Annotated in this window: 60 protein-coding genes and 1 pseudogene (2 of these 61 running past the window's edge); 29 read left to right on the top strand and 32 right to left on the bottom strand. The window is 66.8% G+C overall.

The features are described from left to right. Both AC5Y7E_RS03905 and AC5Y7E_RS03900 read right to left on the bottom strand, forming a co-directional pair. Positions 1-304 carry the 5' end (the start) of a fructosamine kinase family protein gene (locus AC5Y7E_RS03905; RefSeq protein ID WP_499947489.1) on the bottom strand. It extends 464 nt beyond the left edge of the window, so the window shows 304 of its 768 coding nt (coding positions 1-304); it begins with the start codon at positions 302-304; its stop codon lies beyond the left edge, outside the window. Further along, positions 301-1,953 (bottom strand): acyl-CoA synthetase, encoded by a 1,653-nt coding sequence (locus AC5Y7E_RS03900; protein WP_499916872.1) that lies wholly within the window; start codon positions 1,951-1,953, stop codon positions 301-303. Before AC5Y7E_RS03900 ends, AC5Y7E_RS03905 begins: the two co-directional genes overlap by 4 nt. Before the next feature lie 70 nt (positions 1,954-2,023). Here AC5Y7E_RS03900 and AC5Y7E_RS03895 point away from each other — a divergent pair, with 70 nt between their 5' ends. Then, entirely contained in the window at positions 2,024-2,851 is an 828-nt protein-coding gene (locus AC5Y7E_RS03895) for a crotonase/enoyl-CoA hydratase family protein (RefSeq protein WP_499917626.1), read from the top strand. A 103-nt stretch (positions 2,852-2,954) separates the two neighbouring features. Continuing rightward, positions 2,955-3,794, top strand: a complete 840-nt coding sequence (locus AC5Y7E_RS03890; RefSeq protein ID WP_499947488.1) for a hypothetical protein — start codon at positions 2,955-2,957, stop codon at positions 3,792-3,794. A 59-nt stretch (positions 3,795-3,853) separates the two neighbouring features. Here the strand turns inward: AC5Y7E_RS03890 and AC5Y7E_RS03885 are convergent, their stop codons facing one another. The 3 genes from AC5Y7E_RS03885 to AC5Y7E_RS03875 form a co-directional block, all read right to left on the bottom strand. Further along, positions 3,854-5,077 (bottom strand): cytochrome P450, encoded by a 1,224-nt coding sequence (locus tag AC5Y7E_RS03885; protein WP_499947487.1) that lies wholly within the window; start codon positions 5,075-5,077, stop codon positions 3,854-3,856. Continuing rightward, entirely contained in the window at positions 5,074-5,790 is a 717-nt protein-coding gene (locus AC5Y7E_RS03880) for an acetoacetate decarboxylase family protein (protein WP_499916878.1), read from the bottom strand. The genes AC5Y7E_RS03885 and AC5Y7E_RS03880 overlap by 4 nt, the downstream gene beginning before the upstream one ends. 74 nt (positions 5,791-5,864) lie before the next feature. Beyond that, positions 5,865-6,905 carry an LLM class F420-dependent oxidoreductase gene (locus AC5Y7E_RS03875; RefSeq protein ID WP_499947486.1) on the bottom strand — a complete coding sequence of 347 codons (1,041 nt, stop codon included), beginning with the start codon at positions 6,903-6,905 and terminating at the stop codon, positions 5,865-5,867. A 65-nt stretch (positions 6,906-6,970) separates the two neighbouring features. Here AC5Y7E_RS03875 and AC5Y7E_RS03870 point away from each other — a divergent pair, with 65 nt between their 5' ends. The 5 genes and pseudogenes from AC5Y7E_RS03870 (at position 6,971) to AC5Y7E_RS03850 (ending at position 10,722) form a co-directional block, all read left to right on the top strand. Then, entirely contained in the window at positions 6,971-7,966 is a 996-nt protein-coding gene (locus AC5Y7E_RS03870; RefSeq protein ID WP_499947485.1) for a Zn-ribbon domain-containing OB-fold protein, read from the top strand. A 15-nt stretch (positions 7,967-7,981) separates the two neighbouring features. Beyond that, positions 7,982-9,046 (top strand): thiolase family protein, encoded by a 1,065-nt coding sequence (locus tag AC5Y7E_RS03865; RefSeq protein ID WP_499916886.1) that lies wholly within the window; start codon positions 7,982-7,984, stop codon positions 9,044-9,046. Next, positions 9,046-10,242, top strand: a complete 1,197-nt coding sequence (locus AC5Y7E_RS03860; RefSeq protein WP_499947484.1) for a thiolase family protein — start codon at positions 9,046-9,048, stop codon at positions 10,240-10,242. The genes AC5Y7E_RS03865 and AC5Y7E_RS03860 overlap by 1 nt, the downstream gene beginning before the upstream one ends. A 1-nt stretch (position 10,243) precedes the next feature. Beyond that, positions 10,244-10,318: pseudogene (locus AC5Y7E_RS03855) on the top strand (16S rRNA (guanine(966)-N(2))-methyltransferase RsmD); the annotation flags it as partial. Next, positions 10,315-10,722 carry a nuclear transport factor 2 family protein gene (locus AC5Y7E_RS03850; RefSeq protein WP_499947483.1) on the top strand — a complete coding sequence of 136 codons (408 nt, stop codon included), beginning with the start codon at positions 10,315-10,317 and terminating at the stop codon, positions 10,720-10,722. The pseudogene AC5Y7E_RS03855 and the gene AC5Y7E_RS03850, both read left to right, overlap by 4 nt. Here the strand turns inward: AC5Y7E_RS03850 and AC5Y7E_RS03845 are convergent. Continuing rightward, positions 10,719-11,243, bottom strand: coding sequence for a gamma carbonic anhydrase family protein (locus AC5Y7E_RS03845; RefSeq protein ID WP_499916893.1), 525 nt, complete (start codon positions 11,241-11,243; stop codon positions 10,719-10,721). The genes AC5Y7E_RS03850 and AC5Y7E_RS03845 overlap by 4 nt on opposite strands. Before the next feature lie 115 nt (positions 11,244-11,358). Between AC5Y7E_RS03845 and AC5Y7E_RS03840 the strand changes: the two genes are divergently transcribed. Both AC5Y7E_RS03840 and AC5Y7E_RS03835 read left to right on the top strand, forming a co-directional pair. Further along, entirely contained in the window at positions 11,359-12,537 is a 1,179-nt protein-coding gene (locus AC5Y7E_RS03840) for a 3-ketosteroid-9-alpha-monooxygenase, oxygenase component (RefSeq protein ID WP_499947482.1), read from the top strand. Positions 12,538-12,542: 5 nt separating this feature from the next. Further along, complete coding sequence (locus AC5Y7E_RS03835) at positions 12,543-13,001, top strand: hypothetical protein (protein ID WP_499947481.1); 459 nt, start codon at positions 12,543-12,545, stop codon at positions 12,999-13,001. A gap of 177 nt (positions 13,002-13,178) precedes the next feature. Here AC5Y7E_RS03835 and AC5Y7E_RS03830 read toward each other — a convergent pair whose 3' ends face one another. The 7 genes from AC5Y7E_RS03830 to AC5Y7E_RS03800 form a co-directional block, all read right to left on the bottom strand. After that, on the bottom strand, positions 13,179-14,324 hold the full coding sequence (locus tag AC5Y7E_RS03830) for a sulfotransferase family protein (protein ID WP_499947480.1): 1,146 nt from the start codon (positions 14,322-14,324) through the stop codon (positions 13,179-13,181). Beyond that, positions 14,324-15,106: an SDR family oxidoreductase gene (locus AC5Y7E_RS03825; RefSeq protein ID WP_499947601.1), complete on the bottom strand. Its 783-nt coding sequence runs from the start codon at positions 15,104-15,106 to the stop codon at positions 14,324-14,326. Before AC5Y7E_RS03825 ends, AC5Y7E_RS03830 begins: the two co-directional genes overlap by 1 nt. Positions 15,107-15,108: 2 nt before the next feature. Further along, positions 15,109-16,236, bottom strand: a complete 1,128-nt coding sequence (locus AC5Y7E_RS03820) for a hypothetical protein (protein WP_499916901.1) — start codon at positions 16,234-16,236, stop codon at positions 15,109-15,111. A gap of 88 nt (positions 16,237-16,324) precedes the next feature. Beyond that, on the bottom strand, positions 16,325-16,630 hold the full coding sequence (locus tag AC5Y7E_RS03815) for a hypothetical protein (protein ID WP_499947479.1): 306 nt from the start codon (positions 16,628-16,630) through the stop codon (positions 16,325-16,327). Between the two features lie 58 nt (positions 16,631-16,688). Beyond that, positions 16,689-17,744, bottom strand: coding sequence for a 4-hydroxy-2-oxovalerate aldolase (gene dmpG / locus AC5Y7E_RS03810; RefSeq protein ID WP_499916905.1), 1,056 nt, complete (start codon positions 17,742-17,744; stop codon positions 16,689-16,691). A gap of 72 nt (positions 17,745-17,816) precedes the next feature. Further along, positions 17,817-18,749: an acetaldehyde dehydrogenase (acetylating) gene (locus AC5Y7E_RS03805; RefSeq protein ID WP_499916907.1), complete on the bottom strand. Its 933-nt coding sequence runs from the start codon at positions 18,747-18,749 to the stop codon at positions 17,817-17,819. A 47-nt stretch (positions 18,750-18,796) separates the two neighbouring features. Continuing rightward, positions 18,797-19,582 (bottom strand): 2-keto-4-pentenoate hydratase, encoded by a 786-nt coding sequence (locus AC5Y7E_RS03800; protein ID WP_499947478.1) that lies wholly within the window; start codon positions 19,580-19,582, stop codon positions 18,797-18,799. 71 nt (positions 19,583-19,653) lie between these two features. Here AC5Y7E_RS03800 and kstD point away from each other — a divergent pair, with 71 nt between their 5' ends. Both kstD and chsH3 read left to right on the top strand, forming a co-directional pair. After that, on the top strand, positions 19,654-21,336 hold the full coding sequence (kstD, locus tag AC5Y7E_RS03795) for a 3-oxosteroid 1-dehydrogenase (protein ID WP_499947477.1): 1,683 nt from the start codon (positions 19,654-19,656) through the stop codon (positions 21,334-21,336). A gap of 1 nt (position 21,337) precedes the next feature. Then, complete coding sequence (chsH3, locus tag AC5Y7E_RS03790; protein WP_499947476.1) at positions 21,338-22,210, top strand: enoyl-CoA hydratase ChsH3; 873 nt, start codon at positions 21,338-21,340, stop codon at positions 22,208-22,210. Between the two features lie 130 nt (positions 22,211-22,340). Here chsH3 and AC5Y7E_RS03785 read toward each other — a convergent pair whose 3' ends face one another. The 7 genes from AC5Y7E_RS03785 to AC5Y7E_RS03755 all read right to left on the bottom strand — a co-directional run bounded on the left by AC5Y7E_RS03785 (position 22,341) and on the right by AC5Y7E_RS03755 (position 29,251). Beyond that, positions 22,341-23,180: a putative endonuclease domain-containing protein gene (locus AC5Y7E_RS03785; protein ID WP_499947475.1), complete on the bottom strand. Its 840-nt coding sequence runs from the start codon at positions 23,178-23,180 to the stop codon at positions 22,341-22,343. A gap of 126 nt (positions 23,181-23,306) precedes the next feature. Next, positions 23,307-24,476, bottom strand: coding sequence for a 17-hydroxy-3-oxo-4-pregnene-20-carboxyl-CoA lyase (gene ltp2 / locus AC5Y7E_RS03780; RefSeq protein ID WP_499947474.1), 1,170 nt, complete (start codon positions 24,474-24,476; stop codon positions 23,307-23,309). Then, the gene (locus AC5Y7E_RS03775; protein ID WP_499947473.1) at positions 24,477-24,878 is read right to left on the bottom strand and encodes a MaoC family dehydratase; all 402 of its coding nucleotides are present in this window, start codon (positions 24,876-24,878) and stop codon (positions 24,477-24,479) included. Further along, on the bottom strand, positions 24,875-25,837 hold the full coding sequence (locus AC5Y7E_RS03770; protein WP_499947472.1) for a bifunctional MaoC family dehydratase N-terminal/OB-fold nucleic acid binding domain-containing protein: 963 nt from the start codon (positions 25,835-25,837) through the stop codon (positions 24,875-24,877). The genes AC5Y7E_RS03775 and AC5Y7E_RS03770 overlap by 4 nt, the downstream gene beginning before the upstream one ends. Then, on the bottom strand, positions 25,834-26,997 hold the full coding sequence (gene fadE29 / locus AC5Y7E_RS03765) for an acyl-CoA dehydrogenase FadE29 (RefSeq protein WP_499947471.1): 1,164 nt from the start codon (positions 26,995-26,997) through the stop codon (positions 25,834-25,836). The genes AC5Y7E_RS03770 and fadE29 overlap by 4 nt, the downstream gene beginning before the upstream one ends. Further along, positions 26,988-28,001, bottom strand: coding sequence for an acyl-CoA dehydrogenase family protein (locus AC5Y7E_RS03760; protein WP_499947470.1), 1,014 nt, complete (start codon positions 27,999-28,001; stop codon positions 26,988-26,990). The genes fadE29 and AC5Y7E_RS03760 overlap by 10 nt, the downstream gene beginning before the upstream one ends. Then, positions 28,001-29,251, bottom strand: coding sequence for a cytochrome P450 (locus tag AC5Y7E_RS03755; protein ID WP_499916927.1), 1,251 nt, complete (start codon positions 29,249-29,251; stop codon positions 28,001-28,003). Before AC5Y7E_RS03755 ends, AC5Y7E_RS03760 begins: the two co-directional genes overlap by 1 nt. A gap of 132 nt (positions 29,252-29,383) precedes the next feature. Here AC5Y7E_RS03755 and AC5Y7E_RS03750 point away from each other — a divergent pair, with 132 nt between their 5' ends. From AC5Y7E_RS03750 to AC5Y7E_RS03735, 4 genes are read left to right on the top strand one after another with little or no spacing between them, the layout of a single operon-like run. Beyond that, positions 29,384-30,559, top strand: a complete 1,176-nt coding sequence (locus AC5Y7E_RS03750; protein WP_499916929.1) for a steroid 3-ketoacyl-CoA thiolase — start codon at positions 29,384-29,386, stop codon at positions 30,557-30,559. An 8-nt stretch (positions 30,560-30,567) separates the two neighbouring features. Then, positions 30,568-30,954 (top strand): DUF8021 domain-containing protein, encoded by a 387-nt coding sequence (locus AC5Y7E_RS03745; RefSeq protein WP_499947469.1) that lies wholly within the window; start codon positions 30,568-30,570, stop codon positions 30,952-30,954. Between the two features lie 18 nt (positions 30,955-30,972). Then, the gene (locus AC5Y7E_RS03740) at positions 30,973-31,425 is read left to right on the top strand and encodes a nitroreductase family deazaflavin-dependent oxidoreductase (protein ID WP_499947468.1); all 453 of its coding nucleotides are present in this window, start codon (positions 30,973-30,975) and stop codon (positions 31,423-31,425) included. A 38-nt stretch (positions 31,426-31,463) separates the two neighbouring features. Next, entirely contained in the window at positions 31,464-31,916 is a 453-nt protein-coding gene (locus tag AC5Y7E_RS03735) for a nitroreductase family deazaflavin-dependent oxidoreductase (RefSeq protein ID WP_499947467.1), read from the top strand. Here AC5Y7E_RS03735 and AC5Y7E_RS03730 read toward each other — a convergent pair. Both AC5Y7E_RS03730 and AC5Y7E_RS03725 read right to left on the bottom strand, forming a co-directional pair. Beyond that, on the bottom strand, positions 31,913-32,818 hold the full coding sequence (locus tag AC5Y7E_RS03730) for an SDR family oxidoreductase (RefSeq protein WP_499947466.1): 906 nt from the start codon (positions 32,816-32,818) through the stop codon (positions 31,913-31,915). The genes AC5Y7E_RS03735 and AC5Y7E_RS03730 overlap by 4 nt on opposite strands. Before the next feature lie 14 nt (positions 32,819-32,832). Then, positions 32,833-33,588, bottom strand: coding sequence for an SDR family oxidoreductase (locus AC5Y7E_RS03725; protein ID WP_499917628.1), 756 nt, complete (start codon positions 33,586-33,588; stop codon positions 32,833-32,835). A gap of 96 nt (positions 33,589-33,684) precedes the next feature. Here AC5Y7E_RS03725 and echA20 point away from each other — a divergent pair, with 96 nt between their 5' ends. The 8 genes from echA20 to AC5Y7E_RS03685 all read left to right on the top strand — a co-directional run bounded on the left by echA20 (position 33,685) and on the right by AC5Y7E_RS03685 (position 39,527). Beyond that, the gene (echA20, locus tag AC5Y7E_RS03720) at positions 33,685-34,443 is read left to right on the top strand and encodes a (7aS)-7a-methyl-1,5-dioxo-2,3,5,6,7,7a-hexahydro-1H-indene-carboxyl-CoA hydrolase (protein WP_499947465.1); all 759 of its coding nucleotides are present in this window, start codon (positions 33,685-33,687) and stop codon (positions 34,441-34,443) included. Further along, positions 34,440-35,324, top strand: a complete 885-nt coding sequence (ipdA, locus tag AC5Y7E_RS03715) for a cholesterol ring-cleaving hydrolase subunit IpdA (protein WP_499947464.1) — start codon at positions 34,440-34,442, stop codon at positions 35,322-35,324. Before echA20 ends, ipdA begins: the two co-directional genes overlap by 4 nt. Then, positions 35,321-36,073: a cholesterol ring-cleaving hydrolase subunit IpdB gene (ipdB, locus tag AC5Y7E_RS03710; protein WP_499947463.1), complete on the top strand. Its 753-nt coding sequence runs from the start codon at positions 35,321-35,323 to the stop codon at positions 36,071-36,073. The genes ipdA and ipdB overlap by 4 nt, the downstream gene beginning before the upstream one ends. Next, positions 36,073-37,146 carry a (3aS,4S,5R,7aS)-5-hydroxy-7a-methyl-1-oxo-octahydro-1H-indene-4-carboxyl-CoA dehydrogenase gene (gene ipdC, locus AC5Y7E_RS03705; RefSeq protein WP_499947462.1) on the top strand — a complete coding sequence of 358 codons (1,074 nt, stop codon included), beginning with the start codon at positions 36,073-36,075 and terminating at the stop codon, positions 37,144-37,146. The genes ipdB and ipdC overlap by 1 nt, the downstream gene beginning before the upstream one ends. A gap of 76 nt (positions 37,147-37,222) precedes the next feature. After that, the gene (locus AC5Y7E_RS03700) at positions 37,223-37,861 is read left to right on the top strand and encodes a SatD family protein (RefSeq protein WP_499947461.1); all 639 of its coding nucleotides are present in this window, start codon (positions 37,223-37,225) and stop codon (positions 37,859-37,861) included. Then, entirely contained in the window at positions 37,858-38,598 is a 741-nt protein-coding gene (locus tag AC5Y7E_RS03695; protein WP_499947460.1) for a hypothetical protein, read from the top strand. Before AC5Y7E_RS03700 ends, AC5Y7E_RS03695 begins: the two co-directional genes overlap by 4 nt. A gap of 28 nt (positions 38,599-38,626) precedes the next feature. Further along, positions 38,627-39,061 carry a helix-turn-helix domain-containing protein gene (locus AC5Y7E_RS03690; protein WP_499947459.1) on the top strand — a complete coding sequence of 145 codons (435 nt, stop codon included), beginning with the start codon at positions 38,627-38,629 and terminating at the stop codon, positions 39,059-39,061. Between the two features lie 34 nt (positions 39,062-39,095). Further along, on the top strand, positions 39,096-39,527 hold the full coding sequence (locus tag AC5Y7E_RS03685) for a VOC family protein (protein WP_499916952.1): 432 nt from the start codon (positions 39,096-39,098) through the stop codon (positions 39,525-39,527). Between the two features lie 21 nt (positions 39,528-39,548). On the opposite strand, the gene fadA6 is transcribed toward AC5Y7E_RS03685, so the two are convergent. The 5 genes from fadA6 to ipdE1 form a co-directional block, all read right to left on the bottom strand. Next, a complete protein-coding gene (gene fadA6 / locus AC5Y7E_RS03680) occupies positions 39,549-40,709 on the bottom strand; it encodes a steroid 3-ketoacyl-CoA thiolase FadA6 (protein WP_499916954.1) in 1,161 nt (386 codons plus the stop codon). Beyond that, complete coding sequence (kstR2, locus tag AC5Y7E_RS03675; protein ID WP_499947458.1) at positions 40,702-41,331, bottom strand: TetR family transcriptional regulator KstR2; 630 nt, start codon at positions 41,329-41,331, stop codon at positions 40,702-40,704. The genes fadA6 and kstR2 overlap by 8 nt, the downstream gene beginning before the upstream one ends. 74 nt (positions 41,332-41,405) lie before the next feature. Continuing rightward, positions 41,406-42,578: a hypothetical protein gene (locus AC5Y7E_RS03670; protein WP_499916958.1), complete on the bottom strand. Its 1,173-nt coding sequence runs from the start codon at positions 42,576-42,578 to the stop codon at positions 41,406-41,408. A gap of 82 nt (positions 42,579-42,660) precedes the next feature. Beyond that, positions 42,661-43,449: a (5R,7aS)-5-hydroxy-7a-methyl-1-oxo-2,3,5,6,7,7a-hexahydro-1H-indene-carboxyl-CoA reductase gene (gene ipdF, locus AC5Y7E_RS03665; RefSeq protein ID WP_499916960.1), complete on the bottom strand. Its 789-nt coding sequence runs from the start codon at positions 43,447-43,449 to the stop codon at positions 42,661-42,663. After that, the gene (ipdE1, locus tag AC5Y7E_RS03660; protein WP_499947457.1) at positions 43,446-44,594 is read right to left on the bottom strand and encodes an acyl-CoA dehydrogenase IpdE1; all 1,149 of its coding nucleotides are present in this window, start codon (positions 44,592-44,594) and stop codon (positions 43,446-43,448) included. The genes ipdF and ipdE1 overlap by 4 nt, the downstream gene beginning before the upstream one ends. A gap of 81 nt (positions 44,595-44,675) precedes the next feature. Here ipdE1 and fadD3 point away from each other — a divergent pair, with 81 nt between their 5' ends. Genes fadD3 through AC5Y7E_RS03635 form a run of 5 tightly spaced genes read left to right on the top strand, consistent with a single transcriptional unit; the run spans position 44,676 to position 50,422 of the window. Next, entirely contained in the window at positions 44,676-46,220 is a 1,545-nt protein-coding gene (fadD3, locus tag AC5Y7E_RS03655; protein ID WP_499947456.1) for a 3-((3aS,4S,7aS)-7a-methyl-1,5-dioxo-octahydro-1H-inden-4-yl)propanoate--CoA ligase FadD3, read from the top strand. Next, positions 46,220-47,365, top strand: coding sequence for an acyl-CoA dehydrogenase family protein (locus AC5Y7E_RS03650; RefSeq protein ID WP_499947455.1), 1,146 nt, complete (start codon positions 46,220-46,222; stop codon positions 47,363-47,365). Before fadD3 ends, AC5Y7E_RS03650 begins: the two co-directional genes overlap by 1 nt. Continuing rightward, a complete protein-coding gene (locus AC5Y7E_RS03645) occupies positions 47,362-48,306 on the top strand; it encodes an acyl-CoA dehydrogenase family protein (RefSeq protein WP_499947454.1) in 945 nt (314 codons plus the stop codon). Before AC5Y7E_RS03650 ends, AC5Y7E_RS03645 begins: the two co-directional genes overlap by 4 nt. Beyond that, positions 48,303-49,259 (top strand): acyl-CoA dehydrogenase IpdE2, encoded by a 957-nt coding sequence (gene ipdE2, locus AC5Y7E_RS03640; protein WP_499947453.1) that lies wholly within the window; start codon positions 48,303-48,305, stop codon positions 49,257-49,259. Before AC5Y7E_RS03645 ends, ipdE2 begins: the two co-directional genes overlap by 4 nt. Further along, positions 49,256-50,422, top strand: a complete 1,167-nt coding sequence (locus AC5Y7E_RS03635) for a pyridoxal phosphate-dependent aminotransferase (protein ID WP_499947452.1) — start codon at positions 49,256-49,258, stop codon at positions 50,420-50,422. Before ipdE2 ends, AC5Y7E_RS03635 begins: the two co-directional genes overlap by 4 nt. Before the next feature lie 18 nt (positions 50,423-50,440). On the opposite strand, the gene AC5Y7E_RS03630 is transcribed toward AC5Y7E_RS03635, so the two are convergent. Beyond that, a complete protein-coding gene (locus AC5Y7E_RS03630; protein ID WP_499947451.1) occupies positions 50,441-51,271 on the bottom strand; it encodes an arylamine N-acetyltransferase family protein in 831 nt (276 codons plus the stop codon). 130 nt (positions 51,272-51,401) lie between these two features. Here AC5Y7E_RS03630 and AC5Y7E_RS03625 point away from each other — a divergent pair, with 130 nt between their 5' ends. Then, entirely contained in the window at positions 51,402-51,899 is a 498-nt protein-coding gene (locus tag AC5Y7E_RS03625) for a hypothetical protein (RefSeq protein ID WP_499947450.1), read from the top strand. A gap of 6 nt (positions 51,900-51,905) precedes the next feature. Here the strand turns inward: AC5Y7E_RS03625 and hsaB are convergent, their stop codons facing one another. The 4 genes in view from hsaB to hsaA are tightly spaced (at most 10 nt apart) and all read right to left on the bottom strand, a layout consistent with a single transcriptional unit that may run on beyond the window. Continuing rightward, positions 51,906-52,472, bottom strand: coding sequence for a 3-hydroxy-9,10-secoandrosta-1,3,5(10)-triene-9,17-dione monooxygenase reductase subunit (gene hsaB, locus AC5Y7E_RS03620; RefSeq protein WP_499916978.1), 567 nt, complete (start codon positions 52,470-52,472; stop codon positions 51,906-51,908). A gap of 10 nt (positions 52,473-52,482) precedes the next feature. Continuing rightward, the gene (gene hsaC / locus AC5Y7E_RS03615) at positions 52,483-53,385 is read right to left on the bottom strand and encodes an iron-dependent extradiol dioxygenase HsaC (protein WP_499916980.1); all 903 of its coding nucleotides are present in this window, start codon (positions 53,383-53,385) and stop codon (positions 52,483-52,485) included. Continuing rightward, positions 53,382-54,257, bottom strand: coding sequence for a 4,5:9,10-diseco-3-hydroxy-5,9,17-trioxoandrosta-1(10),2-diene-4-oate hydrolase (gene hsaD, locus AC5Y7E_RS03610; RefSeq protein WP_499947449.1), 876 nt, complete (start codon positions 54,255-54,257; stop codon positions 53,382-53,384). Before hsaD ends, hsaC begins: the two co-directional genes overlap by 4 nt. 3 nt (positions 54,258-54,260) lie before the next feature. Continuing rightward, positions 54,261-55,032: the 3' portion of a 3-hydroxy-9,10-secoandrosta-1,3,5(10)-triene-9,17-dione monooxygenase oxygenase subunit gene (gene hsaA / locus AC5Y7E_RS03605; RefSeq protein ID WP_499916984.1), read on the bottom strand. It continues 413 nt past the right edge of the window; 772 of the gene's 1,185 nt are visible here — the last part of the coding sequence; the start codon falls outside the window, past its right edge — the gene reads right to left on this strand; it ends in the stop codon at positions 54,261-54,263.

Below are 55,032 nucleotides of genomic sequence, written 5' to 3'. Positions count from 1 at the left end.
AGAGCGGCAGGGGCTGCGACAACGGCCCGAAAAAGCCCGGTCCAGCCCAGCCGTCCGGCCCGGCGCCGAACGCGGCGGCGCCGGCGTCGTGCGTGACGGCCAGCCGGCCGCCGAAAGTGCGCGCGGCCTCGGGGGTCGGGCCCACCGATTCCAGGCGCCGCAGGGTCAGGCTGGCGTCGTCGACGGACACGACCCGCGCGCACGGCACGCCACCTTCGGCGGCGGAAAGCCATTGCAGCCCTGCGGCTTCCCACGCGAAGAAGCCGGCGGGCGCGGCGGGATTACGTTTGACGAAGTCGGTCACGCAGTGGCGTGGGCGGCGTGCACGTCGTCGGCCGGGCGGGCCTCGGTCTGCTCCTTGGCCCAGCGGTAGTCGGGTTTGCCCGCGGGCGATCGCTTGACCTCGTCGACCAGCCACAGGCTGCGCGGTACCTTGTAGCCCGCGATCTCGGAGCGTACGAAGCTGTCCAGGTCCGACAGCGCGGGCCGGGCGCCGGGCCGGGGCTGGACGACGGCGGCGACATGCTGCCCGTAGCGGGGGTCGGGCACGCCGACCACCAGGGCGTCGAAGACGTCGGGGTGACCCTTGAGTGCGGCCTCGACCTCCTCGGGGTAGATCTTCTCGCCGCCGCTGTTGATCGACACCGAGCCGCGGCCCAGCATCGTGACGGTGCCGTCCTCCTCGACGGTCGCCCAGTCGCCCGGGATGGCGTACCGCACGCCGTTGAAGGTCTTGAACGTCTCGGCGGTCTTCTTCTCGTCCTTGTAGTAACCGACGGGAATGTTGCCCTTCTTGGCGATGAAGCCGCGCACACCGGAGCCGGGCTTGACCTCGTTGCCCTCCTCGTCGAGCACGACGGTGCGGTGGTCGATCGTCACGCGCGGGCCGCCGCTGTGTGGGGCGTCCTTGGCGACGATGCTGGTGCCGCCGAATCCTGTCTCCGAAGATCCGATGGAGTCGGTGATCACCCGATTGGGCAGCAGCTCGAGGAACTTCTCCTTGATGCTCGGCGAGAACAGCGCTGCGGTGGAGGCGAGCAGGAACAGCGACGAGAGGTCATACTCGTTGCCCTCGTCCTGGTGGGCCAGCAGCGCGTCGAGCAGCGGTCGCGCCATGGCGTCACCGGTGAAGAACAGCAGGTTCACCTTGTGGTCGTGGATCGTGCGCCACACCTCGTCGGCGTTGAATTCCGGTGCCAGCACGGTGGTTTGGCCCGAAAAGATCGACATCCAGGTGGCCGACTGCGTGGCGCCGTGAATCATCGGTGGAATCGGGTGACGCACCATCGGCGGGTTGGCCGCGGCGGCCTTGGCCAGGTCGTATTCGTCCTCGACGAATTCGCCTGTGGCGAAGTCGGTTCCACCGAACAGCACCCGGTAGATGTCCTCGTGGCGCCACATCACGCCCTTCGGGAAGCCGGTGGTGCCCCCGGTGTAGAGCAGGTAGATGTCGTCGGCGCTGCGCTCGCCGAAGTCGCGCTCGGGTGAGCTCTGCGCGATCGCCGAGTAGAACTCGACGCCGCCGTAGCGGCCGAAGTCGTTGTCGCTGCCGTCCTCGACGACCAGGATCGTCTTGACGTTGGGCGTATCGGGCAACACGTTGGCCACCCGGTCGGAGTACTGGCGCTCGTGCACCAGCGCGACCATGTCGGAGTTCTCGAACAGGTAGCGCAGCTCGCCCTCGACGTAGCGGTAGTTGATGTTCACCAGGATGGCGCCCGCTTTGACGATGCCGAGCATCGCGATGACGATCTCGATGCGGTTGCGGCAATACAGACCGACCTTGTCGTCCTTTTTCACCCCCTGCTCCATCAGGTAGTGAGCCAGGCGGTTGGCCTTCTCCTCCAGCTGGGCGTAGGTCAGCTTCTCGTCGCCGCAGATCAGGGCGACACGGTCGGGCACAGCGTCGATGGCGTGCTCTGCAAGGTCGGCAATATTCAAGGCCACGGCCACCAAATTAGAACGTGTTACATTTCGAGGCAAGCTCGTGCCCATTGTCGAGGGAAAGGCGGTAGCCGTGACCGTGGAGAATGCCGGAACCCCAGCAAACACCGAAAACGGGGCAACCGGCCCGGATGCGCTGGTGGAACAGCGTGGTCACACCCTCATCGTGACCATGAATCGGCCGCACCGCCGCAACGCTTTGAGCACCGAAATGATGGAAATCATGGTCCAGGCCTGGGACCGTGTCGACAACGACGACGACATCCGCGTCTGCATCCTGACCGGCGCCGGTGGCTACTTCTGCGCGGGCATGGACCTCAAGGCGGCGACCCAGAAGCCGCCGGGCGACTCGTTCAAGGACGGCAGCTACGACCCGTCGCGAATCGACGCTCTGCTCAAGGGTCGCCGGCTCAAGAAGCCGCTGATCGCCGCCGTCGAGGGCCCGGCGATCGCGGGGGGAACCGAGATCCTGCAGGGCACCGACATCCGGGTCGCCGGCGAGAGCGCCAAATTCGGTATCTCCGAGGCCAAATGGAGCCTGTACCCGATGGGCGGTTCCGCCGTCCGTCTGGTGCGCCAGATCCCCTACACCGTGGCCTGCGACCTGCTGCTGACCGGACGGCACATCACCGCCGCCGAAGCCAAGGACATGGGCCTGATCGGCCACGTCGTGCCCGACGGGCAGGCGCTGACCAAGGCGCTCGAGATCGCGGAGGTCATCGAAAACAACGGACCCCTGGCCGTACAGGCGATCCTCAAGACCATCCGCGAGACCGAGGGGATGCACGAGGAAGAGGCCTTCAAGCCCGACACCGCCAACGGCATCCCGGTGTTCCTTTCCGAGGACTCCAAGGAAGGCCCCCGGGCGTTCGCCGAGAAGCGCAAGCCCAACTTCAAAAACCGCTAGCCCCCTCTTCGCCGAGCGTGAACTCATGGCGGCTTTTCGGGCATTTCGTCGCCGTGACGTCACGTTCGGCGACGTTGTCGGTCCTGCGCGCCACACTGCTTGCGTGCGCGAACCCTTCATCGGCAGCGAGGCGCTCGCAACCGGCGCTCTGACGCGGCACCGGCTGCGCAGCCGATTCGTCGCCGTGCACCCCGACGTCTACGTCGCCCCCGGCACTGAACTGACCGCCACAACGCGCGCATGCGCGGCGTGGCTGTGGTCGCGGCGCCGAGGCATCGTCGCCGGGCGCTCCGCCGCGGCGCTGCACGGGGCCAAATGGGTCGACCACCGGGCGCCGGCACAATTGCTCTACGAACACCGCCGTCCGCCGCCCGGTATCAACACCTGGTCGGACTCGTTGTCGCACAACGAAGTCCGGTCGATCGGCGATATGCTCGCAACTTCCGCGGCGCGTACGGCGTTCGATATCGCCTGCCGCAATCCCGTCGGCAAAGCCGTCGCGGCTCTCGACGCGTTGGTGAGGGCAACGGATCTCGACATCGCCGAAGCCCAGCTGCTCGCTGACCGCTACACGAGCCATCGAAATGTCCGTCGTGCCCGCCGCGCGCTGACCATGGTCGACGCGGGGGCCGAGTCGCCACGCGAGACGTGGTTGCGATTGCTGCTCATCGACGCCGATTATCCCTGCCCGCGGACGCAGATTCCGGTCCACGGCCAGTACGGCGAGCTCGTCGCGGTCCTCGATATGGGCTGGGAGGACATCAAATTGGCCGTCGAGTACGAGGGGGATCACCACCGTTCCGATCGACGGCAATTCAATCGAGACATCGCGCGATTGGAGTCGTTGACGGAGCTCGGGTGGATCGTCATCCGGGTGACCGCCGAAGACACGGCCGGCGGCATTCTCGCTCGGGTATCGGCGGCTTGGAAGCGCCGAACGTGAACTCAGGGCGAGAAATCAGCGAAAAACTCGCCGTGAGTGCACGCTGGGCGCAAAGCCAATCAGCTCAGCAGCGGGGCGCTCGGGGTGAACACCACCGGCATCGCTTCCAGCCCGCTGACGAAGTTCGCCGGCCGCAGCGGCAGGGTCGAGTCGTCGTCGGCCAGTCGCAGATCCGGCAGCCGCTTGAGCACCCGCTCGGTCATCATCGACAACTCCAGGCGGGCCAGCTGGTTCCCCAGGCAGAAGTGCGTGCCGAACCCGAAAGCCATGTGGCTGTTCGGGTTACGGCTGATGTCGAAGCTGTCCGGCTCGTCGAACACCGACTCGTCGAAGTTGCCCGACTCGAACAGCAGCATGATCTTTTCGCCCTCACGCAGTGAGGTGCCGTGGAATTCGGTGTCGGCGGTCAGGGTTCGGCACATGTTCTTCACCGGCGATGTCCAGCGCAGCATCTCCTCGATAGCGCCGGGAAGCAGCGACGGGTCACGCACCAGGGCATCCCACTGGTCGCGGTGGCGCACCAGCTGCTCGGTGCCCCCACTCAAGGTGTGACGGGTGGTTTCGTCGCCGCCGATGAGGATGAGCAGTGTCTCCATGACGATCTCGTCGTCGGACATCCGCTGGCCCTCCACCTCGGCGTTCACCAAGATGGAGAACAGGTCGTCGTTGGGCTCGGCTCGCCGCTTGGTGATGATGGCGGAAGTGAATTCGGTGTACGCGGCGAATGCGGCCATCACCGCCTGGGCTGTCTGCGACTCCGGGTCGATGTGCGAGCTCAGCCCGCAGACCAGGTCGTCGGACCATTTCAACAGCATGCCGCGTTCGGAGGGCAGCACGCCCAGCATGTCGCCGATCACCGCCATCGGCAGCGGGGCGGCGATGTCGCGGACGAAGTCACACTCGCCGCGCTCGCACACCGCGTCGATCAGGGTGTCGCACAACCTGGCGATCGACGGTTCCTTTTCCTTCACCCGCTTGCGGGTGAAACCGGCGTTGACGAGTTTGCGCCGCAACAGATGTGCGGGGTCGTCCATGTCGATCATGTAGGGCATGCCGGGCTGCTCGGGACGGATGCCACCGGTGCTGGAGAACAGTTCCGGATTGCGTTCGGCGTCAAGGATGGCTTGATAAGTGGTGGCACCGGCCAGCCCATTGCGATCACGAAACACCGGCTGGTTGGCCCGCATCCAGCGATAGGCCTCCCGCGAGGTGCGACGGTCGGCGTAAAAATTGCCGTCGGTCAGGTCGATGTTCGAGATTGCTTCCGGGATGGTCGAAGTCATGAAATCTCCTGTGCGTCGCCGAATGTCATTTGTACTTGGTCAGCAGAACTGGACAGCATCGCGCGCTTCGGAAGGCCCAGCGACGCCAACTCTTTCGCATAGGGGTGGTCGCCGAGCCGGACGCGTACCCCGCCGAATCTGGTGCGCACGCCGTCCAGCGTGGAGTCGAAGGCGGTCTCCCAGGTGACACCGTCGCGGTGCGAGTAACTCCGCTGCGCTTGCGTGCGCGGGGTGAGCCGAAATGGCAGTCCGCGGCCGAATTCCATGCCGACCACCAATTGCCCGTCGACTGTGCAGTCGAAGCCGAACCGACGGCCTTCCCGAACGGTGAAGTCCGCCATCACTTTCGGGTAGCCCCAGATCTTCGTTCCAGCTTCCAGCGTGAACGCCTGGTCGACGGGCAGGTGGTGGATGAAGGCGCCCGCCGACTGCAGGGCTCGTGGCCCACTCGCCGTCGACCCGGGCGGATTGACCATCACGGTGGTGCCGAATTCGTTGTACTGGTCAAGGTCGCCGTCGATGTACTGCATCAACATCAGGACCACGATCGCCCGGCCTGGCAGGTAACGACAGACCTGCAGGCCGCTGTAGTCGATCATCTGCTGCGCGGCGTCCGCGTCGACAGAGAACATCGCCATGTGCTGGGTCGCCTTGCGGATCTGCACCGGCATGGTGAGCACCCTGCCCGCGATGGTGTGCTGCGAAGCTGTCATCCGGACAATCTAGAACGCGTTCTAAGTCTCTTGCAAGAAAATTAGAACGTGTTCTCGTTTGTTGCGCCCGGGCGTCAGATCAGCGTCGCCAGCTCGCGGACCTGCTCTGTACTGCGGCCCGACACCACCATCATGGTGACGCCGGCGGCCTCCCAGGCCTTGATCTGCTTACGCACGTAGTCGAGGTCGCCGACGATCGCGGCGTCATCGATCACCTCGTCGGGGATGATTTCCGCGGCCTTTTCCTTGCGTCCACTGCGGAACAGCTTCGTCACGTCGTCGACCACCTCGGCGTAGCCCATCCGGCGGTAGACGTCGGCGTGGAAGTTGGTGTCCTCGGCGCCCATCCCGCCCATGTACAGCGCGATGTAGGGCTTCATGGCCGCGAAGGCGGCGCCGCGGTCCTCGGTGATGACGATGTTGGCCGTCGCGCAGATCTCGAAGTCCTCCCGGCTGCGGCGCGCCCCCGGGCGGGCGAATCCCTCGTCCAGCCACTCGTTGTAGGTGTCGGCCATGCGCGGCGTGTAGAAGATCGGCAGCCAGCCGTCGCAGATCTCGGCGGCCAGCGCGACGTTTTTGGGTCCCTCGGCGCCCAGCATGATCGGGATGTCGGCCCGCAACGGATGGGTGATCGGCTTGAGCGGCTTGCCCAGACCCGTCGCCGGTCCCCGGACCCCGTCCTGCAAAGGCAGCGGATAGTGCGGGCCGGCGCTGGTCACCGGCGCCTCCCGCGCCCACACCTGCCGGATGATGTCGATGTATTCCCGGGTGCGGGCCAGCGGTTTGGGGAATGACTGCCCGTACCAGCCCTCGACCACCTGCGGGCCGGAGACGCCGAGGCCGAGGACGTGGCGCCCGCCGGAGAGGTGGTCGAGCGTCAACGCGGCCATCGCGCAGGCGGTCGGCGTGCGGGCAGACAGCTGGACCACCGAGGTGCCCAGCCGCACCCGGGATGTCGACGAGCCCAGCCAGGCCAGCGGTGTGTAGGCGTCCGAGCCCCAGGCCTCGGCGGTGAAGACGGCGTCGTATCCGGCCTCCTCGGCGGCGGCGACGAGTTCGCCATGGTTTTGGGGCGGCTGAGCGCCCCAATATCCCAGCTGCAATCCCAGCTTCATCGTCTTCCTTCCGGATAGCAGACCCGATGTTGAATCCGTTCTTAGAACCTGTTCTACTCGATGGCGTGACAGCCAGTTCGAGTAGCCCGCCCCTGATGGATCACCCTGAGCCACCGCTCGCCGCGCCACTGACGTTGTCCTTCGACTACACCCGTTCGGTCGGCCCCACGCTGGGCAAGTTCTTCACCGCACTGCGTGACCGCCACGTCCTGGGTGTGCGCGGATCCGATGGCCGGGTGCACGTGCCGCCGGCGGAGTATGACCCGGTCACCTATGAGCCGCTGGGCGAGATGGTACCGGTGTCCAGTGTCGGCACCGTCGTCTCGTGGACCTGGCAGCCCGAGCCCATGGAGGGCCAGCCGCTGGACAGGCCGTTCGCCTGGGCGCTGATCAAGCTGGACGGCGCCGACACCCCGCTGATCCACGCGGTGGACGCGGGCGAGCCGAAGAACATCAAGACCGGCACCCGGGTACATGTGCGCTGGGCCGACGAGCCGGTGGGCGCCATCACCGACATCGCGTATTTCGAGCTCGGTGAGGAAGCCGAGGCCGTGACGGAGCACTCGGAGGGCGACAAAGACCCGGTGACCATGGTCGTCACGCCCGTGTCGCTGACGATTCAGCACAGCGCCTCACACGAGGAGAGCGCCTACCTGCGGGCCATCGCGCAGGGCAAGCTGCTCGGCGCGAAGACGGGCGAGAACGGCAAGGTCTACTTCCCGCCGCACGGCGCCGACCCCGCCACCGGCCAGCCGACGACCGAGTTCATCGAATTGCCGGACAAGGGCACCGTCACGACATTCGCGATCATCAACATCCCGTTCCAGGGTCAGCGCATCAAGCCCCCCTACGTGGCGGCCTACGTGCTGCTCGACGGTTCCGACATCCCGTTCCTGCATCTGGTCGCCGACATCGACGCCCACGAGGTGCGGATGGGCATGCGCGTCGAGGCGGTGTGGAAACCCCGCGAGGAGTGGGGATTTGGGATCGACAACATCGAGTACTTCCGGCCGACCGGGGAACCCGACGCCGACTACGACACCTACAAGCACCACCTGTAAAGGGCTTAAGAACACATGAGCGCTCGCAACGTCGCGGTAGTCGGCTTTGCCCACGCACCGCACGTCCGCCGCACCGACGGCACCACCAACGGTGTCGAAATGTTGATCCCGTGCTTCGCCCAGCTGTACGAGGAGCTGGGCATCAGCCGGACCGACATCGGCTTCTGGTGCTCCGGATCATCTGATTACCTTGCCGGACGGGCATTTTCGTTCATCTCGGCGATCGACTCGATCGGCGCCGTTCCGCCGATCAACGAATCACACGTCGAGATGGACGCGGCCTGGGCGCTTTACGAGGCCTACATCAAGATCCTGACCGGCGAGGTCGACACCGCGCTGGTGTACGGCTTCGGCAAGTCCTCGGCGGGCATCCTGCGTCAGATCCTGACGCGGCAGACCGACCCCTACACCGTCGCGCCGTTGTGGCCGGATTCGATCTCGATGGCCGGGCTGCAGGCGCGCATCGGGCTCGACACCGGCAAGTGGACCGAGGAGCAGATGGCGCGCGTGGCCTTCGACTCCTTCGCCAACGCGCGCCGGGTGGACAACGTGGAGGGGTCGATCAGCGTGGCCGAGTTGCTCGAGCGGCCCTTCTTCGCCGACCCGCTGCGCCGCCACGACATCGCCCCGATCACCGACGGCGCCGCGGCCATCGTGCTCGCGGCCGGCGACCGGGCGCGCGAGCTGCGCGAAAACCCGGCCTGGATCACCGGAATCGAGCATCGCATCGAAACGCCGGTGCTGGGCGCGCGGGACCTCACCGAGTCCCCGTCGACCAAGGCCGCCGCCCAGGTGGCCACCGGCGGGCGGACCGACAACCTCGACGTTGCCGAGATCTGCGCGCCGTTCACCCACCAACATCTGATCATCGCGGAAGCCATCCGGATACCGGGACCGACCAAGGTCAACCCGTCCGGCGGCGCGCTGGCGGCCAATCCCATGTTCGTCGCCGGTCTCGAACGCATCGGCTTTGCGGCACAACACATCTGGAACGGTTCTGCTGAGCGGGTGCTGGCGCACGCCACCAGCGGGCCTGCGCTACAACAGAACCTGGTCGCGGTGATGGAAGGAAAGAACTGATGGCCGGTGCAGGGCCAAACGTTGCTGCGGTACTAGGTACCGGACAAACGAAGTACGTCGCCAAACGCCAGGACGTTTCGATGAACGGCATGGTGCGCGAGGCCATCGACCGGGCGCTGGCCGACTCCGGTTCCACCTTCGACGACATCGACGCCGTCGTGGTCGGCAAGGCGCCGGACTTCTTCGAGGGCGTCATGATGCCCGAGCTGTTCATGGCCGACGCCATGGGCGCCACGGGTAAGCCGCTGATCCGGGTGCACACCGCCGGATCGGTCGGCGGTTCTACCGGCGTGGTGGCCGCCAGCCTGGTCCAGTCCGGCAAGTACCGGCGCGTGCTCGCGATGGCCTGGGAGAAGCAGTCGGAGTCAAACGCCATGTGGGCGTTGTCGATTCCCATCCCGTTCATCAAGCCGGTGGGCGCCGGCGCGGGCGGCTACTTCGCCCCGCACGTGCGCTCCTACATCCGCCGGACCGGCGCGCCGACGAACATCGGCGCCATGGTCGCGGTCAAGGACCGGCTCAACGGCGTCAAGAACCCGCTGGCGCATCTGCACCAACCCGACATCACCGTCGAGAAGGTGATGGCCTCGCCCATGCTGTGGGATCCGATCCGTTACGACGAGACCTGCCCGTCGTCCGACGGCGCCGCCGCCGTCGTGATCGGCAATGAGGAGGCCGCCGAAGCCCGCCTGGCGCAAGGACATCCGGTGGCCTGGATCCACGCCACCGCGTTGCGCACCGAGCCGCTGCAGTTCGCCGGACGCGACCAGGTCAGCCCGCAGGCCGGCCGTGACGCCGCCGCGGCACTATGGAAGGCCGCCGGCATCGAGAGCCCGATCGACGAGATCGACGCCGCGGAGATCTATGTCCCGTTCTCCTGGTTCGAACCGATGTGGTTGGAAAACCTCGGGTTTGCCGCCGAGGGCGAAGGCTGGAAACTCACCGAAGCGGGCGAAACCAAGATCGGCGGTCGGCTGCCGGTGAACCCGTCCGGCGGGGTGCTGTCGTCGAACCCGATCGGCGCGTCGGGCCTGATTCGGTTCGCCGAAGCGGCCATTCAGGTGATGGGCAAGGGTGGCGACCACCAGGTTCCCAACGCGCGAAAGGCCCTGGGACACGCCTACGGCGGTGGCTCCCAGTACTACTCGATGTGGGTGGTCGGTGCAGACAAGCCCGCGGCCCAGCAGGTCTCGTGAGCGCGCCGACGACGATGCAGTGGGGGTACCGCCCGCTTGCGGGGGACGCAGCGATGAGGAGGAGCGGCGCCGTTGAGTGAGCATCCCGCGCACGAGGCCGGCCGCCGCTCCCGCGACGCGGTGGCGGCCCGGGACAAGGACGCCTGGCTGGCGGTATTCGCCGACGACGCCATCGTCGAGGACCCGATCGGGCCCTCGGTGTTCGACCCCGAAGGCCTCGGCCACCGGGGCCGTGACGCCATCTCGGCCTTCTGGGACAAGGCCATCGCCCCCACCACCAAGATCGAGTTCTTCTTCCGCGACACCTACCAGTGCGGCAACGAGGAAGCCAACGTCGGGCACATCCTCATCACGACGGGTGAGTACCAGACGACAGCTGAAGGCGTTTTCACCTACCGGGTCGACGCCGAGGGCAAGATGGTGGCCCTGCGCGCCTACTGGGAGATGGAACGCGCCGCGGCCAACACGCGCAAAGTCTAGAGCGGCTCCAGCCCGGCCAGATGCCGCTGGGCGAGGTCGCGGTACGCCTGCGGGTTCACCTTGACCCACATCTCGGCGCCGGTCCCGGCGACAGGGCCCTTGATCTGCGCCGGCGCTCCGACGGCCAGCATCCCGGCCGGGATCTGGGTGCCCGCCGTCACCAGTGAGTGCGCGGCCACCAGGCTGCGCGCCCCGATCACCGCACCGTCCAGAACGGTGGCGTGGTTCGCGATCAGCGCCTCCTGGCCGACGTGCACCCCGTGAATCAGGCACAGATGCGCGACCGTCGCACCGGGACCGATGTCGACCGGGATGCCGGGTGGCGCGTGCAACACCGATCCGTCCTGGACGTTGGCGCCCTCGCGCACCACGATCGGCCCGTAGTCGCCGCGCAACACGGCGTTGAACCAGACCGAGGCCCCCGCCTCCACCACGACATCGCCGATCAGAGTGGCCGTCGGGGCCACGAAAGCGGTGGGATCGACCCGTGGCGCGCGGCCCTCGAACGCAAACAGCGGCATCGTTTAGATATACCGCAGCGCGCATATGCCATGGCCAGGCTCGCCGTCGTTGCGCGCGCCCGCTGCAAAACTGTAACGTGTTCTAGTTAGAGGCCCAGCGAGTTGGAGGTGACAGGTGAGTACCGACACCAAGGCGGTCGGCATTCGGGAGATCGATCCCGGCGCCTTGCCGACCAGATACGCCCGCGGCTGGCACTGCCTGGGCGTTGCGAAGTACTTCCAGGACGGCAAGCCGCACTCGATCGAGGCGTTCGGCACCAAGCTGGTGGTTTTCGCGGACTCGCAGGGCGACATCAAGGTGCTCGACGGCTACTGCCGCCACATGGGCGGCGACCTCTCCGAGGGCACCATCAAGGGCGACGAGGTCGCCTGTCCGTTCCACGACTGGCGTTGGGGCGGCGACGGCCGCTGCAAGCTGGTCCCGTACGCCAAGCGCACACCCAAGACGGCGCGGACCCGGTCGTGGACGACCGACGTGCGCGGCGGCCTGCTGTTCGTCTGGCACGACCACGAGAACAATCCCCCGGACCCCGCCGTGCGCATCCCGGACATCCCGGAGTCCCACAGCGACGAGTGGACCGAGTGGCGGTGGAACAGCATCCTCATCGAGGGCTCCAACTGCCGCGACATCATCGACAACGTCACCGACATGGCGCACTTCTTCTACATCCATTTCGGGTTGCCGACGTACTTCAAGAACGTGTTCGAGGGTCACATCGCCTCGCAGTACCTGCACAACGTGGGCCGGCCCGACGTCAACGACCTCGGCACGTCTTACGGTGAGGCGCACCTGGATTCGGAGGCGTCCTATTTCGGGCCGTCGTTCATGATCAACTGGCTGCACAATAGCTACGGCGGTTACAAGGCCGAGTCGATCCTGATCAACTGCCACTACCCGGTGACTCAGAACTCGTTCATGCTGCAGTGGGGTGTCATCGTCGAAAAGCCCAAGGGCATGGACGAAAAGATGACCGACAAGCTGTCGAGGGTGTTCACCGAGGGCGTCAGCAAGGGCTTCCTGCAGGACGTCGAGATCTGGAAGCACAAGACCCGCATCGACAATCCGCTGCTGGTCGAAGAGGACGGCGCGGTCTATCAGTTGCGTCGTTGGTACCAGCAGTTCTACGTCGACGTCGCCGACATCGAGCCGGAGATGGTGGAGCGCTTCGAGATCGAGGTCGACACGACCCGAGCCAATGAGTACTGGAATGCCGAGGTGGAGCAGAACCTCAAGGCCAAGGACTCCGCGGCGGACGAGCCCGCCACCGACGACGTGCCGGCCAAGCAACACTAGGAATCATGAGCGAGGATCAGCCGGCGGTACCTGACGTCGATCAGCTCGCGCGGTCGATGTTGTTGCTGCACGGCGATCATCACGACCACGACGAGCATCCAGCCGGCGCCGAACGCAAGGGTGGGTCCTGGTCGAAATCAAGGGATTTCACCGACGATCCGCAGCGCGCCGCTGCGGTCGCCGAGGCCAGTCGGGCCGACCGCGAGCGCTACCTCAACTCGGGTCTGTTGCCGGTCGACTGCCGGTTCTGCCACGTGCGGGTCACCGTTCGAAGGCTCGGGCCCGGACACACCGCGGTGCAATGGAACACCGAGGCGTGGCAGCGGTGTGCGCACTTCACCGAGGTGCGTGCGTCCGGGGGCGACACCGCGCGCACGAGGTCGTGCCCCAAACTCGGTGACAGCATCGAGCATGCGGTCGCCGAGGGCTATCTGGACCTCGACGACGAGCCGGACGACGACTGAGCGGACGTCAACTCCGGGCCCTGCCCGCGGTTATGAACGGGCCGCCGCTCCGGCATTGGTGTATTGCCCACCTTCGAGCGACAACGCCGGCGCGACAGCGCGATTCGCGAATGTTGTCGCTGCGAGGCGGGCAAAACGCGCACCCATAAATCCGGAAACTATTGTGGCACCCGTGATTTAGAGGCCCGCGAAGCGCTCCTTGACGGCCTCGGTGCTGAGTCCATAGTCGGCCAGCGAATAAGTGTGCTTCGGCGCACGCTCGCCGGCCTGGCTGTCGGCGTGGGTCTTCTCCATGGCGGCCTTGGCCTCATCGGTCAGCGTCAGGCCGAAGTGACGGTAGATGTCGGCCACGGTGCCCATCGGGTCGGTGATCAATTCCTTGTAGTCGACGTCGTAGAACTGCGACGGACTGTATCTGGCTCGCGCGGTGTTGAACCGCTCCAGTCCCCGCGACCAGGTTTCCATTGCATCAGCGCCGATTTGAGCCCCGGTGAACGACGTCGACCACCCCTCCGCGGTGTGCTGCGCCAGCGAGCACATCGAGGCCATGATCGTTTCGACCGGACGATGAGTCTGGATCACCAACGCGTCGGGATAGGTCGCCATCAACGCGTCCAACGCGAACAGGTGGCTGGGATTCTTCAGCACCCAGCGTTTGTCGGCGTCGTTGAGCCCGATCAGCTGAAGGTTGCGGCGGTGCCGCTGATATGACGGCGTCCAGTCCTGCTCCGAGAGCCACTGGGCGTAACTGGGCAGGTGCGCCAGCGTTTCGTAGGACACCGAATGCAGCGACTGCCGCAGCAGCTGCCAGCACTCCTCCAGCTCGTAGGCGGCCATGAAGTGCAGCCCGGTGTAGCCGGGGTTTTCCTGGTGGTGCTGGGTGAACTGCGCGTCGAGCTGGCGATACAGCGGGTGCGATTCCCACGTCTCGCGCGGTGGCCGCGGTTGCGGAAATTCGGCGAGCCACATGTGCAGGCCCTGATGCGCGGGATCGGCGCCCAGGAGCCGGTGCAGCGCCGTGGTTCCGGTGCGTACCAGGCCGGTGACGAAGATGGGCCGTTCGATGACGACGTCGGCGTATTGCGGGTATTGCTTCCACGCCGATTCGGAGAGCAATCGCGCGACCAGCGCTCCGCGCAGGAAGAAGCGATTCATCTTGCTGCCCAACACCGTAAGCCCGGCCTCGGTCCGGTAGGAGTCCAGCAGGACGCGCAGCGCTTCGCGGTAATTGTCGTCGTCAGCGCCGAAGTCGTCGAGCCCGGTCAGCTTGGTGGCCGATGCGTGCAGCTCGTCGACGGTGCCGATATCGGTGCGGTCGGACATCAGACGTGATACTCCCCGCAGTTGACGTCCAGGGTCTGCCCGGTGATGCCGCTGGACAGATCGCTGGACAGGAACAGAATGGCCGATGCCACCTCGTCCTCGGTGGGCAAGCGCTTCAGGTCGGAGTTCGCCGCGGTTGCCGCATAGATCTCGTCGACTGTCGTGCCGTACTTGCCCACCTGGTGCTCGAAGTACGCCTGCAATGTGTCGCCCCAGATATACCCCGGCGCAACGGAATTGACCCGGATGCCCTTGTCACCGAGCTCGGTGGCCAGCGATTGGGACATGGAGAGCAGCGCGGACTTCGCCATCTTGTACGCGCCGTATTTCGCCTGCGAGTGGCGCAGCACCATGGAGTTGACGTTGACGATCGATCCGTGCGTCGCCTCCAACGCCGGCGTGAAGGCCTGGATCAGCCGCAGCGCGCCCAGCGCACTGAGCTCGATCGCGTCCCGGATGTGCTGAAAGCTGGTGCCGGCCAACGGCTTCATGGACGGCACCCGGAACGCGTTGTTGATCAGCACGTCGACCTTGCCGTAGGTGGCCATAGTGGTCTCGACCAAGTAGGCGACCTCGTCGTCGTCGGTGATGTCGGTGCGGACCGCCACGGCCTTGCGGCCGGAGTCGTTGATCCGCTTGGCGACCTCGTCCAGCCGTTCGACGGTACGGGCCGCCAGCACCAGGTCGGCACCGTTGTCGGCACATCGGTGTGCCAGCGTGGTACCGAGACCCGGGCCGACGCCGCTGATGATCACTACCTTGTCGTTGAGCATCCCTGACATCGTCACCCCAGCATCCTTGCCGCAATTTGTTGTTGGCGCAGCGCGATTCGCGCGCGCCACTCGTCCTCGGAAATCTTGTTGTGCTCGAAGTAGGGCAGCGTGGTCGCTATGGCGTCGACGTCGACCAGCTCGACGGAGGGGCCGTCGGCTTCGGTGAGTTGACGCGACACCCGCTGCCAGCGGAACTGCAGGATGCCCTTGCGATGGCCGAGGGTTTCGACCCAGTTGGTCACGCCCGGGTTCTGGTCGGCGACGACGATGCGCACCTTGCCGTCCGGATCCGCTTGGGCCTGAGTGTTGTTCAGCGACGTCTGGTGGTTGATGTAGTCCAGCGAGATGTACCACAGGCTGCCCAACTGGAAACCGAGGTAGGGCGCGTCGGTGGCCGGGATGGTGATCACCAGCGCCTGGTCAGGCCGCAGCTCGTAGTGGCCCACCGACGAATACTGGGTCGCCAGTCCACCCGGCGTCAGCCGGGGCGCGACCATCGTGTTCACCGGAATGTTGAAGTAGAACCACTGCGGGAACTGCAGCCACGTCTTCACCCGGTTAACCAGTTGCTTTCCGGCTGTGGCATAACGCTTTTCGATGATTTCGCGGGTCAATGGCGGCGGCGCGGTGCCCGCGGTGTCCAGGCGCGAGATGGAAAGCGTGCCGCGCTGCGCCGCCCAGTCGCCGTACACCTCGCGGATGACCAGTTGCCCGGGACTCGTCGGCCGTACCCGCCACTCGAAGCTGCCGTCGGGTGCGATCTGCAGTTCCCGGTCGTCGAACGCGGCCTGGCTGACCGGGACGTTGTCGTCGGTGTATTCCCCGCCCAGCAGCTGGAAGCTCAGGTCGGTGGTGGTGCCGCGCCGGCCGGTGACCACGTAATCGTGGTTGGCGTGCACCCGCGTGCCGAAGTAGAGCGTGTCGGGGTTGTCCAGGCCCATCTTGGTGAACGGCCCGGTGCCCGATTGCAGGAAGGGATGGTCGCGGTCGTAGTCGAACGACAGATGCAGACAGCCGGCGATGCAGCCGGCCAGGTACTGCAGCCCTTCCAGCAGGTCGGCTTCGGTCTCGATGTGAGGCGCCGCGGCCACCAGCTTCTCGGACTCGGCGATGGCTTCGATGAGGGAATCAGAGAACACGCCTAGACGCTAGAACGTGTTCTACTTTTTCGTCAATGGCGAACGTTCCCGCGCGTCGGCCGCGGCGTTCACGGACGACGCAGACTCACTACGGAGGGCAGGAGTGGGAAAGGTCGATCAGGTGCTGGCGCACGTCGGGATGCCGATTGAGGTAGTCGATGACGTTGCCGTTGCCGCCTTCGGCCTGAGACCTCTGCTGCAATTGCTGGTGGAGGTCCGGGTGCTTCTGCAGGTACGCATCGATGGATGCACCCACGTCCTGGTTGCACTGCGCGCTGGCCGTGCCGGCCAAGGGCACCGCGATCACCGCAGCGGCGGTAGCGGTCATCAATCCCCCGGCGAGCAGGCCGTACAGCCCACGACGCCGAGCGCCGACTGTGTTGGATGTGCTCATGTGCGCCAGGCTACTCGCGGCACCTTAGCGTGGCCTGTGCGTGCAGGCGAGAGACGGATCAGCGCGACGCCGCGGCGCCGCTCTCTTGCTCGCGCTTGATCTCGAGCGCGATGTCGATGAGCTGGTCTTCCTGGCCACCGATGAGTTTGCGCTGCCCGGCGCGGTGCAGCAGCTGGTGGGCCGGCACACCGTAGCGCTCGGACTGGCGGATGGCGTGCTTGAGGAAGCTCGAGTACACCCCGGAATACCCCATGATCAACGCATTGCGGTCGAGCAGGCACTCGGCGGGCATCGCCGGGGCGACAACCTCTTCGGCCGCGTCGGCGATGTCGAAGAAGTCGATCCCGGTCTTCACGCCGATCTTGTCGAACACCCCGATCAGCGCCTCGACGGGCGCGTTGCCTGCCCCGGCGCCGAACCGGCGGCAGGAGCCGTCGATCTGCTTGGCGCCCGCCCGGACCGCCTCCACACTGTTGGCCACCCCGAGCCCCAGGTTCTCGTGGCCGTGAAAGCCGACCTGGGCGTCGTCGCCGAGCTCGGCGACCAGCGCCGCCACCCGGTCCCGCACGCCCTCGAGGACCAGCGCTCCGGCCGAATCGACCACGTAGACGCACTGGCAGCCGGCGTCGGCCATGATGCGGGCCTGCGCCGCCAGCTTCTCGGGCGCAATGGTGTGGCTCATCATCAGGAACCCGACGGTTTCCAGGCCGAGCTCGCGGGCCAGGCCGAAGTGCTGGATCGACACGTCGGCCTCGGTGCAGTGCGTCGCGATCCGGCAGATCGAGCCGCCGTTGTTCTGGGCCTCTTTGATGTCTTCCTTGGTGCCGACGCCGGGCAGCATCAAGAAGGCGATCTTCGCCTCCTTGGCGGTCTGGGCCGCGAGCTTGATCAGCTCCTGCTCGGGGGTTTTGGAGAACCCGTAGTTGAAGCTCGAGCCGCCCAGGCCGTCGCCGTGGGTGACCTCGATGACGGGCACTCCGGCGGCGTCCAGGGCGGCCACGATCGCGCCGACCTCGTCGGTGGTGAACTGGTGACGCTTGTGGTGGGAGCCGTCCCGCAGCGACGTATCGGTCATCCGGACGTCCCAGACCGGGTTGAAGAAGACTTCACTCATGGCGCCACTTCTCCTCATCGCTTCGTCCCCCGCAAGCGGGCGGTATCCCCACTGCATCGTCGTCGGCACGGGTCATGATTGCGCTCCTCCGGCCGTCGCGCTCAAGGACTCCTTGGCGATCTCCTCGCCGACCTTCGTTGCCGCGGCGGTCATGATGTCGAGATTTCCAGCGTAAGGCGGTAGATAGTCGCCCGCACCCTCCACTTCGACGAATGTGGTGACCAGCGCCTGCCCACCCGAGTTGATCGACGGGTCGTCGAACTGGGGCTCGTTGAGCAGCCGGTAACCCGGCACATAGGTCTGCACCTCAGCCACCACGTCGTGAATCGACTTGGCGATCGCGTCGCGGTCGGCGTCCTCCGGGATGGCGCAGAAAATGGTGTCGCGCATGATCATCGGCGGGTCGGCCGGGTTCAGGATGATGATCGCCTTGCCGCGCTTGGCTCCGCCGATCGTCTCTACGCCCCTGCTGGTGGTCTTGGTGAACTCGTCGATATTGGCGCGGGTGCCGGGACCGGCCGAGAGTGAGGCGACCGAGGCGACGATCTCGGCGTAGGGCACGCCGCCGATGTCGGCGACCGCACGCGACACCGCGTACACGATCGGGATGGTTGCCTGCCCACCGCAGGTGATCATGTTGACGTTCGGTGCGTCCAGGTGCTGGCGCAGGTTGGCCGGCGGGATCACCGCCGGGCCCACGGCGGCCGGCGTCAGATCGATCGCGCGGATCCCGGCGGCCTCGTACTTGGGTGCGGCGTCGCGGTGCACGTAGGCGCTGGTCGCTTCGAACACCAGGTCGGGCTTCTCCGGCTGCGCCAACAACCAGTCCACACCCTCGTGGGTGGTCTCCAAACCCAGCTTTCGGGCCCGGGCCAAGCCCTCGCTCTCCGGGTCGATGCCGACCATCCAGCGGGGTTCCAGCCAATCCGATCGCAGCAGCTTGTAAAGCAGGTCAGTGCTGATGTTCCCCGACCCGACAATGGCCACAGTCGCCTTAGTCGGCATGATGCTCCTCGAGCTTTGAGGTTTAGTTAGATGATTTAAATTCGAGCCTATTCGAACGACAGGCGGACCGAACCGAGGCCCGCGAAATCGGCGACGAAGTCGTCGCCGGGGTGCACGTCGATCGCCCGCGTGCACGACCCGGGCAGCACCACGTCACCCTTGCGCAACCGGACGCCGAAGCTCTCCACCTTGCGCGCCAACCAGGCCACCGCGGTGACCGGATTGCCCAGCACCGCGTCACTACGTCCCTTGGCGATCACCTCACTGTTGCAAGTCAGCACCGCGTCGATCTTCGTCACGTCGAGCTCGGCCGGCGAGACCCGCGCCTGACCCAGTACGTAACCCGCCGAAGACGCGTTGTCGGCGATGGTGTCGCACAACCCGATCTTCCAGTCGGTGATCCTGGTGTCGATCAACTCGATCGACGGGACCAACGCCTCGGTGGCCGCCAGCACGTCGTCCTCGGTGCAACCGGCGCCCGGCAGGTCCGCGGACAGGATGAACCCGACCTCTACCTCCACCCGCGGGTACAGGTAGCGGTTCGTCTTGACCGGAGTGTCCTCGAACAGCTGCATCTCGTCGAGCAGATGGCCGTAATCCGGCTCGTCGACCCCCATCATCTGCTGCATCGCCTCGCTGGACAGGCCCACCTTGTGGCCCAGCACCCGGGCGCCTTCGGCGACCCTCTGGCGGATGTTGATCAGCTGAATCTCATAGGCGTCGACGACGTCGATCTCCGGATAGGTGGCGGTCAGCGGGGTTATCGGCTCGCCGCTGCGCTCGGCTTGCGCCAAGTCGGCGGCCAGCTCGTCGCGCATGGCAACACTGAGCATCTCTCCAAGTCTCCTCGTCGCTCGACCGGGCCAGTAGCGGCCGCCCCGGGCAATTCTATAACGTGTTCTACATGTCAGCGCAGGAGTACGACGTCGTCGTGGTCGGAAGCGGCGGAGCCGGCATGGTGGCCGCCCTTACCGCCGCTCACCGGGGTCTTTCCACCATAGTCATCGAGAAGGCCCCCCACTTCGGCGGCTCCACCGCACGCTCAGGAGGCGGCGTTTGGATCCCAAATAACGAAGTGCTCAAGCGTGACGGGGTCCGCGATACCGCCGAGGCCGCCCGCACTTATCTGCACGGGATCATCGGAGACGTCGTCGAGCCCGAGCGCATCGATACCTACCTCGAGCGCGGCCCCGAGATGCTGTCGTTCGTCCTCAAGCACACTCCGCTGAAGATGTGCTGGGTCCCGCGCTACTCCGACTACTACCCCGAGTCGCCGGGCGGCCGCGCGGAGGGCCGATCGATCGAGCCGAAGCCGTTCAACGCCCGCAAGCTCGGCGCCGACGAATCCGGCCTGGAGCCGGCGTACGGCAAGGTCCCGCTGAACGTCGTGGTGATGCAACAGGATTACGTGCGGCTGAACCAGCTCAAGCGGCACCCCCGCGGCGTGGCGCGCAGCCTGAAGGTCGGGGCACGCACCATGTGGGCCAAGGCGACCGGCAAGAACCTCGTCGGCATGGGCCGGGCGTTGATCGGTCCGCTGCGCATCGGATTGCAGCGGGCCGGGGTGCCGGTAGTGCTCAACACCGCGCTCACCGACCTCTACGTCCAAGACGGCGTCGTGCGCGGCGTCTACGCGCGCGGCACGGGCGATGCCGAATCCAGTGAGCCCCAGCTGATCCGGGCCCGCCGTGGCGTGATCCTGGCGTCGGGCGGGTTCGAGCACAACGAGCAGATGCGGGTGAAATACCAGCGCGCGCCGATCACCACCGAGTGGACCGTGGGCGCGGTCGCCAACACCGGCGACGGAATCCTGGCAGGTGAAAAGCTTGGCGCCGCATTGGACATCATGGAAGACGCGTGGTGGGGTCCGACCGTCCCGCTGGTGGGTGCGCCCTGGTTCGCGTTGTCCGAGCGCAACTCGCCCGGATCGATCATCGTCAACATGTCGGGCAGGCGGTTCATGAACGAATCGATGCCTTACGTCGAAGCCTGCCATCACATGTATGGCGGCCAATACGGTCAGGGACCCGGCCCGGGCGAAAACATTCCCGCGTGGCTGGTGTTCGACCAGCAGTACCGGGACCGCTACATCTTCGCGGGATTGCAACCCGGACAACGTATTCCGCGTAAGTGGCTGGAGTCCGGCGTCATCATCCAGGCCGACACGCTGGCCGAGCTGGCGCAGCAGGCCGGCCTCCCACCGGGCGAACTCGCCGCGACGGTCGAACGTTTCAACGGGTTCGCGCGCTCCGGCGTCGACGAGGACTACAAGCGCGGCGAGAGCGCGTACGACAGGTACTACGGCGACCCGACCAACAAGCCGAACCCCAACCTCGGCGAGATCAGTCATGCGCCCTACTACGCGGCCAAGATGGTGCCCGGTGACCTGGGGACCAAGGGCGGCATCCGCACCGATGTCCACGGCCGCGCGCTGCGTGACGACGGCAGTATCATCGAAGGCCTCTACGCCGCAGGCAATGTCAGTGCTCCGGTGATGGGCCACACGTACCCCGGTCCGGGTGGCACCATCGGTCCGGCCATGACATTCGGCTACCTGGCGGCGTTGCACATCGCGGAGGAGAGCTGAGATGCCGATCGACGTAGAAGTCGCGCTGAATGCCGAGCTGGATCCCATCGAATTCTGCTGGGCCAGTAGCGATGTGCAGCTCTACCACCTGGGACTGGGTGCGGGCGCCGATCCGATGGACCCGCGCGAGCTGCGCTACCTGATCGACGACACCCCGCAGGTGCTGCCGACATTCGGCAACGTGGCCGCCACCTTCCATGCCACGAAACCGCCGACGGTCAAATTTCCCGGTATCGACATCGAGCTGGGCAAGGTGCTGCACGCCAGCGAGCGCGTCGAAGCGCCCGCTCCACTGCCGCCGTCGGGCTCGGCCAAGGCCGTCACCCGGTTCACGGACATCTGGGACAAGGGCAAGGCCGCGGTGATCTGGAGCGAGACGACGGTGACCGCGCCGGATGGCACGCTGCTGTGGACGCAGCGCCGGTCCATCTTCGCCCGCGGCGAAGGCGGATTCGGCGGCGAGCGTGGCGCCTCGACCTCGGACGGCGCGCCGGATCGTGCTCCCGATCTCGAGGTCGACGTGCCGATCCTGCCGCAACAGGCACTGCTCTACCGGCTGTGCGGCGACCGCAACCCGCTGCACTCCGATCCCGAATTCGCCGCCGCCGCAGGGTTTTCGCAGCCCATTCTGCACGGACTGTGCACGTACGGCATGACCTGCAAGGCGATCACCGATGCGCTGCTCGACGGTGATGCCGGCGCGGTCGCGGCCTACGGCGCGCGTTTCGCCGGGGTGGCGTTCCCCGGTGAAACGCTCAAGGTCGGCATCTGGAAGGACTCGACGTCTTCTGAAGGCCGCTTCCTGGCCAGCGTTGTCGCGCCCTCGCGCGACAACGCCGTCGTGCTGTCGGGCGTCGAACTGGTCCCTGCGTAGTTTTTGCGCCGAACGCCCAGCCTTCTCGCGCCGAGCGTTCTCGCGCCGAGCCTTCTCGCGCCGAGCGTCCAGCCTTCTCGCGCCGAGCGTGAAGTTAGTTTCACGTTCGGCTACGAGCGTGAAAGCAGTTTCACGCTCGGCGGGCGCGAGCCGCGCGCACCCGACGGACGATTCCGGCCGGCCTGTCGCCTGCGAGCACCCTCACTACGATCCAGCCGCGACGCTCGATGTTCTCCAATCGCCGGACGTCCCAGCTGTACTGCCAGCGATCGCTGCGGTGATGTTCACCGTCATACTCGACCGCTACTTTGACGTCCTCCCAACCCATATCCAAATATGCGATCGCGCTGCCCAATTCGTCGAGCACGGGAATCTGGGTTTGCGGCCGCGGCAAGCCGGCCTCGATCAAGACAATCCGCAGCCACGACTCCTTCGGTGATTGCGCGCCGCTGTCGAATAGCGCGATGGCCTTGCGCGCCTGCACGATGCCTCGGCGGCGCGAGTACCTTTCCGCGAGTATCTCGACGTCGGCCGCCTTGATTCCGGTCGCGCGGGCCAACGCGTCCATGCCGGCAACCGCTGCATTCTTCGAATACCAGCATCCGATATCGAGGGCTGTCCTAGCTGCCGAGGTCAGCGGGATCTTTCCCATGACGACGATTTCGTCGTCCTCGATACGGTCGCCGTGCGCCCTGATCCCAGCCTGGAAGTGGCGGTTGTCGTGGATGAGGTCCACCACCGTCAAGTCGTCGACCCATTTGCTCCCGTGTAATGCTGCGGCGCCGAACCCGGCAACCACGCCCCTGCGTCCGGACCACAACCAGCCGGCCCTCGCTCGTAGCGCGGCGGTGACATCCGCATCCCGATCGACGTAGACGTCTCGGAACAGCCGGAGATAGCCAGTGCAGAGTTGGCCTCTGGTCAATACGCCTCGAGCAACGGCCTCACTCCCCAGGAACGGCTCAACCACGACGGCAGCGTCGCACGTGTCATTGCCGGCGTCACTTCACTCGTCGACTGTGAAGTTAGTTTCACGGTCGGCAGCGAGCGTTAAACTAACTTCACGCTCGGCCGGAAGCAAGGTCGCCGCCAGGTCCTAGCCCAAGATCAGGCCCGACGTGGGCACGCCGGTTCCCGCGGTGACGAGCACGTGCTCGACGTTGGGCACCGGATTCACCGAGGTGCCCCGCAATTGGCGCACTCCCTCGGCGATGCCGTTCATGCCGTGGATGTACGCCTCGCCGAGCTGGCCCCCGTGGGTGTTGATGGGCAGCCGCCCACCGATCTCGATGGCACCGTCGGCGATGTAGTCCTTGGCCTCACCCTTGCCGCAGAATCCCAACTCCTCCAACTGAATCAGCGTGAAAGGGGTGAAGTGGTCGTAGAGCACGGCGGTCTGGATGTCGGTCGGCTTCAGCCCCGACTGCGCCCACAGCTGCCGGCCAACGACCCCCATCTCGGGCAAGCCGAGCTCCGGCCGGTAGTAGCTGACCATCGTGTACTGGTCGGGACTGGAGCCCTGCGCGGCCGCTTCGATGATCGCCGGCCGCTGCTTGAGATCCTTCGCGCGCTCCGGCGACGTCACCACGATGGCGACCGCGCCGTCGGTCTCCTGGCAACAGTCCAGCAGCCGCAGCGGCTCGGCGATCCACCGCGAATTCTGGTGATCCTCAATGGTTATCGGCTTCTCGTAGAAGTACGCCTTCGGGTTCTTGGCCGCGTGCTTGCGGTCGGCCACCGAAATCGCACCGAAGTCCCGGCTGCTGGCACCCGACAGATGCATGTAGCGCTGGGCGATCATCGCGACCTGCGCGGCCGGCGTGGAAAGGCCGTGCGGATAGGAAAACGAATTGTCCGCCGCGGTCGAATCGGCCTGCACCCCGGCGTTTCCCACCAACCGCGTCTGTACCTGACCGAACCGCATGCCCGAACGCTCGTTGAACGCCCGGTACGCGACGACGACGTCGGCCACCCCGGTGGCTACGGCGATCGCCGCCTGCTGGACGGTCGCGCACGCGGCGCCGCCGCCGTACCCGATTTGGGAGAAGAACTTCAAGTCACCGATGCCGACCGCACGCGCGACGGCGGTCTCGTTGTTGGTGTCCATCGTGAAGGTGGTCAGCCCGTCGACATCGGAGGGGCTCAACCCGGCGTCGTCGAGCGCATCCAGCACAGCCTCCGCGGCCAGCCGCAGCTCGCTGCGGCCGGAGTCCTTGGAGAAGTCGGTGGCGCCGATACCGACGATCGCGGCCTTACCCGACAACATCTACGAACCCCCGATCGTCAGCGTCACGTTCGCGATGACGTGATCACCAAGGCTGTTGCGGCCGAACACCTTCAGCGTGATCAGGCCGTCGTCGATGGCGGTCACCTCGCCGGAGAAGGTGACGGTGTCGTAGGCATACCACGGCACGCCGAGCCGCAGGCCGATCGACTTGATCAGCGCCGTTGGGCCCGCCCAGTCGGTGACATAACGCTGCACCAGGCCGGTGTCGGTGAGGATGTTGACGAAGATGTCCTTGGAACCCTTGGCCTGGGCCAGGTCCCGGTCGTGGTGCACATCCTGAAAGTCCCTGGTGGCCAGGGCCGTTGAGATGATGAACGTCGGCGTGCCGTGCAGCTTGAGTTCGGGCAGGGTGGTGCCCACTTCAACGACGAGTGCACTCATGCTCGATCTCCCAAGGGCTCCCAGGCGTAGAGGCTCCACTCCGGGCCGGACTCACCGGCCGGGAAGTCGATATAGGTTGCGCGGACCGGCATTCCGATTTTGATTTCGGCGGCCTCGACGTTGCGTAGCTCGCCGAGCATGCGGACGCCCTCTTCCAGTTCGACCAGTGCGATCACGAACGGCAGCGTGCGCCCGGGCACCTTCGGCGCGTGGTGCACCACGAAGCTGAACACTGTGCCACGGCCGCTGGCCACCGCGTAGTCGATGGGTTCGGCCTTATCCTGCCACACCGCAGGCACCGGCGGGTGCTGCAGGGCGCCATCGGCGAGGCGCTGGATGCGCAGCTCGTGCGCCGCCACGCCCTCCCAGAAGAAGGCGGTGTCACGCGACACCGCCGGTCGCATCATGGCGTCGGCGTCCAGGTCCTGCGGGACGGACCCGGTCGCGCCGGAATCTTCGCGAGGCCTGAATTTCAGAATGCGCCAGGCCATTTCGGCGACATCCTCGTCACCGACCCGCCAGGTGATGTGCTGGTTGATGAACCATCCCTCGCCGAGCCCCGTCTGCTTCGGGCCGACCACGTCGCGCATCTCGGAGACGACCGTGACCTGCTCGCCCGGACGCAGATACCGATGGTAGGTCTGCTCGCAGTTGGTGGCGACCACCCCGATGTAGCCGGCCTCGTCGAACAACTGCATGATCGGGCCCATGGGGTCGTCGGTCGGGCGTTCCCCACCCAGCCCGAACATGGTCCACACCTGAATCATGGCCGGCGGCGCGACGATTCCGGGATGGCCGGCGGCCTGAGCGGCGGCCTCGTCGACGTAGATCGGGTTGCGGTCCCCGAGCGCCTCAACCCAGTTGTTGATCGTCGGCTGGTTCACCGGATCCCGGGCCTGGCGCGGGGCAGCCACGACGGTGGCGGTGATCTCCGCGACCGCTTCCTTGATGTCGGTCATCGAGGCACCCTCGGCACTTTGAGTCCGGCCGCGGCGATCATCTCCCGCATCACTTCGTTCACGCCGCCGCCGAAGGTGATGACCAGGTTGCGCTTGGTCTGCGAGTCCAGCCACTTCAACAGGTCGGCGGTATCCGAATCGGCGGGGTTGCCGTACTTGCCGACGATCTCCTCGGCGAGCCGGCCGATGTACTGAATCTTCTCGGTGCCAAAGACTTTCGTCGACGCGGCATCGGCCACGTTGATGTCCTCACCGGCGGCGGCCACCTGCCAGTTGAGCAGCTCGTTGATCCGCCACATGGCATGGATCTCGCCGAGCGCCCGCTTGACGTCCTGGTGATCGATCGGCGTGACGCCGTCGCTGCCCGGCTTGGACGCCCAGGCGTGCACCCGGTCGTAGATGCCGGCGGTCCGGCCCGCCGGGCCCAGCATGACGCGTTCGTTGTTGAGCTGGGTGGTGATCAGCCGCCACCCGCCGTTCTCCTCGCCGACCAGCATGTCGGCGGGCACCCGCACGTCGTTGTAATAGGTGGCGTTGGTGTGGTGGGCACCGTCGGACAAGATGATCGGCGTCCAGGAGTAGCCGGGGTCCTTCGTGTCGACGATCAGGATCGAAATGCCTTTGTGCTTCACGGCTTCCGGGTCGGTGCGGCAGGCCAGCCAGATGTAGTCGGCGTCGTGGGCGCCGGTGGTGAAGATCTTCTGCCCGTTGACGATGTACTCGTCGCCCTGGCGCACCGCGGTCGTCCGCAGGGAGGCGAGGTCGGTGCCGGCCTCGGGCTCGGTGTAGCCGATCGCGAAGTGCACCTCGCCGGCCAGGATGGCGGGCAGGAATTTCTTCTTCTGTTCCTCGCTGCCGAACTGCTGCAGCACCGGACCGACCGTCTGCAGCGTCACCGCGGGCAGCGGCACGTCGGCCCGATGCGCCTCGTTGACGAAGATCGACTGCTCGATGGGGCCGAAGCCCAAGCCGCCGAACTCCTTCGGCCATCCGACGCCGAGTTTGCGGTCCTTACCCATCCGCCGGATCACCGCGCGGTAGGCCTCGTTGTGCCGGTCCTGCTCCATCGCCTTCATCTCGTCGGACGAGATCAGGTTCGAAAAGTATTCCCGTAGTTCCGCTTGCAGCTGGCGCTGCTCCGGAGTCAGGTCTATGAACATTGCGCTCCCACCAGGTCGAGACGATGAGAAGAACCGCCCAGCAGCCGGGACAGGTCCTTGATCGTGGAGTAGTACCGGTGCATCGGATAGGTGATGTCCATCCCCATCCCGCCGTGCAGGTGATGGCAGATCTGCATGACCGGCGGCGCCTGTGACGTGATCCAGTAGCCGAGGACATCCAGGTCGTCGTCCGCGTCCCGGCCTTCCGACAGCCGCCACGCAACCGACTTCGCCGCCAAATTGATTGTGCGCGAGGCGATGTAGACCTCGGCGAGCTGAGCGGCGACGGTTTGGAACGTCGACAGTGGCTTGCCGAACTGTTTGCGGTTGGCCACGTAGTCGGCGGTCAGCCGCAGCGCCCCGGCGACCAGGCCGTCGGCGTAGGCGCCGGCGGCGGCCAGCACCAACTGGTTGACCCGGGACGCCGTCGCGCCCGCCAACACGTTCGAGTCTTCGACCGCGACGTCGGCGAACGTGACCGTGTACTCCTCGGAGTCGTTCGAGGTGGGGGTTTGGACCATGTCGACACCGTCGGCCTTCGACGGCACGACGACGACCGCGCTGTCGGCCGTGACGACGATCCAATCCGCTTGTCCCGCATAGCCGACGCCGACCTTGGTGCCCGACAGGCGGCCGCCCGCGAAGGTGGTCGACGGCCGGTCCGGCAGCGCCGCACCCGGCTCGTTGAGGGCGGCGGTCAGCACGGCGCCCTTGGCGACGCCGGCCAAAAACCGGTCCTGCTGTTCATCGGAGGCCAGATCGAGCAGTGGCAGTACGCCGAAACCCAGGGTGGCCAGGGCCGGCGTGATGGCGCCGTGGCGGCCGATCTCGGTCAGCACGGTGGCGACCTCCGCTAGGCCGACGCCGTCGCCACCGAGGCGCTCCGGCACCGGTAGTGCCGTGACACCGCCGTCGACCAAAGCGTCCCAACTCAATTCACGCTCGAACACCGACGTGACGACATCGGCGACGGCCTGTTGCGTCGCGGTGAGGTCGAAGTCCATCAGGACGTCACCGCGGGCTTGCCGGCGTAGTCGACCTGCCAGTGCTTGATGCCGTTGAGCCACCCCGACCGCAACCGCTCGGGCTCGCCGATCGGCTTGAGGTCCGGCATGTGATCGGCGACCGCGTTGAAGATCAGGTTGATCGTCATGCGGGCGAGGTTCGCACCGATGCAGTAGTGGGCGCCGGTGCCGCCGAAGCCGACGTGTGGGTTCGGGTCGCGCAGGATGTTGAAGGTGTGCGGATCTTGGAAGACCTCTTCGTCGAAGTTGGCCGACCGATACGACATCACCACCCGCTGACCCTTCTTGATCGGCACGCCGGACAGCTCCGTGTCCTCATTGGCCGTGCGCTGGAAGGCCGAAACCGGAGTGGCCCACCGGATGATCTCGTCGGCCGTGGTCACCGGCCGCTCCTTCTTGAACAGCTCCCATTGATCGGGGTTGTTCGCCATCGCGATCATGCCGTGGGTGATGGAGTTCCGCGTCGTTTCGTTGCCCGCCACCGCCAGCATGACCACGAAGAAACCGAACTCGTCATCGGAGAGCTTCTCGCCGTCGATGTCGGCCTCGATCAGCGTGGTGACGATGTCGTCGGTGGGGTTCTTGCTGCGCTCCGCCGCCATCGCCATGGCGTAGGTGATCAGTTCCAGCGACGACTGCGCGGGGTCGACGTGGGCGTATTCGGGGTCGGTGCCACCGGTCATCTCATTGGACCAGCGGAACAGCTTGTCCCGATCCTCCTGGGGAACGCCGAGCAGACCGGCGATGGCCTGCAGCGGCAGCTCGCACGAGACCTGTTCGACGAAGTCGCCGCTGCCCTCTTTGGCGGCGGTCGCGGCGATGTTCTGGGCACGCTGGGCCAGTTCGGCTTCCAGCCGCCCGATGGCCCGTGGGGTGAACCCGCGGGAGATGATCTTGCGCAGCCGGGTGTGGTGCGGCGCGTCCATGTTCAGCATCACGCTGCGCTGCAGCTCGACCTGCTCCCGCTTCATCTCCGGCGGCCAGGTCGGGATGGCGCCGTTCATCCAGCTCGAGAAGACGTCGCTGCGCTTGGACACCTCCTTGACGTCGGCGTGCTTGGTGACGAGCCAGTAGCCGTGGTCCTCGAACCCGCCCGCGCCATCCGGGATGTCGACCCAGTGGATCGGCTCCGCCTTGCGAAGCTGGGCGAGCTCCTCGACGGGCAGCCCGGCGAGGTTGACGTCGGGGTCGAGAAAGTCGAAATCGGCGGGAATGTTGGGGGGTGCCATGTAGGGTGCGCTCCTTTTACAACACTAATTGCAACGTGTTCTAGTGCCAGTAAAACACGCCTCCTGCGCAGATAAAAGGCAGGTCACCATCCTCGCTTGTCAGAGTAATGAAACGTGTTCTAGCCTGACGGAATGGGTAACCCTGTCATCGTCGAAGCCACTCGCAGCCCCATCGGCAAACGGAACGGGTGGCTGTCCGGTCTGCACGCCACCGAGTTGCTGGGGGCCACGCAGAAGGCCCTCGTGGAGAAGGTACGAGCCGACTCCGGCTTCGAAATAGATATGGTCGAGCAGATCGTCGGCGGCTGCGTCACGCAGTTCGGCGAGCAGTCCAACAACATCACGCGCGTCAGCTGGCTCGTCGCGGGCCTGCCCGAGCACGTCGGTGCGATGACCGTGGACTGCCAGTGCGGCAGCGGCCAGCAGGCCAACGGCCTGGTCGCCGGTCTTATCGCGGCGGGCGCCATCGACATCGGCATCGCGTGCGGCATCGAGGCCATGAGCCGCGTCGGGCTCGGCGCGAACGCGGGTCCCGACCGCACCATCCTGCGCCCGTCGTCGTGGGACATCGACCTTCCCGACCAGTTCACCGCGGCCGAGCGGATCGCCAAGCGGCGCGGCATCACTCGCGACGAGATCGACGAATTCGGCCTGGCGTCCCAGACCAAAGCCAAGCAGGCGTGGGAAGAAGGCCGTTTCGATCGCGAGATCTCCCCGATCGAGGCCCCGGCGCTCGACGAGAACAAACAACCGACGTCCGAGCGCGTCACGATCAGCCGCGACCAGGGCCTGCGCGACACCACCCTGTCGGGCCTCTCCGCGCTGAAGCCCGTGCTCGAGGGCGGAATCCACACCGCGGGAACGTCGTCGCAGATCTCCGACGGCGCGGCGGCGGTGCTGTGGATGGACGAGGACAAGGCCAAGGCGCTGGGCCTGCGGCCGCGAGCCCGCATCGTCAGCCAGGCGCTGGTCGGGGCCGAGCCGTACTACCACCTGGACGGCCCGGTGCAGTCGACGGCGAAGGTGCTGGAGAAGGCCGGGATGAAGATGGGCGACATCGACATCACCGAGATCAACGAGGCGTTCGCCTCGGTGGTGCTGTCGTGGGCACGGGTGCACGATCCCGACATGGCCAAGGTCAACGTCAACGGCGGGGCCATCGCGCTGGGGCACCCGGTCGGCAGCACCGGAAGCCGGCTCATCACCACCGCGCTGCACGAGCTGGAGCGCACCGACCAGACGACCGCGCTGATCACCATGTGCGCGGGCGGCGCCCTGTCGACCGGCACCATCATCGAACGCATCTAGCCCCGCCCTTGATCGTCCCCGAAGAGAGCCGCATCGCCGCGGCGCAGTCATACATCGACGCGCTCGTCAGCCATGAGGGTGACGCCGTTCCGTTCGCGCGCGGGTGCACCCGCATCGAGCAGGGAATCAAGAACGGCTTCTCGGGAAATCACCTGCGGCGCAGCCTCAATCGCGGAATCCAGTACCGGTTGCTCGCGGACACGACACCACCGGACTACCGCATCGACGGCGACCGGGTGCACGCGGCGTACCGGGTGCTGACCAGGGCGGCGTTCGGTGGTCGGCGGCTCGCCGCACACGTCGACGAGACCTTCGTGATTCCGGCCGAAAGCGCAAGCGGGAAAGCCGAAATCCATCACATCAAGGTTCGCTTCCAACCCTTTATCCAGCGGTGAGGACGTCAAGGAGCTCGCATGCCGAAACCGAAGCCTCGTTCACTCAATGCCCCGTGGGTCGGCTTCATCATCAAGTGGATGGCCAAGAGCAACGCATGGATTTATCAGCGCAGCAACGGAAAGCTGGGCAACACGTTCCAGAAAGCGCCGGTCGCGCTGCTCACCACCACGGGTCGCAAGAGCGGTGAACCCCGGGTCAGCCCGCTGCTCTACCTGCGCGAGGGGAACCGGGTGATTCTGGTCGCCTCCAAGGGAGGCAGTGACAAACACCCCCAGTGGTACTTCAACCTCAAGGCCAACCCCGAAGTCTTTGTGCAGATCAAGGACGAGGTCCTGCGACTGCGGGCCCGCGATGCCACCGAGGCGGAACGCGCCGAGTACTGGCCGAAGCTGGATGCCATGTATCCGTCGTTCGACGACTACCGGTCGTGGACCGATCGGGTCATCCCGATCGTCATCTGCGATCCCTGAGTTTCCCTGCCGCCCGAGTGGGGAATCATCAGGGCACCATGACCGACCGCCGCTGGATCCGTAATTCGCGCCCGATTGCCCTGCTGCTCAAGTATTTCGCGCGCGCCCATATCTGGTTGTACCGACGAACCAACGGCAAGGTCGGGGCGAAGCTGCTGCGGTTCCCGGCGGCCCTGCTGACCACTACCGGGCGCAAATCCGACGAGCCGCGAACCACCGCGACGCTGTACCTGCGCGACGGCGCGCGGGTGATCCTGCCCGCGTCCTTCGGCGGGCGCGACAAGGATCCGTCGTGGTATCTCAACCTGAAAGAAAACCCCGACGTGCGGGTGCAAATCCGCGCCCAGCGCCTGGACTTGATCGCGCGCGACGCCACAGAGGCTGAGCGCCAACGGTATTGGCCACAATTGACGCGGATGTACCCGCCCTACCGCAAGTACCGCGAGGCCGCCGATCGAGTTATCCCGCTGGTGGTGTGCGAACCGCGCTAGGCGCCGTAGACGGGAACCGGCCGTCGGGCCTTGGCGAGCAGATCGGCGACGACGCGTCCCAGTTCCGCGGGATCCCACCTCGCGCCCTTGTCGATCTCCGGCCCGTGCGCCCAGCCCTCGGCGACACGGATCTTGCCACCCTCGACCTCGAACACCTTGCCGGTGACGTCGCGCGATTCGGCGCTGCCCAGCCAAACCACCAGCGGTGAAATGTTTTCCGGGGCCATGGCGTCAAAGTCCTGGTCCTGCGTCGCCATCATCTCGGCGAACACCGTCTCGGTCATGCGGGTGCGGGCCGAAGGCGCGATGGCGTTGACGGTGACACCGTAGCGCCCCATCTCGGCGGCACCGACCAACGTCATCGCCGCGATGCCGGCCTTGGCGGCGCTGTAGTTGCCCTGCCCGACGCTGCCCTGCAGGCCGGCGCCCGAGCTCGTGTTGATGATCCGGGCGTCAACGGTTTTGCCCTCCTTGGACAGGCCACGCCAGTACGACGCGGCGTGGCGCATCGTGGCGAAGTGCCCCTTGAGGTGCACGGCGATGACGGCGTCGAATTCCTCTTCGCTGGTGTTGGCCATCATCCTGTCACGCACGATGCCGGCGTTGTTCACCAAAACGTCTAGGCCGCCATAGGTTTCGACGGCGGTTTTGATCAGGTTCGCCGCCTGGTCCCAATCCGCGATGTTGGAGCCGTCCGCGACGGCTTCGCCACCGGCGGCGGTGATTTCGTCGACGACGGTCTGGGCGGCGCTGCCGCCGCCGGCCGGCGAACCGTCCAGGCCCACCCCGATGTCGTTGACCACCACCCGCGCGCCCTCTTCCGCGAACGCCAGTGCATGCGCGCGACCGATACCGCCGCCCGCTCCGGTGACGATGACGACACGGCCGTCAACCACTCCCATAGCCCTTGTCTCCTCTACTTGACCGCGCTGGCGGTCGTCGTGGACAGATAGTGCGGCGGCTCGCCGCCACCGTGCACCTCTAACGAAGCGCCGCTGATATAGGCGGCCGCGTCCGAAGCCAAAAACGCTGCGGCCCAGCCGACATCCTCGGGCTTGGCCAACCGGCCCAGCGGCACATTCTTCGAGATAGCGGCGATGGAGTCGGCGTCGCCATAGAACAGCTCGGACTGCTCGGTCTCCACCATGCCGACCACACAGGCGTTGACCCGCACCTTCGGGCCCCACTCCACGGCGAGGGTTTGGGTGAGGCTTTCCAGGCCGGCCTTGGCCGCCCCGTAGGCGCCCGTGCCCGGGGAGGGGCGGCGGCCGGACAGGCTGCAGATGTTGATGATCGACCCGCCCCGCTGGGTTTGCATGTGAGCGTTCGCGTGCTGCGAAACCGACAGCGCACCAATCAGATTCAGCTCGATGATCTTGCGGTTGAACTTGGCGCTGGATTCGGCGGTCAGCACGTAGGGCGATCCCCCCGCGTTGTTGACGACGACGTCTAGCCGGCCGTGCCGGTCCACGATGGTGTCGATCAAGGCTTTGACGGCGTCGTCGTCGCGGACGTCGCAGGAGTGGAATTCATACGGCGATCCCTCGACCGGCCGCCGCGCACAGGTGACGACGGTGGCGCCCTGCTCGGCGAAAACCGAGCTGATGCCAGAACCCACCCCGCGCACACCGCCGGTGACGAGAACGACCCGCCCGGCCAGCCCCAACTTGATGGCGTCAGAAGGGGGGCATGCTTCGGCGCGAGTCACTGTGCTAGCGTACCAAGCAAGTGCTTGCTTAGGTAGTTACCCCCACAAGGAAGTGGCACCTTGCCCATCACATCCACAATCACCGAACCGGGCATCGTCGCGGTCACCGTCGACTTCCCGCCCGTCAACGCCATCCCGTCGCGCGGCTGGTTCGACCTCGCCGACACCATCACCGCGGCCGGCCAAGACCCCAACACCCACGTGGTGATCCTGCGCGCAGAGGGCCGGGGCTTCAACGCCGGGGTCGACATCAAGGAGATGCAGCGCACCGAGGGATTCACCGCCCTGATCGACGCCAACCGCGGGTGCTTCGCCGCGTTCCGCGCGGTCTACGAGTGCGCGGTGCCCGTCGTCGCGGCGGTGAACGGATTCTGCGTCGGCGGCGGCATCGGGCTGGTCGGCAATTCCGACGTCATCGTGGCCTCCGACGACGCCACCTTCGGGCTGCCCGAGGTGGAACGCGGCGCGCTCGGCGCGGCGACGCACCTGTCGCGACTGGTTCCGCAGCACATGATGCGGCGGCTGTTCTTCACCGCGGCCACCGTCGACGCCGCCACCCTGCACCACTTCGGTTCGGTGCACGAGGTGGTGCCGCGCGACGAGCTGGACGAGGCCGCGTTGCGGGTCGCGCGCGACATCGCCGCCAAAGACACCCGCGTCATCCGGGCCGCCAAGGAGGCGCTGAACCTCATCGACGTGCAACGAGTCAACTCGAGTTACCGCATGGAGCAAGGCTTTACCTTCGAGCTCAACCTCGCCGGGGTGTCCGACGAGCACCGCGACGCGTTCGCCGGTACGACGAAGGGTGAAAAATCTTGAGCGACAAAAGAACCACTCTCGACGAGGCCGTCGCGCAGTTGCGCAGCGGCATGACGATCGGTATCGGTGGCTGGGGATCGCGGCGCAAGCCGATGGCGTTCGTGCGCGCGCTGCTGCGCACCGACGTCACCGACCTGACCGTCGTCACCTACGGCGGGCCGGACCTCGGCCTGCTGTGTTCGGCGGGAAAGGTCAAGCGGGTCTACTACGGATTCGTTTCGCTCGACTCCCCGCCCTTCTACGACCCCTGGTTCGCCAAGGCCCGCGCGGGTGGCGCGATCGAGGCCCGCGAGATGGATGAAGGCATGCTGCGTTGCGGACTGCAGGCCGCGGCGCAACGCCTGCCGTTCCTGCCGATTCGGGCCGGGCTGGGGAGCTCGGTGCTGGACTTCTGGGAGGGCGAACTGCGGACGGTGACCAGCCCGTACCCGGCACCGGGGGGCGGGCACGAGACATTGCTCGCAATGCCCGCGCTGCGCCTGGACGCCGCATTCGCGCACCTCAATCTCGGTGACGCGCAAGGCAATGCGGCCTACACCGGGATCGACCCGTACTTTGACGACCTGTTTTTGATGGCCGCCGAGAGGCGCTTCCTGTCGGTCGAGCGCATCGTGTCCACCCAGGAGTTGGTCAAGGCGGTCCCGCCGCAGGCCCTGCTTATCAACCGCATGATGGTCGACGGCGTGGTGGAGGCGCCGGGTGGCGCCCACTTCACCACCGCCGCACCGGATTACGGCCGAGACGAGAAATTCCAGCGGCACTACGCCGAAGCGGCCTCGACGGACGAGGGTTGGCAGCAGTTCGTGCAGACGTACCTGTCGGGCAGCGAAGAGGACTACCAGGCGGCCGTGCGCGCTTTCAAAGAGGAGACATCGTCATGAGCCGCGACGCGATCACCCGCCCCGAGGTCTGCGCGGTCGCCTGCGCCGAATTGTTCCGGGGCGCCGGCGAAATCATGGTGAGCCCGATGACGAACATGGCCTCGGTGGGGGCCCGACTGGCCCGGCTGACCTTCTCGCCGGATATTTTGCTCACCGACGGCGAGGCGCAGCTGCTGTCCGAGACCCCCGCCCTGGGCGCGTCGGCACCCGTCGAGGGCTGGATGCCGTTCGGCCGCGTCTTTGAAACCCTGGCGTGGGGCCGCCGCCACGTGGTGATGGGCGCCAATCAGGTTGACCGCTTTGGCAATCAGAACATCTCGGCGTTCGGCCCGCTGCAGCAGCCCAAACGCCAGATGTTCGGTGTCCGCGGCGCGCCCGGCAACGCCATCAACCACGCGACCAGCTACTGGGTGGGCAACCACTCCAAGCGGGTGTTCTGCGAGAAGGTCGACGTCGTCTGCGGGATCGGCTGGGACAACGTCGATCCCGACAACCCGGCGTTCCGCTTCGCCAACACGTATCGGGTGGTGTCCAACCTCGGCGTCTTCGACTTCGGCGGCCCGGACCGTACGATGCGGGCGGTGTCGCTGCATCCCGGCGTCACGGGGGACGAGGTAGCCGAAAACACGTCGTTCGACATCCACGGCCTGGACACCGCGGCGGAGACCCGATTGCCGACCGAGGACGAACTGCGCTTGATCCGCGAGGTCATCGACCCGAAGGCCCTGCGCGACAGGGAGATCCGTTGATGAAATTGCGCACGCCGCTGACCGAGCTGGTCGGTGTCGAGCACCCGGTGGTGCAAACCGGGATGGGCTGGGTGGCCGGCGCCCGGCTGGTGTCCGCCACCGCCAACGCCGGCGGGCTGGGCATCCTGGCCTCGGCAACCATGACCCTGGACGAATTGGCGACGGCCATCGGCAAGGTCAAGGCCGCCACCGACAAGCCGTTCGGCGTGAACATCCGCGCCGATGCCGCCGACGCCGGCGACCGCGTCGACCTGATGATCCGCGAAGGCGTCAAGGTGGCGTCCTTCGCCCTGGCACCCAAGCAGGAACTCATCGCCCGGCTGAAAGATGCCGGCGCCGTGGTGATTCCGTCGATCGGTGCGGCCAAGCACGCCCGCAAAGTGGCGAGCTGGGGCGCCGACGCGATGATCGTGCAGGGCGGCGAGGGTGGCGGCCACACCGGGCCCGTCGCCACGACCTTGTTGCTGCCCTCGGTCCTGGATGCCGTGCAGGGCAACGGTATTCCGGTGATCGCGGCCGGCGGCTTCTTCGACGGGCGCGGCCTGGCGGCCGCGTTGAGTTACGGCGCCGCCGGCGTCGCGATGGGCACCCGCTTTTTGCTCACCTCGGATTCGACGGTGCCGGACGCGGTGAAACGTCGCTACCTGGAGTCGGCGCTGGACGGCACCGTCGTCACGACGCGGGTGGACGGCATGCCGCACCGGGTGCTGCGCACCGGCCTCGTCGAGAAGCTGGAAAGCGGCACGCCGATCAGGGGCCTGACTGCCGCGGTGCGCAACGCCGCCAAGTTCAAACACATGTCGCAGATGACCTGGCGGTCGATGATCAGCGACGGCCTGGCGATGCGCCACGGCAAGGAGCTGACCTGGTCGCAGGTGGTGATGGCGGCCAACACGCCAATGCTGTTGAAGGCCGGCCTGGTGGACGGCAACACCGAGGCCGGCGTGCTGGCTTCCGGGCAGGTGGCCGGCATTCTCGAAGACCTGCCGTCATGTGCCGAGCTGATCGAGGGCATCGTGCGCGACGCGATCAAGCATCTGCAGGCGGCGTCCGGGCTGGTGGACGGGGCGTAACCCGCCAGTCGGCGACCCGGATGAAGCTTATAACTAAATTGATCCGCTATTAAGCTATAATCTTCAAATGGGCTCGATGAAGCTAAGTTCTTCACCACGGGCGACCCTCATCGGTGACGTCGTCGGTTCCCGCCGCGCCGCCGATCGCCCGGGGCTGCATCAGATCCTGGCGAGCGCCCTGCGGCAAGCCGTCCGCGACGCAATCGACCCGCCGGCGTTCACCGTCGGCGACGAGTTCCAGGGCAGCTACCCGACCGTGGGCGCGGCGATCGATGCCGCCCTGGGGCTGCGGCTCGCCGTCGGCCCCGCAGTCGATGTCCGGTTCGGCATCGGCTGGGGCGCGGTCACCATCCTCGACGCCGACGCGGGAATCCAGGACGGACCGGGCTGGTGGACCGCGCGGGAGGCGATCCAGCAGACCGCACACGCTCAGCGACAGCCCGGCTTCACGCTGATACGCACGACCTTCCGGGCCGACGGCGAGACGCGCGGCGACGTCGCCGCGGTCAACGCGGCCCTGATCTGTCGGGACCATCTGCTTGGATCGCTCGATGAGAGATCGTTGCGGATTGTGAGGGGGTTGATGACCGGCCGGACCAAAAAGGAGCTCGCCGCGGACGAGGGCATCACCCCGTCGGCGGTTTCTCAGCGCGCCAGCCGCGACGGCCTGGACCTGATTGTTGTTGCCAGCCAATATCTTCGGAGCCTGCCGTGAGCGTCATCGCGGTTTTGCTCATCGCACTGGGCGTCGCCGATTTCTGCCGGCGAGCGGCCAGCGCGGTCTGGCCGCCGCTGTTGATCGGACCGGTCACCGTCTCGGCATGCGCGGCGCTGGGCGCCCTGTGGCGTGCCGGTGACATCGCATTGCTCGTGCTGGCGGCCGCGGCGGTGATCGCCTGGGAATGGCTATGCGCGCGAAGCGAACGCACCGGCACCGCGCAGGGCGCACCATTGGCCGTTTTCGGCTCCGCGCTGGCGTTGCTGGCGGTGATGTCCGGCTGGTCGTCACCGGCCGATGGCGCCGTGGCGCGGTGGTCGGCCTGGGTTCACCTGCCTCTCGGCCACGTCACGCCGACCCGGCTGCTGATGCTCGTCGGCGTGGTCTTGGTCCAGTTCGCCACCGCAAATCAGCTGGTGCGCTTGGTGCTTGGCTCGGTGGGCGCGGTGCGACCGGCCGGCGAGCCGCAGCCGTCGGACCGGCTCAAGGGCGGCAGGCTGTTGGGCCCGATGGAACGCCTGCTGATCCTGAGCCTCGGCGTCGGCGGACAGGTGGCCGCGGCCAGCGCCGTCGTCGCGGCCAAGGGCATCATCCGGTTTCCGGAATTGAACGCCCAAACGAACCGCAACGGCGCCGTCGGCATCGACGAGGTGACCGAGTACTTCCTGGTCGGCAGCTTCACGAGCTGGCTACTCGCCCTGGGCGGCATCGGTCTGGTCGTGGCTACCCGCTGAGCGTTTGGAGGTGCGGCACACTATGCGGGTGGCAGCTGCACCAACAGCCCGACATCTTCTGCGCGCCAAAGACCTGGTCGACGCCCGTTATCACGAGCCGCTCTCCGTCGCCGATCTGGCGGCGGCCGCGGGTTTGTCACCTGCCCACTTCAGTCGCCTCTTCAAGCGGACGTTCGGCGAGTCGCCGCACCAGTACCTACTGACGCGGCGGCTCGAACGAGCCGCGGCGTTGCTGCGCACCACGGACTGGACGGTCGCCGCCGTTTGCTTCGCCGTCGGCTGGGAAAGCGTCGGCTCGTTCACCACCAGCTTTCGCCGCATGTTCGGCGGCACGCCGCAGGCGTACCGGAACAAGTTCCCGCCTGCCGAACGCCACGTGCGAATTCCACGCTGTGTCGCGCTGGCTTACGGACGCCCGCAAAACCGCACGTTTCGAGAAGACTGCGAACCGCGACCTCCGTAGCTTCAAAAGCGACAGACCAAACTCAGGAGAACCGATGCTCAAGATCGCGAACGCCCAATTCTGGGTGCATGACCAAGACGCAGCGCTGGAGTTCTACACCAAGACGCTCGGCTGGGAGATCCGAGCGGACGTGACGATGGAGGCGTGGAACTTTCGGTGGCTGTGCGTCGGACCCGTCGGGCAAGACGATGTCGGGCTGGTGCTGATGCCCGTTCCGAAACCACCGATGCTCGACGCCGAGTCCAGCACACAGCTAGCCGAACTGGTGGCCAAGGGGGCGGGCGGCACTTTGTTCTTGGAAACCGACGATTGCCAGGCTCGCTACGACGAATTGTCCGCTCGCGGTGTTACGTTCAACGATCCTCCCACCCGGCAGGCGTACGGCATCGACACTTCCTTCCGCGACCCGTCCGGCAACAACATTCGGCTCACCCAAGTACTCGAGTTCGATCCGACCCGGGGCTGATCGCCCACCCGTTCCAGGCGGCTACAGACGCTCGATGATCGTGACGTTGGCCGTGCCGCCCCCTTCGCACATCGTCTGCAGACCGTAGCGGCCGCCGATGCGCTCGAGCTCGTTGAGCATGGTGGTGAACAGCTTGGCGCCGGTGGCACCCAGGGGGTGGCCGAGCGCGATCGCGCCACCGTTGGGGTTGACCTTTTCCGGGTCGGCCTTGATCTCCTTGAGCCACGCCAACACCACCGGCGCGAAAGCCTCGTTGATCTCGACGGTGTCGATGTCATCGATCGACAGCCCGGCCTTGTCGAGTGCATAGCGCGTCGCCGGGATGGGCCCGGTCAGCATGAAGACCGGGTCGGCGGCGCGAGCGCTGATGTGATGGATGCGGGCCCGCGGGGTCAGGTTGTGCTCCTTGACGGCCTTCTCGGACGCCAGCAGCACGGCACTGGCGCCGTCGGAAATCTGACTGGCCATGGCCGCCGTCAGCCGGCCACCCTCGACCAGCGGCTTGAGCCCGGCCATCTTCTCCAGCGACGACTCGCGCGGACCCTCATCGACCCGGAACGGCCCGGATTCCGTTTCGACGGTGATGATCTCGTTGTCGAAGTGGCCGCCGCGGATGGCCGCGAACGCGCGCTCGTGACTGGTCAGCGCGTAGCGCTCCATCTCCTCGCGCGACAGGTTCCACTTCTCGGCGATCAGCTCCGAACCGCGGAACTGCGAGATCTCCTGGTCGCCGTAGCGGTGCAGCCACTGCTTGGATTCGTTGGTGGGCGAGGTGAATCCGAACTGCTCGCCCACCGTCATGGCCGACGAGATCGGGATCTGGCTCATGTTCTGCACGCCGCCGGCGACGATGAGGTCGGCCGTGCCGGACAGAACCGCCTGTGCGCCAAAGGAAATGGCCTGCTGGCTGGAACCGCACTGCCGGTCGACGGTGACGCCGGGAACCTCTTCGGGATAGCCGGCGGCCAGCCACGAGAGGCGGGCGATGTTGCCGGCCTGCGCGCCGATGGCATCGACACAGCCGGCGATCACGTCGTCAACGGCGGCGGGATCGACGTCGACCCGGTCCAGCAGCCCGCGCCAGCCCAGGGCACCCAGGTCCACCGGGTGAATCCCGGCCAGCGATCCCCCGCGCTTGCCGACCGCGGTACGCACAGCGTCGATGACGTACGCCTCAGTCATTTCGGACTCCTTCTTCGATCTTGTTTGATCCCGCAGTGATTCCGCCGAGAACGATGGCGAGGTATTGCTGACCGACTTGCTCCGCAGTGAGTGGCCCGCCCGGCTGATACCAGCGCACCGACACCCACGTGGTGTCCCGGATGAAGCGGTAGATCAGGTCGACGTCGAGGTCGGGGCGAAAGTAGCCCTGCTCGACGCCCTGATTGAGCAACTCGAGCCACATCTTGCGCTGTTGCCGGTTCATGTCCTCGATGTAGGCGAACCGGGGCTGGGACAACAGCCGCTGGGCCTCGTCCTGGTAGATGACGACCTGCGCGTGCCGGTGCTCGATCGCCTCGAACGACGCCATGAACAGTCCCTTGAGCCGCTCCAAGGGGTTGGCCTCGCTGTCCACGATCTCGCGGTAGCGCGCGAACAACCAGTCCAGAAAACTTCGCAAGAGCTCGTCGACCATCTCCTCTTTGGAGGAGAAGTGGTGATACAGACTGCCGGACAGGATGCCGGCGCTGTCGGCGATGTCGCGGACGGTGGTGGCGCGCAAGCCACGCTCGGCGAACATGGTCGCGGCAAGCTCCAGTAACTCGTCTCGACGGCTGTTGGCCTGACCGGGCGCTCGGTCCACCCGATCAGAGTATCAACCAAGCGCTTGCTTGGCCACCGAGGTGGTATTTCGACTTCGGGGTCCCGCCGCAAGCGTCAGCGCAGCGAGACCGCCGGCGGCGTCTGCGACTCGTCGGCGTTGCCGGATACGAACGCGTTGACCACGCTCGTTTTGGTGCCACCCGACCGGGTCTGGGCGGTCAGCGGGAAGTTGACCGACCCGGAGAAGGTCGCCTCGAGTCGGAAGGGGTCGAACAGGTTGATCTTGAGCCCACCGATGTCCGGCTTGCCCCAGGCCGCGGTCCCGTCCACCAGGTCGTAGTCGAAGGCGTGTTGGGGGCAGTCGGGCGGTCGCAGTTGGTTCGAGTTCGCGCAATTGGCCAGCGCGGCCGATATCGCGGCGCTGGTCGCCGACAACCCCCTGTCGCTGAGTTTGAACTCCAGGTCGTTGAAGTACGCGCCCGATGCCGTCAAATTGTCAAGCAGGAACGGCTTTTTCAACGTGACGGCCAGATTCGGATTGGTGCTGGCGACGTCCACCCAACCGGGAAAGACGTACACCGGTGCGGTGCCGACGGGCTTGTCGAAGAACGTCGCGGTCTTGACGGCGGCCTGCTCGATGCCCGCGTTGAGGGTGTCCACCTTGATCGCGGCGTGATCGAGCTTCCAGTCGCTGCCCGCCTTCTTGATCGACATGGTCACGTCCGAGGTGTTCTCGCCGAATTTCGCCGAGACATGCACCTGGCCGAAGCCGAAGCCGCGGGCGGAATTGTCGTCGAGGATCTTGATGTCGGTGATCGGCCACCGCGCGATCTGCCGTTTGAGGATGTCGTCGGTCAGAAAGTCTTTGGACGCGGGCTGGTCGGTGCTGTACGTCAGCGCGGCTTGCGCGTCGCCGCGGGCAAGCGCTTCGAGGTAGCCCTTGGCCGCATCGCCGGCGCTGCCCGAGCCGCCACCGCTGCTGACGGCGATCACGGTGATGACGATGACGACGATGACGACGGCGGCCACGCTCAGTCCGATGATCAGTGGCTTGCGATTGCGCTGACCGGGGCTGCCGTGCGGCCCGTTGAAGTTGGCGACGGTGACCGGCGGTGGCGAGGACCACGACCCGTACGCGGGCTGCCCGAACGGGGCCGCCTGGCCGCCTTGACCCCACTGTTCTGGCCATCCGGCGTCGGATTGCCAGGGGGCGCCCGGGGGCTGGCCGGGTGTGTTTGCAGGCGTCGGGTTCTCACCCCACGGTCGGTGACCCGGCCCTTCGCTCACAGCACCCTCCCACCTGCATCAACCGCGTTGGTCGACAATTGTAAACACGTCGCGGCCGCGCGCCAGTCAGCGATATCGCAGCTCACGGGTGTTGGCTGGAAACCGAGATGACCTCTCCGGTGAGATAGCTCGAGTAGTCGCTGGCGAGGAACGCGATGGTGGCCGCGACCTCCCACGGCTCGGCGGCACGCCCGAAGGCCTCGCCGGCCGACAGCCGGTCGAGCAACTCCGACGACGACGTCTTTTCCAGGAATTTGTGCCGCGCGATGCTCGGCGACACCGCATTGATCCGCACGCCGTATTCGGCGGCTTCGATTGCGCTGCAACGGGTCAGCGCCATCACACCGGCCTTGGCGGCGGCATAGTGCGACTGCGAGTGCTGCGCGCGCCAGCCGAGGACGCTGGCGTTGTTGACGATGACCCCGCCGTGCGGCGCATCGCGAAAGTAGCGCAGCGCCGCGCGGGTGGCGCGAAACACCGACGTCAGGGTGACGTCCAGGACGCGGTCCCACTCCTCGTCGGTCATGTCGACCACCGGGGTCTGGCCGCCCAGCCCGGCGTTGTTCACCAGGACGTCGACGCGTCCCATCCGCGCGGTGGCCGACGCGAACAGCGCATCGATCTGCGCGGTCGACGTCACGTCGCACAGCACGCTTTCGACCCGGCCCTGTCCCAGCGCGGCGAGCTCGTCGGCGGTCTCCCCCAGCCGGCGTTCGTGGTGGTCCGAGATCACCACGTCGGCGCCCTCGGCCAGCGCCCGTCGTGCCGTCGACGCGCCGATGCCGGTGCCCGCGGCCGCCGTCACGACCACCACCTTGCCCTGCAGAAGTCCATGTCCGGCAATCTCTTTCGGAGCTTCGGACAAACTCATCCTTTGACCTCTCGGGGTAGGCCGAGCACCCGCTCGGCGATGATGTTGCGCTGGATCTCGTTGGATCCGCCGTAGATGGTGTCGGCACGGGTGAACAGGAACAGCCGCTGCCATTCATCGAACTCGCCATCGGCCAGCGTCAGTCCGGGCTTGCCGATGACGTCCATGGCCAGCTCGCCCAGATCCCGATGCCAGTTGGCCCACAACAACTTCGACACGTTGTCCTGACCGGGCTGCTCGACGTCCATGGTGGCCAACGCGTAGCTGCGCATGGCCCGCAGCCCGGTCCACGCCCTGGTCAGCCGCTCGCGGATGAACGGGTCGTCGGCCGCCCCGGTGCGTTGGGCGAGCTCGGCCAGGTTAGAAAGCTCACGGGCGTAACGGATTTGCTGCCCGAGCGTGGACACGCCCCGCTCGAAGGTCAGCGTGCCCATGGCGACCCGCCAGCCGTCGCCGGGCTCGCCGACCACCAGCGAAGCCTCGGTGCGGGCGTCGTCGAAGAACACCTCGTTGAATTCCGCCGTGCCGGTGATCTGGACGATCGGACGGACCTCCACGCCCGGTTGATCCAGCGGCACCAGCAGGTAGGACAGGCCGGCGTGCCGCTTGGAGCCCTTCTCGGTGCGCGCGACCACGAAGCACCACTGCGACAGGTGCGCCAGCGACGTCCACACCTTTTGGCCGTTGATCACCCACTCGTCGCCGTCGAGTTCGGCGGTGGTCGCCACGTTGGCCAGGTCGCTGCCGGCGCCGGGCTCCGAATAGCCCTGGCACCACAGCTCGGTCACGTCGAGGATCTTCGGCAGGAAGCGCTGCTGCTGCTCGGGCGTCCCAAAGGCGATCAGCGTGGGGCCGAGCAACTCCTCGCCGAAGTGGTTGACCTTGTCCGGGGCGTCGGCCTTGGCGTACTCCTCGTAGAAGGCCACCCGGTGCGCGGTGGACAGGCCCCGACCACCGTGTTCGACCGGCCAGCCCAGGCAGGTCAGCCCGGCCCTGGCCAGATGCTGATTCCATGCCCGGCGCTCTTCGAACGCCTCGTGCTCGCGTCCGGGTCCGCCGAGACCCTTGAGAGCTGCGAATTCGCCGACCAGATTGTCGGCGAGCCACTGCCGGACCTCCGCCCGGAACTCCTCGACGTCCTGCATGACCTGTAGGCTAACCTACCAAGCACTTGCTTTGTAGCTCGGTGACTGCGCCTCGCGCGCGGAACTCTCTAGGAGCATTCGATGACCGACGATCCGCGCACGGTGCCCGCGGCGCTGGATCGTTTCGCGGACCAGCTGCCCGACCACGACGCGCTGATCACCGACGAACGGTCTTTCACCGCCGCCGCGCTGCGCGACGAGGTGCACCGAGCCGCCGCCGCCCTCATCGATCTCGGCGTCCAAGCGGGCGACCGGGTGGCCATCTGGTCGCCGAACACCTGGCATTGGGTGGTGGCCTGCCTGGCAATACACCACGCCGGCGCGGCGATGGTGCCGCTGAACACCCGCTACACCGCCGCAGAGGCCGCCGACGTCCTGGCCCGCACCGGCTCGCCCGTGTTGTTCGGCATGGGCCGATTCCTGGGCCACGATCGCGTTGCCGACCTGGACCGTGCGGCGCTCCCGGCGCTGCGCCACATCGTGCGGATACCGATCGAGGCCGACGAGACCGACGACGGAACCTGGGACGAGTTCGTCGCGCGCGGCAGCGACCTCGACACGGTCGCCGCTCGCGCGTCCGCCGTCGCGCCCGACGACGTCAGCGACATCCTCTTCACGTCCGGCACCACCGGCCGCAGCAAAGGCGTGCTGTGCGCGCATCGGCAGTCGCTGTCGGCCTCCGCATCCTGGGCGGCCAACGGCAAGATCACCAGCGACGACCGCTACCTGTGCATCAACCCGTTCTTTCACAACTTCGGCTACAAGGCCGGCATCCTGGCCTGCCTGCAGACCGGCGCGACGTTGATCCCCCACCTGACCTTCGACCCGCTGCGCGCGCTGCAAGCGATCGAGCGGCACCGCATCACCGTGCTGCCCGGGCCGCCCACCATCTACCAGACCCTGCTGGACCACCCGGCACGCAACGACTACGACCTGAGCTCACTGCGGTTCGCGGTGACCGGCGCCGCTACCGTGCCGGTCGTGCTGGTCGAGCGCATGCAATCCGAACTCGACATCGACATCGTGCTGACCGCCTACGGGCTGACCGAGGCCAACGGCATGGGAACCATGTGCCGCGCCGACGACGACGCGATCACCGTGGCCACCACCTGCGGGCGCCCCTTCGCCGACTTCGAGCTGCGCATCGACGCCGACCCGCCCGAGGATTCGGGAGAGGTGTTGCTGCGCGGGCCGAACGTGATGCTGGGTTACCTGGAAGACCCGGAGGCCACCGCGGCCGCCATCGACGCCGACGGCTGGCTGCACACCGGCGACATCGGCGCCGTCGACGCGGCCGGCAACCTGCGCATCACCGACCGACTCAAGGACATGTACATCTGCGGCGGATTCAACGTCTACCCCGCCGAGGTCGAGCAGGTGCTGGCCCGCATGGACGGCGTGGCTGACGCCGCGGTGATCGGAGTTCCCGACGAGCGCCTCGGCGAAGTGGGCCGGGCGTACCTGGTGACCCGGCCCGGCGCCCAGCTCGATGAAGAATCCGTGATCGCTTACACCCGAGAACATTTGGCGAACTTCAAGGCACCGCGGTCGGTGCGGTTCGTCGACGCGCTGCCGCGCAATGCGGGCGGCAAGGTGCTCAAACCACAACTGCGAGAGCAGGGCTAATGGATCTGGAACTCGACGAAGACACCCTGGCCTTCCAGGCCGAGGTGCGGGACTTCTTGTCGGCCAACGCCGATGCCGTCCCGACGAAGTCATACGACAACGCCGAAGGCTTTGAGCAGCACCGGCATTGGGACCGCGTGCTGTTCGACGCCGGCCTTTCGGTGATCACCTGGCCGAAGAAGTACGGCGGCCGGGACGCGCCGCTGCTGCACTGGGTGGTCTTCGAAGAGGAGTACTTCCGGGCCGGTGCGCCGGGCCGGGCCAGCGCCAACGGCACCTCGATGCTGGCGCCGACCCTCTTCGCGCACGGCACCCAAGAGCAACTCGACCGGATTCTGCCGAAAATGGCCAGCGGCGAACAGATCTGGGCTCAGGCGTGGTCGGAGCCCGAATCCGGCAGCGACCTGGCGTCGCTGCGGTCCACCGCCACCCAGACCGACGGGGGCTGGCTGCTCAACGGGCAGAAGATCTGGAGCTCGCGAGCCCCGTTCGCCGAGCGGGGTTTCGGGCTGTTTCGTTCCGATCCCGGCGCCGAGCGGCACAACGGGCTGACGTATTTCATGTTCGACCTGAAGGCCGAGGGTGTCACGGTGCGGCCCATCGTCCAGCTGGGCGGCGACACCGGCTTCGGTGAGATCTTCCTCGACGACGTCTTCGTGCCCGACGAGGACGTGATCGGTACCCCGCACGAGGGCTGGCGGGCGGCCATGAGCACGTCGAGCAACGAGCGCGGCATGTCGCTGCGCAGCCCGGCGCGCTTCCTGGCGACCGCCGAACGGTTGGTGCGGCTGTGGAAGGACAGTGGCTCGCCCGCCGCATTCGCCGACCGGGTCGCCGACGGCTGGATCAAGGCGCAGGCCTACCGGCTGCAGACCTTCGAGACGGTGACCCGGCTGGCCCTCGGCGGCGAGCTGGGCGCCGAGTCGTCGGTGACCAAGGTGTTCTGGTCAGACCTCGACGTCGAATTGCACCAGGCCGCGCTCGACCTACTCGCCGCCGACGGGGAGCTCGCCGGCCGGTGGACGGAGGGTCTGCTGTTCGCGCTGGGCGGCCCGATCTACGCCGGCACCAACGAAATTCAGCGCAATATCATCTCCGAGCGGTTGCTGGGCCTGCCGCGCGAGAAGTCCGGGGGCAAGAAGTGAAATTTGCGCTAGACGAACAGCAGCGCGACTTCGCGGCCAGCATCGACGCCGCGCTCGGTGCGGCGGACTTGCCCGGCGCCGTGCGGGCGTGGTCCGCCGGCGATACCGCACCGGGCCGCAAGGTGTGGGAGCAGTTGGCCAACCTGGGCGTCACCGCTCTGGCCGTGCCGGAGAAATTCGACGGCATCGAGGCCCATCCGGTAGACCTCGTCGTCGCCATCGAGCGGCTCGGGCGCTGGTGCGTGCCGGGCCCGGTGACCGAATCCATCGCCGTGGCACCGGTTTTGCTCGGCTCTGATGATCACGCCGAGCGCTGCGCCGGATTGGCGTCCGGGGAGCTGATCGCCACGGTCGCCATGCCGCCGCAGACACCGCGTGCCGTCGACGCCGACGTGGCCGGCCTGCTGCTGCTGGCCGGCGAGGACGGCGTCACCGAGGCGACACCGGGCGCCGTCCACGAATCCGTCGACCCCAGCCGGCGGCTGTATGACGTGACTGCGACCGGGTCGTCGTGGCAGGCAGACATCAAGCGGGCCTACGAATTCGGCGCGCTGGCCACCGCGGCCCAGCTGATCGGCGCGGCCGAGGCGCTCCGCGACGGCGCGGTCGACTACGCCAAGCAACGCACCCAGTTCGGCCGGGTGATCGGCTCGTACCAGGCGATCAAGCACAAGCTCGCCGACGTGCACATCGCCATCGAACTGGCCCGTCCGCTGGTCTACGGCGCGGCACTGACCATGGATCCGCGCGACGTCAGCGCCGCCAAGGCGGCCGCGTCTGAGGCGGGGCTGCTGGCGGCTCGGTCGGCCTTGCAGACCCACGGCGCAATCGGTTTCACCCAGGAACACGACCTGTCGCTGTTGCTGCTGCGCGTGCAGGCGTTGCGGTCCGCCTGGGGTACGCCGGAGGAACATCGGCGGCGAGTGCTGGAGGCGCTATGACCACAACTGAAGAACGGCAGATGCTGGCCGAGACGGTCGCCGCCCTGGTGGCCAAGCACGCCGGCCCGGCCGCCGTGCGCGCGGCCATGGAGTCCGACCGTGGCTACGACGAATCGCTGTGGCGACTGCTGTGCGAGCAGGTCGGCGCCGCCGCCCTGGTGGTGCCCGAGGAGTCGGGCGGCGCGGGCGGCGAATTGGCCGACGCCGCAGCGGTTTTGCAGGAACTGGGCCGCGCGCTGGTGCCCTCCCCGCTGCTGGGGACCACGCTGGCCGAGCTGGCGCTGCTGAGCGCGGCCGAGCCGGACACCGCGACGCTGGAAAGCCTTGCCGAGGGCGGCTCGATCGGCGCGCTGGTGCTCGACGCCGATTACGTGATCAACGGCGATGTCGCCGACGTCGTGGTCGCCGTCGAGGACGGACGGCTCAGCCGGTGGACCCGATTCGGCGCCGAGCCCGTCACCACCATGGACCCGACCCGGCGCCTGGCGCGGGTGAAAGCCGAGGAGACCGTGCCGATCGGCACGGACCCGGGCCTGGCGGACCAAGCGGCCATCCTGCTGGCCGCCGAGCAGATCGGCGCCGCCGAACGCTGCCTGAAACTGACCGTCGAATACGCCAAGGACCGCGTGCAATTCGGCCGACCGATCGGCAGCTTTCAGGCCCTCAAGCACCGGATGGCCGATCTGTATGTCACCGTCGCCGCCGCGAAGGCCGTCGTCGCCGATGCGTGCGACCACCCCACGCCCACCAACGCCGCCGCCGCCCGGCTAGCCGCCACCGAGGCACTGAACACCGTGGCCGCCGAGGGCATCCAGCTGCACGGCGGCATCGCGATCACCTGGGAACACGACATGCACCTGTACTTCAAACGTGCCCACGGCAGCGCGCATCTGCTGGAATCGTGCCAAGAACTACTGAAGCGACTGGAATCCGAGGTACTCACGGCGCCGTGACCGACCGCGTCTCGCTACGAGCCGGCATCCCACCGTTCTACGTGATGGATGTCTGGCTGGCGGCCGCGGAACGCCAGCGCAGCCACGGCGACTTGGTCAACCTGTCGGCCGGCCAGCCCAGCGTGGGCGCGCCCGGGCCGGTGCGAGCGGCCGCGGCCGCGGCCGTGCAGTCCAACGAACTCGGTTACTCGGTGGCACTGGGCATTCCGGACCTGCGAGCCGCGATCGCCGCCGACTATCAGCGCCAGCACGGGCTCGACGTGGAACCCGACGCGGTGGTGATCACGACGGGCTCCTCGGGTGGCTTCCTGCTCACCTTCTTGGCCTGCTTCGACGTCGGTGACCGGGTGGCCCTGGCCAGCCCGGGCTACCCCTGCTACCGAAACATCCTGTCGGCGTTGGGATGTGAGGTGGTGGAAATCCCCTGCGGACCGCAGACGCGCTTCCAGCCCACCGCGCGGATGCTCGCCGACCTCGACCCCCCGGTGCAGGGCGTGATCGTCGCAAGCCCGGCCAACCCCACTGGCACGGTCATCGAGCCGACGGAGCTGGCCGCGATCGCGTCGTGGTGTGATGCGACGGGGGCGCGGCTGATCAGCGACGAGGTCTACCACGGTCTGGTCTACGACGGGTCACCGCAAACCAGCTGCGCGTGGCAGACGTCGCGAAATGCCGTTGTGGTCAACAGCTTTTCGAAGTACTACGCGATGACGGGCTGGCGACTGGGCTGGCTGCTGGTGCCGTCCGAGCTGCGCCGCGCGGTGGATCGCCTCACCGGGAACTTCACCATCTGTCCGCCCGTGCTGTCGCAAGTCGCCGCGGTCGCGGCCTTCACCCCGGAGGCGACCGCCGAGGCCGACGGTCACCTGCATCATTATGCGGCCAATCGTTCGCGAATACTCGACGGGCTACGCGGCATCGGCATCGAGCGTTTGGCCCCGACCGACGGCGCCTTCTACGTGTACGCCGACGTCTCGGAATTCACCGACGACTCGCTCGCGTTTTGTTCGAAGCTGTTGGAAGACACCGGCGTTGCGATCGCGCCGGGCATCGACTTCGACACCGCGCGGGGCGATTCGTTCGTGCGACTGTCATTTGCGGGGCCGACGAACGACATCGACGAAGCGCTGCGACGGCTGGGCCCCTGGCTTTCGGCCCGCTAGCGACAGCCGGACAGGCGCCTAACCGTCGAGCACCTGCGCGATGCGCGCCTCGAGCGCACCCTGATCGCCGACACCCGCCACGTCGATGCCGAACCGCCCAACGATCGCGTCGACAACCGCGGCGGCGTCGTCGAGGCGGATCTTCTCGCTGCCGTCGGCGCGGTGGATGGTCAGGTTCCTACCGGCCAGGTTGTAGCGGGCGTCCTCGGTGGTCAGCGCGACCGTCAAGCCGGTCACGAAGATCGACGACGGGTGCGTGGACACGTACCAGCTGCCCACCGCCAGATCGATCTGCGGCACGGTCTGGGTGCCGAATGTGTACAGAGGTCGCCACTCGTCGCGGACCAGGGCCTGCAGGACCAGGCCGTCACCGCGGTCATTCAGCCGGTACGGCTCGTGCGTGGTCGGCTGGGCGTTCCCGGTCTGCAATCGGATGGGAGAGGTCAGGGTCTGGCCGCCGAAGCCGACGTCGACCAGGAAGGAACCCCCCGAGCCGGGGAAGGTCACCGCCAGCACCGTGTGTGTCTGGGCGCCCAGCGGCGCGTCGGGCGGCTGCATCCAGACCACCCGCCCGGCCAACCGCCGGACCCGAAAGCCGATTTCGGTCAGCGCGTACCCCATCAGCCCGTTCTGCTCGTAGCAGTAGCCCCCGCGGCGCCGGTAGACCAGCTTGTCGGTCAACGCTTCCGGGCTCAGGTCGTCGACCGGGACGCCCAGCAGCGGGTCGAGATTTTCGAACGGGATCGATCCGGTGTGCGCGGTCATCAGGTCCTGCAGCACCTCGAGGGTCGGCTCGGCGGGACCGCCGTAGTTGATGCGGTCGAAGTACGCGCCCAGATCCAGCGTCATGCCACCATTCTGGCGCGCGGCCCCCCGGCCGCGGCAGCGGGCGCCGGCATCGGTTGTTTCATCCATGTCGAATACGGCAACCCGTCAACGGGGAACTCAGCGCTTCCCAACACTGACAACGGAGTCCATCATGAACACCAGCAACACCGTCTGGATCGTCGTCGCCGCAGTCGTGGCCGTCTTCATCATCATCGTTCTCGTCATGCTTGCCCGCAGAGCGAGCATGCGCCGCCGCGAGCGGCAGGCCGAGGGGATTCGCGAACAGGCCCGAGTGGAGGCCGCCAAGGTCGAGCGCCGCGAGGCACTGGCCGCGGAAACCGCCGCGAAAGCGCGCGCCGCGCAGGCCGAAGCCGAGGCCAAGGCGGCCGAAGCCGCGCGGCTGCAGGACCGGGCGTCAGCGCATCAGAGCGAAGTGGCGTCCTCGCGCGAACAGCTGAACGAGCAGTGGCAGCGGGCCGACAGCCTGGATCCCAAAGTGAAGACCGAAAAGGACTCCGCTGCCGACAAGGGCGAAGCCGACCGCGACGCCGCGTGGAGCCAGGAGCAGCCGATCCCGGACAACTCTCCCACGGTGAACCTCTCGGGCACCGAGCGTGACGCCGGAAGCCATCGCGGCGGGCCTACCTGAGGACTGCTACAACCAGGTGTCCTGGGTGGTGGTGGTCAGGAACGCCTCCAGGTCGTCGCGCCATTGCGCCGGCGTCGTCTTGTCCGGCTCGATGCCGGTGTATTCGCCGCGGTAGAACAGCAGCGGCCGCGGTTTGATCTTGGGCGCCTCCGAAAGCGATTGCACCGCACCAAAAACAACGAAGTGATCGCCGCCGTCGTGCGCGGAGGCAACCGTGCAGTCGATGTAGGCCAGCGAATTGTCGATGATCGGGGAACCGAGTTCGGAAGGGTGCCAGTCGATCCCGGCGAACTTGTCCGGCTCCTTGGAGCCGAAGCGGGCCGAGACGTGCTTCTGCTGCTCGGTCAGCATGTTGACGCAGAATCGGCCGCTCGCCTCGATGGCCTTCCACGACCGCGACACCTTGGTGGGGCAGAACAGCACCAGCGGCGGATCCAGCGAGAGCGCGGCGAAGGACTGGCAGGCGAAGCCGACCGGGACGTCGTCGTGCACGGTGGTGATGATGGTGATCCCGGTGCAGAACTGACCGAGCACGCTGCGGAACGTGCGCGGGTCGATCGGCGCGGCAGTCATAACCCCGAATTTAGCCCTTGAAGCCGACGCTGAAGTCGTGGCCCCACAGGCTGATTGCGGTGCTCTCCCGGGCGATCCAATCGGTGTCCTCGACTTGCCTTCCCTCGCAGCCGAATTCGACATCGAATCCGCTTGGTGTCTTCATGTAGAAGGACAGCATCAGGTCGTTGACGTGCCGGCCCAGCGTCGCCGACATCGGCACCTTCTTACGCAGCGCCCGGTCCAGGCACAGCCCGACGTCGTCGGCCTCTTCGACCTCGACCATCAGGTGCACGATGCCGCTGGGGGTCTGTCCGGGCATGAAGGCCAGGCTGTGGTGACGCGGGTTGCAGCCCAGGAACCGCAGCCAGGCCGGCGGGCCGTCGGCGGGCCGGCCGACCACCTGGGGCGGCAGCCGCATCGAGTCGCGCAGCTTGAAGTCCAGCACATCCCGGTAGAAGTGCAGCGTCTCTTCGTCGTCGCGGGTGGTCAGCACCACGTGCCCCAGGCCCTGCTCGGCGGTGACGAACTTGTGGCCGTACGGGCTGACCACGCGGCGGTGTTCCAAAGCGGCGCCGTGGAAGACCTCCAGGCAATTGCCGGACGGGTCGGAGAACCGGATCATCTCGTCGACCCGGCGATCGGCCAGTTCGGCGGCGGTGGCCTCCTTGTAGGGGGTGCCCTCGACGTCCAGCCGGTTCCGGATCTCTTGCAGGCCAGCCGCATTCGCGCACTCCCAGCCCGCCTCGATGAGCCGGTCCTGTTCGCCGGGCACGATCACCAACCGGGCCGGGAAATCGTCCATCCGCAGATACAGTGTTCCTTCGGTCGCGCCCTTGCCCTCGACCATGCCGAGGACCTTCAAGCCGTACTCGCGCCAGGCCGCCATGTCGGTGGCCTCGATACGCAGATAGCCCAGCGAGCGGATGCTCATCGCGCACCTCCCAGGAAATCGATGGTGAGCTTGTTGAACTCGTCGAACTTCTCCACCTGCGCCCAGTGCCCACATTGCCCGAAAACGTGAAGCTGTGCGCGCGGGATGGTTTTCAGTGCGACCAGTGCACCATCCAGCGGGTTGACCCGATCCTCGCGGCCCCAGATCAGCAGCACCGGCTGGCGCAGCCGATGCACCTCGCGCCACATCATGCCGAGCTCGAAATCCGCTCCGGCGAACGACATCCCCATCGCGCGCGTCGCCGTCAGCGATTCGGGTGTGCTGGCCAACTCGAAACGCTGCTCGACCAATTCCGGGGTGATCAGCTTCTGGTCGTAGACCATCACCCGCAGGAACGCCTCGAGGTTCTCGCGGGTGGGCTCGGCGGAGAACTTGCCCAGCCGTTTGACGCCCTCGGTCGGGTCGGGCGCGAACAGGTTCACGCTCACCCCGCCCGGGCCCATCAGCACCAGCTTGCCCGCCCGGTCCGGGTAGTCCAGCGCGAAGCGGACCGCGGTGCCACCGCCCAGCGAATTCCCCACCAGCGGAACGCGTCCCAGGCCGAGCTGGTCGAAGAGGCCCTTGAGCGCGCGCGCCGCGTAGTGGTTGAACTGTCCGTGCTCGGCGCGCTTGTCGGAGTGGCCGTAGCCGGGCTGGTCGACGGCCAGCACGTGAAACTGCTGCGCCAGCACCGGGATGTTGCGGGAGAAGTTCGTCCAACTCGCCGCGCCCGGGCCGCCGCCGTGCAGCAGCACCACGGTCTGCTCGTTGCCGACACCGGCCTCGTGGTAGTGCAGCTTCAGCGGCCCATCCACGTCCACCTCCGCGAAGCGCGAGGTGGACTCGAAGGTCAATTCCTCGGTCGCAGTCATGGATCACACCATGGTGTCGCCGGGCGGCAACCCGAACTCGTTGTTCCCGAAGATCTGGTAGGCCCGCTCGGGGTCGTTGGCCGCGTGTACGCGGCCGGCATGAGCGTCACGCCAGAACCGTTGCACCGGTTGGTCATTGCCCAGGGCGGTGGCACCGGAAGCCTCGAACAGCCGGTCGATGGAGGCGATGGCACGGCCGGTGGCGCGCACCTGGTCGCGGCGAGCGCGGGCACGCAGCTCGAAGGGGATCTCCTTACCGGCCGACAGCAGCGCGTACTCGTCGGCGACGTTGCCGCTCAGCTGGCGCCAGGCCGCGTCGATGTCGCTGGCCGCCTCGGCGATGCGGACCTTGGCGAACGGGTCGTCCTTGGCCTTCTCGCCGGCGAACGCCGCGCGCACCCGCTTGCCCTGGTGCTCGACGTGCGCGTCGTACGCGCCGTAGGCCATGCCGACGATGGGCGCCGAGATCGTGGTGGGATGCATTGTGCCCCAAGGCATCTTGTAGACCGCGGCGGTGTTGGTCTCGTAGCCGCCCGCGGTGCCGTCGTTCATGGCCTTGTAGGACAGGAATCGGTGCCGCGGCACGAAGACGTCCTTGACGACGACGGTGTTGCTGCCGGTGCCGCGCAGGCCGACGACATGCCACACGTCGTCGATGCGGTACTCGCTGCGCGGGATCAGGAAGGAACCGAAGTCGACAGGGCGGCCGTCCTTGATCACCGGACCGCCGAGGAACGCCCACGTGGCGTGGTCACAACCCGACGACCAGTTCCAC

The sequence above is a fragment of the Mycobacterium sp. NGS17 genome, from assembly GCF_059813205.1.
Note: the sequence above shows the minus strand (reverse complement) of the source record. Positions and strands in the feature narration are given on the sequence as shown.

Coding starts and splice junctions, on each gene's coding strand:
- AC5Y7E_RS03885 (WP_499947487.1), bottom strand. CDS start 5,077: ATGACTTCGACCATCCCGGAAGCAATCTCGAACATCGACCTGACCGAC.
- AC5Y7E_RS03880 (WP_499916878.1), bottom strand. CDS start 5,790: ATGACAGCTTCGCAGCACACCATCGCGGGCAGGGTGCTCACCATGCCG.
- AC5Y7E_RS03875 (WP_499947486.1), bottom strand. CDS start 6,905: ATGAAGCTGGGATTGCAGCTGGGATATTGGGGCGCTCAGCCGCCCCAA.
- AC5Y7E_RS03865 (WP_499916886.1), top strand. CDS start 7,982: ATGAGCGCTCGCAACGTCGCGGTAGTCGGCTTTGCCCACGCACCGCAC.
- AC5Y7E_RS03860 (WP_499947484.1), top strand. CDS start 9,046: ATGGCCGGTGCAGGGCCAAACGTTGCTGCGGTACTAGGTACCGGACAA.
- AC5Y7E_RS03845 (WP_499916893.1), bottom strand. CDS start 11,243: ATGCCGCTGTTTGCGTTCGAGGGCCGCGCGCCACGGGTCGATCCCACC.
- AC5Y7E_RS03835 (WP_499947481.1), top strand. CDS start 12,543: ATGAGCGAGGATCAGCCGGCGGTACCTGACGTCGATCAGCTCGCGCGG.
- AC5Y7E_RS03830 (WP_499947480.1), bottom strand. CDS start 14,324: ATGTCCGACCGCACCGATATCGGCACCGTCGACGAGCTGCACGCATCG.
- AC5Y7E_RS03825 (WP_499947601.1), bottom strand. CDS start 15,106: ATGTCAGGGATGCTCAACGACAAGGTAGTGATCATCAGCGGCGTCGGC.
- AC5Y7E_RS03815 (WP_499947479.1), bottom strand. CDS start 16,630: ATGAGCACATCCAACACAGTCGGCGCTCGGCGTCGTGGGCTGTACGGC.
- dmpG (WP_499916905.1), bottom strand. CDS start 17,744: ATGAGTGAAGTCTTCTTCAACCCGGTCTGGGACGTCCGGATGACCGAT.
- AC5Y7E_RS03805 (WP_499916907.1), bottom strand. CDS start 18,749: ATGCCGACTAAGGCGACTGTGGCCATTGTCGGGTCGGGGAACATCAGC.
- AC5Y7E_RS03800 (WP_499947478.1), bottom strand. CDS start 19,582: ATGCTCAGTGTTGCCATGCGCGACGAGCTGGCCGCCGACTTGGCGCAA.
- kstD (WP_499947477.1), top strand. CDS start 19,654: ATGTCAGCGCAGGAGTACGACGTCGTCGTGGTCGGAAGCGGCGGAGCC.
- chsH3 (WP_499947476.1), top strand. CDS start 21,338: ATGCCGATCGACGTAGAAGTCGCGCTGAATGCCGAGCTGGATCCCATC.
- ltp2 (WP_499947474.1), bottom strand. CDS start 24,476: ATGTTGTCGGGTAAGGCCGCGATCGTCGGTATCGGCGCCACCGACTTC.
- AC5Y7E_RS03775 (WP_499947473.1), bottom strand. CDS start 24,878: ATGAGTGCACTCGTCGTTGAAGTGGGCACCACCCTGCCCGAACTCAAG.
- AC5Y7E_RS03770 (WP_499947472.1), bottom strand. CDS start 25,837: ATGACCGACATCAAGGAAGCGGTCGCGGAGATCACCGCCACCGTCGTG.
- fadE29 (WP_499947471.1), bottom strand. CDS start 26,997: ATGTTCATAGACCTGACTCCGGAGCAGCGCCAGCTGCAAGCGGAACTA.
- AC5Y7E_RS03760 (WP_499947470.1), bottom strand. CDS start 28,001: ATGGACTTCGACCTCACCGCGACGCAACAGGCCGTCGCCGATGTCGTC.
- AC5Y7E_RS03755 (WP_499916927.1), bottom strand. CDS start 29,251: ATGGCACCCCCCAACATTCCCGCCGATTTCGACTTTCTCGACCCCGAC.
- AC5Y7E_RS03750 (WP_499916929.1), top strand. CDS start 29,384: ATGGGTAACCCTGTCATCGTCGAAGCCACTCGCAGCCCCATCGGCAAA.
- AC5Y7E_RS03740 (WP_499947468.1), top strand. CDS start 30,973: ATGCCGAAACCGAAGCCTCGTTCACTCAATGCCCCGTGGGTCGGCTTC.
- AC5Y7E_RS03735 (WP_499947467.1), top strand. CDS start 31,464: ATGACCGACCGCCGCTGGATCCGTAATTCGCGCCCGATTGCCCTGCTG.
- AC5Y7E_RS03730 (WP_499947466.1), bottom strand. CDS start 32,818: ATGGGAGTGGTTGACGGCCGTGTCGTCATCGTCACCGGAGCGGGCGGC.
- ipdB (WP_499947463.1), top strand. CDS start 35,321: ATGAGCCGCGACGCGATCACCCGCCCCGAGGTCTGCGCGGTCGCCTGC.
- ipdC (WP_499947462.1), top strand. CDS start 36,073: ATGAAATTGCGCACGCCGCTGACCGAGCTGGTCGGTGTCGAGCACCCG.
- AC5Y7E_RS03700 (WP_499947461.1), top strand. CDS start 37,223: ATGAAGCTAAGTTCTTCACCACGGGCGACCCTCATCGGTGACGTCGTC.
- AC5Y7E_RS03685 (WP_499916952.1), top strand. CDS start 39,096: ATGCTCAAGATCGCGAACGCCCAATTCTGGGTGCATGACCAAGACGCA.
- fadA6 (WP_499916954.1), bottom strand. CDS start 40,709: ATGACTGAGGCGTACGTCATCGACGCTGTGCGTACCGCGGTCGGCAAG.
- ipdF (WP_499916960.1), bottom strand. CDS start 43,449: ATGAGTTTGTCCGAAGCTCCGAAAGAGATTGCCGGACATGGACTTCTG.
- ipdE1 (WP_499947457.1), bottom strand. CDS start 44,594: ATGCAGGACGTCGAGGAGTTCCGGGCGGAGGTCCGGCAGTGGCTCGCC.
- fadD3 (WP_499947456.1), top strand. CDS start 44,676: ATGACCGACGATCCGCGCACGGTGCCCGCGGCGCTGGATCGTTTCGCG.
- AC5Y7E_RS03650 (WP_499947455.1), top strand. CDS start 46,220: ATGGATCTGGAACTCGACGAAGACACCCTGGCCTTCCAGGCCGAGGTG.
- ipdE2 (WP_499947453.1), top strand. CDS start 48,303: ATGACCACAACTGAAGAACGGCAGATGCTGGCCGAGACGGTCGCCGCC.
- AC5Y7E_RS03630 (WP_499947451.1), bottom strand. CDS start 51,271: ATGACGCTGGATCTGGGCGCGTACTTCGACCGCATCAACTACGGCGGT.
- AC5Y7E_RS03625 (WP_499947450.1), top strand. CDS start 51,402: ATGAACACCAGCAACACCGTCTGGATCGTCGTCGCCGCAGTCGTGGCC.
- hsaB (WP_499916978.1), bottom strand. CDS start 52,472: ATGACTGCCGCGCCGATCGACCCGCGCACGTTCCGCAGCGTGCTCGGT.
- hsaC (WP_499916980.1), bottom strand. CDS start 53,385: ATGAGCATCCGCTCGCTGGGCTATCTGCGTATCGAGGCCACCGACATG.
- hsaD (WP_499947449.1), bottom strand. CDS start 54,257: ATGACTGCGACCGAGGAATTGACCTTCGAGTCCACCTCGCGCTTCGCG.